This window comes from Nocardia sp. CDC153 (genome assembly GCF_035818515.1).
Lineage (GTDB): Bacteria > Actinomycetota > Actinomycetes > Mycobacteriales > Mycobacteriaceae > Nocardia.
The window spans coordinates 57439-113038 of the sequence record NZ_JAYKYU010000001.1 but is presented as its reverse complement, the minus strand read 5'-3'; the positions used below and the strand labels follow the sequence as shown (position 1 = coordinate 113038).

Annotated in this window: 58 protein-coding genes and 1 pseudogene (2 of these 59 running past the window's edge); 27 read left to right on the top strand and 32 right to left on the bottom strand. The window is 68.3% G+C overall.

The window, feature by feature from the left end:
* The 3 genes and pseudogenes from VMT65_RS00565 to VMT65_RS00555 form a co-directional block, all read right to left on the bottom strand.
* Nucleotides 1-120, bottom strand: the start of a protein-coding gene (locus tag VMT65_RS00565; protein ID WP_326307388.1) for a sugar phosphate isomerase/epimerase family protein. It extends 801 nt beyond the left edge of the window; 120 of the gene's 921 nt are visible here — the first part of the coding sequence; its start codon is at nucleotides 118-120; its stop codon lies off the left edge, out of view.
* Nucleotides 121-142: 22 nt separating this feature from the next.
* A pseudogene (locus VMT65_RS38350) lies at nucleotides 143-376 on the bottom strand (hypothetical protein); the annotation flags it as partial.
* 1526 nt (nucleotides 377-1902) lie between these two features.
* Nucleotides 1903-2895: a Ppx/GppA phosphatase family protein gene (locus tag VMT65_RS00555; RefSeq protein ID WP_326305912.1), complete on the bottom strand. Its 993-nt coding sequence runs from the start codon at nucleotides 2893-2895 to the stop codon at nucleotides 1903-1905.
* 65 nt (nucleotides 2896-2960) lie between these two features.
* On the opposite strand from VMT65_RS00555, the gene VMT65_RS00550 reads away from it, so the two are divergent.
* The 4 genes from VMT65_RS00550 to VMT65_RS00535 all read left to right on the top strand — a co-directional run bounded on the left by VMT65_RS00550 (nucleotide 2961) and on the right by VMT65_RS00535 (nucleotide 5848).
* Nucleotides 2961-3881 carry a hypothetical protein gene (locus VMT65_RS00550; protein WP_442790150.1) on the top strand — a complete coding sequence of 307 codons (921 nt, stop codon included), beginning with the start codon at nucleotides 2961-2963 and terminating at the stop codon, nucleotides 3879-3881.
* A gap of 100 nt (nucleotides 3882-3981) precedes the next feature.
* Entirely contained in the window at nucleotides 3982-4668 is a 687-nt protein-coding gene (locus VMT65_RS00545; protein ID WP_326305910.1) for a hypothetical protein, read from the top strand.
* Between the two features lie 48 nt (nucleotides 4669-4716).
* Complete coding sequence (locus VMT65_RS00540; RefSeq protein ID WP_326305908.1) at nucleotides 4717-5310, top strand: hypothetical protein; 594 nt, start codon at nucleotides 4717-4719, stop codon at nucleotides 5308-5310.
* A gap of 181 nt (nucleotides 5311-5491) precedes the next feature.
* Complete coding sequence (locus VMT65_RS00535; protein ID WP_326305906.1) at nucleotides 5492-5848, top strand: hypothetical protein; 357 nt, start codon at nucleotides 5492-5494, stop codon at nucleotides 5846-5848.
* Nucleotides 5849-6044: 196 nt separating this feature from the next.
* Here VMT65_RS00535 and VMT65_RS00530 read toward each other — a convergent pair whose 3' ends face one another.
* The 3 genes from VMT65_RS00530 to VMT65_RS00520 form a co-directional block, all read right to left on the bottom strand.
* Nucleotides 6045-6734: a response regulator transcription factor gene (locus tag VMT65_RS00530; RefSeq protein WP_326305904.1), complete on the bottom strand. Its 690-nt coding sequence runs from the start codon at nucleotides 6732-6734 to the stop codon at nucleotides 6045-6047.
* On the bottom strand, nucleotides 6731-7981 hold the full coding sequence (locus tag VMT65_RS00525) for a sensor histidine kinase (protein ID WP_326305902.1): 1251 nt from the start codon (nucleotides 7979-7981) through the stop codon (nucleotides 6731-6733). The genes VMT65_RS00530 and VMT65_RS00525 overlap by 4 nt, the downstream gene beginning before the upstream one ends.
* Nucleotides 7982-8146: 165 nt before the next feature.
* Nucleotides 8147-8533: a winged helix-turn-helix transcriptional regulator gene (locus VMT65_RS00520; protein ID WP_326305900.1), complete on the bottom strand. Its 387-nt coding sequence runs from the start codon at nucleotides 8531-8533 to the stop codon at nucleotides 8147-8149.
* Between the two features lie 35 nt (nucleotides 8534-8568).
* Here VMT65_RS00520 and VMT65_RS00515 point away from each other — a divergent pair, with 35 nt between their 5' ends.
* Nucleotides 8569-9312 (top strand): NADPH-dependent F420 reductase, encoded by a 744-nt coding sequence (locus tag VMT65_RS00515; protein WP_326305898.1) that lies wholly within the window; start codon nucleotides 8569-8571, stop codon nucleotides 9310-9312.
* Nucleotides 9313-9534: 222 nt separating this feature from the next.
* Here VMT65_RS00515 and VMT65_RS00510 read toward each other — a convergent pair whose 3' ends face one another.
* The 6 genes from VMT65_RS00510 to VMT65_RS00485 form a co-directional block, all read right to left on the bottom strand.
* Nucleotides 9535-11583 carry a CocE/NonD family hydrolase gene (locus tag VMT65_RS00510; RefSeq protein WP_326305896.1) on the bottom strand — a complete coding sequence of 683 codons (2049 nt, stop codon included), beginning with the start codon at nucleotides 11581-11583 and terminating at the stop codon, nucleotides 9535-9537.
* A gap of 271 nt (nucleotides 11584-11854) precedes the next feature.
* Complete coding sequence (locus VMT65_RS00505; protein ID WP_326305894.1) at nucleotides 11855-12592, bottom strand: phosphoglyceromutase; 738 nt, start codon at nucleotides 12590-12592, stop codon at nucleotides 11855-11857.
* A 4-nt stretch (nucleotides 12593-12596) separates the two neighbouring features.
* Entirely contained in the window at nucleotides 12597-13478 is an 882-nt protein-coding gene (locus tag VMT65_RS00500; RefSeq protein ID WP_326305892.1) for an ROK family protein, read from the bottom strand.
* A gap of 133 nt (nucleotides 13479-13611) precedes the next feature.
* The gene (locus VMT65_RS00495) at nucleotides 13612-14196 is read right to left on the bottom strand and encodes a YbjN domain-containing protein (RefSeq protein ID WP_326305890.1); all 585 of its coding nucleotides are present in this window, start codon (nucleotides 14194-14196) and stop codon (nucleotides 13612-13614) included.
* The gene (mshA, locus tag VMT65_RS00490; RefSeq protein WP_326305888.1) at nucleotides 14193-15563 is read right to left on the bottom strand and encodes a D-inositol-3-phosphate glycosyltransferase; all 1371 of its coding nucleotides are present in this window, start codon (nucleotides 15561-15563) and stop codon (nucleotides 14193-14195) included. The genes VMT65_RS00495 and mshA overlap by 4 nt, the downstream gene beginning before the upstream one ends.
* Before the next feature lie 98 nt (nucleotides 15564-15661).
* Complete coding sequence (locus VMT65_RS00485) at nucleotides 15662-16486, bottom strand: alpha/beta fold hydrolase (RefSeq protein ID WP_326305886.1); 825 nt, start codon at nucleotides 16484-16486, stop codon at nucleotides 15662-15664.
* Nucleotides 16487-16545: 59 nt separating this feature from the next.
* On the opposite strand from VMT65_RS00485, the gene VMT65_RS00480 reads away from it, so the two are divergent.
* From VMT65_RS00480 to VMT65_RS00460, 5 genes are all read left to right on the top strand, one after another.
* The gene (locus VMT65_RS00480) at nucleotides 16546-17280 is read left to right on the top strand and encodes an SDR family NAD(P)-dependent oxidoreductase (protein ID WP_326305884.1); all 735 of its coding nucleotides are present in this window, start codon (nucleotides 16546-16548) and stop codon (nucleotides 17278-17280) included.
* A gap of 128 nt (nucleotides 17281-17408) precedes the next feature.
* Complete coding sequence (locus VMT65_RS00475; protein ID WP_326305882.1) at nucleotides 17409-18443, top strand: 3-oxoacyl-ACP synthase III family protein; 1035 nt, start codon at nucleotides 17409-17411, stop codon at nucleotides 18441-18443.
* A 6-nt stretch (nucleotides 18444-18449) separates the two neighbouring features.
* A complete protein-coding gene (locus tag VMT65_RS00470; protein ID WP_326305880.1) occupies nucleotides 18450-19331 on the top strand; it encodes a 3-oxoacyl-[acyl-carrier-protein] synthase III C-terminal domain-containing protein in 882 nt (293 codons plus the stop codon).
* 29 nt (nucleotides 19332-19360) lie between these two features.
* A complete protein-coding gene (locus VMT65_RS00465) occupies nucleotides 19361-20113 on the top strand; it encodes a glycosyltransferase family 2 protein (protein WP_326305878.1) in 753 nt (250 codons plus the stop codon).
* Nucleotides 20110-21690, top strand: coding sequence for a class I adenylate-forming enzyme family protein (locus tag VMT65_RS00460; protein ID WP_326305876.1), 1581 nt, complete (start codon nucleotides 20110-20112; stop codon nucleotides 21688-21690). The genes VMT65_RS00465 and VMT65_RS00460 overlap by 4 nt, the downstream gene beginning before the upstream one ends.
* Here the strand turns inward: VMT65_RS00460 and VMT65_RS00455 are convergent.
* Nucleotides 21658-23004, bottom strand: coding sequence for a phthiocerol/phthiodiolone dimycocerosyl transferase family protein (locus VMT65_RS00455; protein ID WP_326305874.1), 1347 nt, complete (start codon nucleotides 23002-23004; stop codon nucleotides 21658-21660). The two genes, VMT65_RS00460 and VMT65_RS00455, sit on opposite strands and share 33 nt — an antisense overlap.
* A 206-nt stretch (nucleotides 23005-23210) precedes the next feature.
* Here VMT65_RS00455 and thrS point away from each other — a divergent pair, with 206 nt between their 5' ends.
* Entirely contained in the window at nucleotides 23211-24428 is a 1218-nt protein-coding gene (gene thrS, locus VMT65_RS00450) for a threonine--tRNA ligase (RefSeq protein ID WP_326305872.1), read from the top strand.
* 56 nt (nucleotides 24429-24484) lie between these two features.
* On the opposite strand, the gene VMT65_RS00445 is transcribed toward thrS, so the two are convergent.
* Both VMT65_RS00445 and VMT65_RS00440 read right to left on the bottom strand, forming a co-directional pair.
* Complete coding sequence (locus VMT65_RS00445) at nucleotides 24485-25726, bottom strand: L,D-transpeptidase (RefSeq protein ID WP_442790149.1); 1242 nt, start codon at nucleotides 25724-25726, stop codon at nucleotides 24485-24487.
* Nucleotides 25727-25790: 64 nt separating this feature from the next.
* Nucleotides 25791-26867 (bottom strand): UDP-N-acetylmuramate dehydrogenase, encoded by a 1077-nt coding sequence (locus VMT65_RS00440; RefSeq protein WP_442790189.1) that lies wholly within the window; start codon nucleotides 26865-26867, stop codon nucleotides 25791-25793.
* A 59-nt stretch (nucleotides 26868-26926) separates the two neighbouring features.
* Between VMT65_RS00440 and VMT65_RS00435 the strand changes: the two genes are divergently transcribed.
* Genes VMT65_RS00435 through VMT65_RS00425 form a run of 3 tightly spaced genes read left to right on the top strand, consistent with a single transcriptional unit; the run spans nucleotide 26927 to nucleotide 28729 of the window.
* Entirely contained in the window at nucleotides 26927-27412 is a 486-nt protein-coding gene (locus VMT65_RS00435; protein WP_326305871.1) for a DUF2505 domain-containing protein, read from the top strand.
* 31 nt (nucleotides 27413-27443) lie between these two features.
* On the top strand, nucleotides 27444-27959 hold the full coding sequence (locus VMT65_RS00430) for a DUF2505 domain-containing protein (protein WP_326305869.1): 516 nt from the start codon (nucleotides 27444-27446) through the stop codon (nucleotides 27957-27959).
* Entirely contained in the window at nucleotides 27956-28729 is a 774-nt protein-coding gene (locus VMT65_RS00425; protein WP_326307384.1) for a class I SAM-dependent methyltransferase, read from the top strand. Before VMT65_RS00430 ends, VMT65_RS00425 begins: the two co-directional genes overlap by 4 nt.
* 6 nt (nucleotides 28730-28735) lie before the next feature.
* On the opposite strand, the gene VMT65_RS00420 is transcribed toward VMT65_RS00425, so the two are convergent.
* Both VMT65_RS00420 and VMT65_RS00415 read right to left on the bottom strand, forming a co-directional pair.
* Entirely contained in the window at nucleotides 28736-30226 is a 1491-nt protein-coding gene (locus VMT65_RS00420) for a hypothetical protein (RefSeq protein WP_326305867.1), read from the bottom strand.
* Nucleotides 30227-30287: 61 nt separating this feature from the next.
* A complete protein-coding gene (locus VMT65_RS00415) occupies nucleotides 30288-30905 on the bottom strand; it encodes a hypothetical protein (RefSeq protein WP_326305865.1) in 618 nt (205 codons plus the stop codon).
* A gap of 112 nt (nucleotides 30906-31017) precedes the next feature.
* On the opposite strand from VMT65_RS00415, the gene VMT65_RS00410 reads away from it, so the two are divergent.
* Nucleotides 31018-32262, top strand: coding sequence for an LmeA family phospholipid-binding protein (locus tag VMT65_RS00410; RefSeq protein WP_326305863.1), 1245 nt, complete (start codon nucleotides 31018-31020; stop codon nucleotides 32260-32262).
* Here the strand turns inward: VMT65_RS00410 and deoC are convergent.
* The gene (deoC, locus tag VMT65_RS00405; protein ID WP_326305861.1) at nucleotides 32259-32918 is read right to left on the bottom strand and encodes a deoxyribose-phosphate aldolase; all 660 of its coding nucleotides are present in this window, start codon (nucleotides 32916-32918) and stop codon (nucleotides 32259-32261) included. The two genes, VMT65_RS00410 and deoC, sit on opposite strands and share 4 nt — an antisense overlap.
* Nucleotides 32919-33008: 90 nt before the next feature.
* Here deoC and VMT65_RS00400 point away from each other — a divergent pair, with 90 nt between their 5' ends.
* On the top strand, nucleotides 33009-33554 hold the full coding sequence (locus tag VMT65_RS00400; protein ID WP_326305859.1) for a GNAT family N-acetyltransferase: 546 nt from the start codon (nucleotides 33009-33011) through the stop codon (nucleotides 33552-33554).
* A gap of 60 nt (nucleotides 33555-33614) precedes the next feature.
* Nucleotides 33615-34490 carry a formyltetrahydrofolate deformylase gene (gene purU, locus VMT65_RS00395; RefSeq protein ID WP_326305857.1) on the top strand — a complete coding sequence of 292 codons (876 nt, stop codon included), beginning with the start codon at nucleotides 33615-33617 and terminating at the stop codon, nucleotides 34488-34490.
* An 18-nt stretch (nucleotides 34491-34508) separates the two neighbouring features.
* On the opposite strand, the gene VMT65_RS00390 is transcribed toward purU, so the two are convergent.
* The 6 genes from VMT65_RS00390 to VMT65_RS00365 all read right to left on the bottom strand — a co-directional run bounded on the left by VMT65_RS00390 (nucleotide 34509) and on the right by VMT65_RS00365 (nucleotide 40001).
* The gene (locus VMT65_RS00390) at nucleotides 34509-35507 is read right to left on the bottom strand and encodes an alpha/beta fold hydrolase (protein ID WP_326305855.1); all 999 of its coding nucleotides are present in this window, start codon (nucleotides 35505-35507) and stop codon (nucleotides 34509-34511) included.
* Nucleotides 35508-35653: 146 nt separating this feature from the next.
* Nucleotides 35654-36676: an alpha/beta fold hydrolase gene (locus tag VMT65_RS00385; RefSeq protein ID WP_326305853.1), complete on the bottom strand. Its 1023-nt coding sequence runs from the start codon at nucleotides 36674-36676 to the stop codon at nucleotides 35654-35656.
* 179 nt (nucleotides 36677-36855) lie between these two features.
* The gene (locus VMT65_RS00380; protein ID WP_326307383.1) at nucleotides 36856-37140 is read right to left on the bottom strand and encodes a DUF2516 family protein; all 285 of its coding nucleotides are present in this window, start codon (nucleotides 37138-37140) and stop codon (nucleotides 36856-36858) included.
* A 174-nt stretch (nucleotides 37141-37314) separates the two neighbouring features.
* Entirely contained in the window at nucleotides 37315-37998 is a 684-nt protein-coding gene (locus VMT65_RS00375; protein ID WP_326305851.1) for a heparin-binding hemagglutinin, read from the bottom strand.
* On the bottom strand, nucleotides 37995-38528 hold the full coding sequence (locus tag VMT65_RS00370) for a helix-turn-helix domain-containing protein (protein WP_326305849.1): 534 nt from the start codon (nucleotides 38526-38528) through the stop codon (nucleotides 37995-37997). The genes VMT65_RS00375 and VMT65_RS00370 overlap by 4 nt, the downstream gene beginning before the upstream one ends.
* A 123-nt stretch (nucleotides 38529-38651) precedes the next feature.
* Nucleotides 38652-40001 carry a DUF445 domain-containing protein gene (locus tag VMT65_RS00365; RefSeq protein WP_442790148.1) on the bottom strand — a complete coding sequence of 450 codons (1350 nt, stop codon included), beginning with the start codon at nucleotides 39999-40001 and terminating at the stop codon, nucleotides 38652-38654.
* Between the two features lie 162 nt (nucleotides 40002-40163).
* On the opposite strand from VMT65_RS00365, the gene VMT65_RS00360 reads away from it, so the two are divergent.
* The 3 genes from VMT65_RS00360 (at nucleotide 40164) to VMT65_RS00350 (ending at nucleotide 43678) form a co-directional block, all read left to right on the top strand.
* Nucleotides 40164-40865: a TetR/AcrR family transcriptional regulator gene (locus VMT65_RS00360; protein WP_326307381.1), complete on the top strand. Its 702-nt coding sequence runs from the start codon at nucleotides 40164-40166 to the stop codon at nucleotides 40863-40865.
* A 113-nt stretch (nucleotides 40866-40978) separates the two neighbouring features.
* Nucleotides 40979-42412 (top strand): ABC1 kinase family protein, encoded by a 1434-nt coding sequence (locus tag VMT65_RS00355; protein WP_326305847.1) that lies wholly within the window; start codon nucleotides 40979-40981, stop codon nucleotides 42410-42412.
* A gap of 24 nt (nucleotides 42413-42436) precedes the next feature.
* Nucleotides 42437-43678, top strand: a complete 1242-nt coding sequence (locus VMT65_RS00350) for a saccharopine dehydrogenase family protein (protein WP_326305845.1) — start codon at nucleotides 42437-42439, stop codon at nucleotides 43676-43678.
* Here the strand turns inward: VMT65_RS00350 and VMT65_RS00345 are convergent.
* On the bottom strand, nucleotides 43668-44624 hold the full coding sequence (locus VMT65_RS00345; protein WP_326305844.1) for a hypothetical protein: 957 nt from the start codon (nucleotides 44622-44624) through the stop codon (nucleotides 43668-43670). The two genes, VMT65_RS00350 and VMT65_RS00345, sit on opposite strands and share 11 nt — an antisense overlap.
* Before the next feature lie 81 nt (nucleotides 44625-44705).
* Between VMT65_RS00345 and VMT65_RS00340 the strand changes: the two genes are divergently transcribed.
* The 5 genes from VMT65_RS00340 (at nucleotide 44706) to VMT65_RS00320 (ending at nucleotide 48603) form a co-directional block, all read left to right on the top strand.
* Complete coding sequence (locus tag VMT65_RS00340) at nucleotides 44706-45341, top strand: TetR/AcrR family transcriptional regulator (RefSeq protein ID WP_326305842.1); 636 nt, start codon at nucleotides 44706-44708, stop codon at nucleotides 45339-45341.
* A 150-nt stretch (nucleotides 45342-45491) separates the two neighbouring features.
* Nucleotides 45492-46214, top strand: a complete 723-nt coding sequence (locus tag VMT65_RS00335) for an ESX secretion-associated protein EspG (RefSeq protein WP_326305840.1) — start codon at nucleotides 45492-45494, stop codon at nucleotides 46212-46214.
* A gap of 49 nt (nucleotides 46215-46263) precedes the next feature.
* Nucleotides 46264-47115 (top strand): polyphosphate kinase 2 family protein, encoded by an 852-nt coding sequence (locus VMT65_RS00330; RefSeq protein ID WP_326305838.1) that lies wholly within the window; start codon nucleotides 46264-46266, stop codon nucleotides 47113-47115.
* A gap of 109 nt (nucleotides 47116-47224) precedes the next feature.
* Nucleotides 47225-48037, top strand: coding sequence for a DsbA family protein (locus VMT65_RS00325; RefSeq protein WP_326305836.1), 813 nt, complete (start codon nucleotides 47225-47227; stop codon nucleotides 48035-48037).
* Nucleotides 48037-48603, top strand: a complete 567-nt coding sequence (locus VMT65_RS00320) for a vitamin K epoxide reductase family protein (RefSeq protein ID WP_326307380.1) — start codon at nucleotides 48037-48039, stop codon at nucleotides 48601-48603. The genes VMT65_RS00325 and VMT65_RS00320 overlap by 1 nt, the downstream gene beginning before the upstream one ends.
* On the opposite strand, the gene VMT65_RS00315 is transcribed toward VMT65_RS00320, so the two are convergent.
* Together VMT65_RS00315 and VMT65_RS00310 are read right to left on the bottom strand one after the other, a co-directional pair.
* On the bottom strand, nucleotides 48600-49697 hold the full coding sequence (locus VMT65_RS00315; RefSeq protein WP_326305834.1) for a S1C family serine protease: 1098 nt from the start codon (nucleotides 49695-49697) through the stop codon (nucleotides 48600-48602). The two genes, VMT65_RS00320 and VMT65_RS00315, sit on opposite strands and share 4 nt — an antisense overlap.
* Nucleotides 49698-49756: 59 nt before the next feature.
* Nucleotides 49757-50494: a ZIP family metal transporter gene (locus VMT65_RS00310; RefSeq protein WP_326305832.1), complete on the bottom strand. Its 738-nt coding sequence runs from the start codon at nucleotides 50492-50494 to the stop codon at nucleotides 49757-49759.
* A 106-nt stretch (nucleotides 50495-50600) separates the two neighbouring features.
* On the opposite strand from VMT65_RS00310, the gene VMT65_RS00305 reads away from it, so the two are divergent.
* On the top strand, nucleotides 50601-51653 hold the full coding sequence (locus tag VMT65_RS00305; protein WP_326305830.1) for an NAD(P)-dependent alcohol dehydrogenase: 1053 nt from the start codon (nucleotides 50601-50603) through the stop codon (nucleotides 51651-51653).
* 84 nt (nucleotides 51654-51737) lie between these two features.
* Here VMT65_RS00305 and VMT65_RS00300 read toward each other — a convergent pair whose 3' ends face one another.
* From VMT65_RS00300 to VMT65_RS00285, 4 genes are all read right to left on the bottom strand, one after another.
* Nucleotides 51738-51953, bottom strand: a complete 216-nt coding sequence (locus tag VMT65_RS00300) for an antitoxin (protein WP_326305828.1) — start codon at nucleotides 51951-51953, stop codon at nucleotides 51738-51740.
* Between the two features lie 41 nt (nucleotides 51954-51994).
* Entirely contained in the window at nucleotides 51995-52375 is a 381-nt protein-coding gene (locus VMT65_RS00295; protein ID WP_326305826.1) for a VOC family protein, read from the bottom strand.
* Between the two features lie 94 nt (nucleotides 52376-52469).
* Nucleotides 52470-53174, bottom strand: a complete 705-nt coding sequence (locus VMT65_RS00290) for a helix-turn-helix transcriptional regulator (protein ID WP_326305824.1) — start codon at nucleotides 53172-53174, stop codon at nucleotides 52470-52472.
* Between the two features lie 45 nt (nucleotides 53175-53219).
* Nucleotides 53220-53345 carry a hypothetical protein gene (locus tag VMT65_RS00285; RefSeq protein WP_326305823.1) on the bottom strand — a complete coding sequence of 42 codons (126 nt, stop codon included), beginning with the start codon at nucleotides 53343-53345 and terminating at the stop codon, nucleotides 53220-53222.
* Between the two features lie 146 nt (nucleotides 53346-53491).
* On the opposite strand from VMT65_RS00285, the gene VMT65_RS00280 reads away from it, so the two are divergent.
* A complete protein-coding gene (locus VMT65_RS00280) occupies nucleotides 53492-54220 on the top strand; it encodes an NIPSNAP family protein (RefSeq protein ID WP_326305821.1) in 729 nt (242 codons plus the stop codon).
* Nucleotides 54221-54286: 66 nt separating this feature from the next.
* Here the strand turns inward: VMT65_RS00280 and metE are convergent, their stop codons facing one another.
* A protein-coding gene (metE, locus tag VMT65_RS00275) for a 5-methyltetrahydropteroyltriglutamate--homocysteine S-methyltransferase (protein WP_326305819.1) crosses the window boundary here: on the bottom strand, nucleotides 54287-55600 show its 3' portion. Its footprint extends 1002 nt past the window's final position; only the last 1314 of its 2316 coding nucleotides appear in the window; its start codon lies off the right edge, out of view; it ends in the stop codon at nucleotides 54287-54289.

The following is a 55600-nucleotide window of genomic DNA, read 5'->3' as shown; positions in this document are numbered from 1 at the left end:
GGCCGCGTAGCGGAACGCGGCCTCGGTGTTCTCCGGATACACCGAGGCCGTCGAGAGCCCGACCCGGATCGGCCTTCGCCCCGCCCCGTTCTCGGTGCCCGCCCCCTGCGCCCGCACGATGTTCCCCACTGCTGCTCCCTGCTCAGTTCGTACTGAGTAGAAAGGCTAGCGGCCCGAGCGTCACGAAGACGCCTACGACGACGGCAATCACAGTCGAGAAAATGTCATCGGTGCGGCGCAAGACCCGAACCAGCGCCACCAGGCCCAGAATCACGATCATCGCCAACGCCAGGGCAACCCACGGCTGCATTTCCCACATGCGCTCGAAGCCCTTGAACAGCAACATGCCCGCGACCGCCGCGCCGACGCTCTGGCCCGCGATCATCAGCCACTGCCGCCGATGCTCGTCCTCCTCGGACCGGCCCTTGGCGCGCGAGCGGGCGGGCGCGGCGGGACGGGTATTGCCGCGCGTGGCCTTGCGCCCGATCGTCCCGGCCTTGGCCGTGAGCGCGGAGAGGCGACCGGCCATGGAGGGCCGGGGCTCGTCGTCGTAGTCGTCGTCGTAATCGTCGTCGTCGAGCGGTTCGTAGAAATCGGTGAGGTGATCGTCGGGCTCCGGCTCGGGCGCGACCCCGCCGCGACGTTTGCCGGCGCTTCGCGAATTCCGTTCCGCGCGTTGATCGTCACGGGTCTGGGCGTCGCGGAGCAGATCACCGGCAACCGATTGTCCCGACAGCAGCTGCTGGTCGTCGTCGGCCAGTGATGATGACCACGCGGCGGTCGGCACGGCCGCCTGATCCGCGCGTGCGCCCAGCTGATCGCCGCGACCGTTCGGCTCGGCGTCGGGTCGTCTTCGCGCCGACCATGCCGGAAGTCCATTGGCGGCACCGTGATCGACACCGCCGCGCCGGTCGGCGGGCGGGGCCGGGAGCGGCTGGCGCTGGGCCTCGGCGTGCCGACGGGCCGACCGCGACATCGGCGGGGCACCGGGGGACATCGGCGGGGCCGCGGGGGGCATGGGCGGAGCCGGGGGCGACATCTGCGGGCCCGCGGCGGCCTGCGGTGGCTCGTAGGTCGGGCGCGGATTGCGTGCCAGCGGTTCGGATCCCGCCGTCGGCAACCAGGCAGGGGCCGCCGGGGCCGCGGGGTTGAATTGCGTGCGGGCCGCGTCCTCGAAGGACGGGCGGTTGCCGTCCAGCGCGCGGGACGAGTCGCCGCGGAAGGGGCGCACCTCGTCGGTGGTCTCGTCGTCCGGGTCGTAGCGCCGACGACGGCCGCCCTCGCGCGGTGCGGGCGGGGCGGGAGTCTCGTTGCCCTGCAGGTGGTCCAGGCCGCCCCGCAGGTGGTCCAGCGACACCTCGGAATCCAGCGGATCCGGCTTGCGGCGACGGCCGCCGGTGGATCGACCGTCCGGCGGGGTCTCGGTGGGCGGCCAGTTCAGGCCAGCCGCCCAGTCCCGGCCGGACGGCTCGGGTAGGGACGGCGGCTGCGGGGCGGGCGCCAACGGGTCGTAATACGAAATCGGCCCGGAGAGGGGGGAATACGAGGGCTCCGGATCGGGTACCGAATAGGACGAATAGTCCGGCTGCGCCTGCGGCGCGGCAGCGGAGAAATCCGAGTAATCCGAAAAGTTCGAGTAATCAGAATAATTCGAGTAGTTCGAAAGGTGGGAATAGTCCGATTCGATCGGAGCCGGCTCGGATACCGGCTCGGCCGCGGCCTCGTCCGGCGCGGCATGCGAGGACGAACCATTGCGCACGACCGGAATGTCACCGGTCAGATCCGCGACGGAAATGCCTCGGCCGCTTCGACGTCTACGTCCCCCACCGCTCGCGGGGGGCCCACCTTGCTGCCCGTTCCGTGCCAGTAGTTCGGCGACGGACAGCTGACTTGCATCCTCGGTCATCGAGACACCGTTTCGATCGGGCCCGACAGGCCGCCCTCGGGGCCACCTGCTATCGGTTCGCTATCCAGGTCGGTATCCAGTTTGCGCAAGATCAATCCCTCTCGCAGTGCCCAGGGACAGATTTCGAGCGTGTCCAGGGACAGTGCCCGCATACTCGCCTCCGCGACCAGCGCACCGGCCACGAGTTGCTGTGACCGATCAGAACTTACGCCTTCCAATTCTGCCCGGTCGGCGGCTGTCATTCTCGAAATGAACGCAATCAGCTGCCGCAGGCCGGAACTGGTGAGGGTACGCCGCACCCGGGGTCCCGCAACAGAGGGGGCGGCACCGGTCAGCCGCGCGAGCGAACGAAAGGTCTTGGAGGTGCCCACCGCCAGATCCGGGCGGCCCACCTCGAGCAGCTGCTTGGCGGGCAGCACCAGCTCGGCGTCGAGCCAGTCGCGCAGCACGGCGACGCGGCGCTTGCCCGGCGGGTCGTGGCGCAGCCAGTCGCGGGTCAGGCGGCCCGCGCCCAGTTGCAGCGAGAGCGCCACATCCGGCACCTCGTCGGCGCCATTGCTCATCTCGAGCGAGCCGCCACCGATGTCCAGGTTGAGGATTCGCCCGGCGCTCCAGCCGTACCAGCGCCGCACGGCCAGGAAAGTGTGTCGAGCCTCATCGACACCGGAGAGGACCTGCAGATTGACGCCGGTCTCGCGGCGCACCCGGGCCAGCACCTCATCGGAGTTGGTGGCCTCGCGGACCGCGGAGGTGGCGAACGCCATCAGCTCCACGCAACCGGAAGTCTTTGCGATGCTTGCGAATTCGGCTACCGTGGCGGTGAGCCGGGCCGCGCCCGCGGTGGTGATCCGCCCCTGGTCGTCCATGTTCTCCGACAACCGCAACGCGGACTTCGTCGAACTCATCGGCATCGGGTGTCCACCACGATGCGCGTCCACCACGAGCAGGTGGACGGTATTGCTTCCCACATCGAGTACACCGAGCCGCACAAGAACACGGTACTGGGTGCGTCACGACTTCAGGCCAGGCGACTGAGCTGTTAGCGTTCCGCGTTGTGACGGCAGGTGCATCGGCGAGCGGGCCGACCGGGCTTCGACCAGCGACGAAGATCGACCCGGCGCCCGAGGTGGAACTCGACTTCCCCCGGGAGTGGATCGAATTCGTGGATCCAGCTAATGACGAGCATTTGATCGCGGCCGATCTGACCTGGCTGCTCTCGCGCTGGACCTGCGTTTTCGGCACTCCGGCCTGCCAGGGCATCATCGACGGCCGCGAGAACGACGGCTGCTGCTCGCACGGCGCGTTCCTGTCCGACGCCGAGGACGGCAAGAAGCTGCACGCGGCTGTGAAAATGCTCACAGCCGACGACTGGCAGCTGATGGACAAGGCCGTCGACAAGGACGGGAAGGTCCGCAAGAAGCTGTATCTGGAAGAGGACGACCTCGACGACGAACCGGCGTTGCGCACCCGGCGTGTCGACGGCGCGTGCATCTTCCTGAATCGGCCGGGCTTCAGCGAGGGCATCGGCTGCGCGCTGCACACCATGGCGCTGCGCAAGGGTCTCGAGCCGCTCACCGTGAAGCCCGAGGTTTGCTGGCAGCTTCCGATTCGCCGCACCCAGGACTGGGTCGACCGCCCCGACGGGGTGGAGATCCTGCGGACCGTGATCACCGAATACGACCGCCGCGGCTGGGGTCCGGGCGGTCTGGATCTGAACTGGTACTGCACGGGTTCGCCGGACGCGCATGTCGGCACCCGGCCGGTGTGGGAGGCGTACGCGCCGGAGCTGATCGAGCTGATCGGCAAGCCCGCGTACGACGATCTGGCGCAGCACTGCAAGCGTCGGCAGGGGCTCGGCATCGTGGCGGTGCATCCGGCCACGGCCATCGCCGAGGAGAAGGCGGCCGCGGAGCAGAAGGCCGCCGCGAAGAAGCCGGCCGCGGCCAAAACCACCCGCAAGCCGAAGAACGGTTAGCTGATCGTTCCTCAGTTTTCTGAAATCTAGGATTTTCAGAACTGGTTTCACCTACTGTGCGTTTGACCCAACCCCTCATGGGTCCAGCACAGGAGTACACATGAGCAAGACTTCGCCCGCACGGCGGCAGCTCGGCCTCGGCCTGGCCGGTGTCGCCGTCGCGGCCGGGGCCGTCACGGTACTGGTGGCCTCGCACTCGCCGACCGCCAATGCCACCGTCGATTCGATCAGCATCTCGAGCACGGATCTCGTCGTCGGCCATACATACACCCTCAGCGCCGATCTGAGCGGCGCTTCGGTCGGACTGCTCGTCTATTGGAGCGACAACGGCCACAACCTCACCAGCGTCGGCAAGGTGCCGTGGCCGCCCGGGCACGCCAGCCTGGACTGGACCCCGGGCACGGCCGGACAGCACATCATCGCGCTCTCGCAGGGCAGCAGCACCAAGACGCTGATCGTGAACGTGTCCGACGGGTCGGTCCCGACGACCACCACCACGGTCCCGCCCACCACGACCACCACCGTGCCGCCGACGACCACGACGGTCCCGCCGACCACCACGACCGTCCCGCCGACGACGACCACCGAGCCGCCGACCACCACCACGGTCCCGCCGACCACCACGACCGAGCCGCCGACCACCACCACGGCTCCGCCGACCACGACCACCGAGCCGCCGACCACCACGACGGCACCGCCGACGACGACCACCCCGCCGACCACCAGCACCCAGCCCAGCGGTGGCGGCACCGGTAGCTCCAACGGCCTTCTTCCCTTCGGTCTCTGACCTCGAATTCCCTTGGGCCGCAGCCCGAGACACAGCACAGGAGTACCCATGCGCAGCACCCCTTCGGGCCGGGTGATCGGGGCCGGTCTGGCCGCCGTCACGCTCACCGGCGCCGCGACCCTGGCGGTGACGATGTCCCCGGCGGCGAACGCCACCGTGGACACGATCAGCGTCTCCGACACCGCTCCGGTGGTCGGCGGTTCGTACACGCTCTACGCCGATCTGTCCGGGGCGTCGATCGGTCTGCTCGTCAACTGGAACGACAACGGGCAGAGCCTGACCAAGGGCGTCGGCATCATCCCCTGGCCGGTCGGGCATTCGAGCGTGACCTGGCAGCCGACCACGCCGGGTCAGCACATCATCACGGCCTCGCAGGGCAGCAGCACCCAGACGCTCATCCTGAACGTGACCGACGGTTCGGGTACGACGACGACCACCGCCCCGCCGACCACCACCACCGCCCCGCCGACGACCACGACCACGCCGCCGACCGGCACCCCGACCACCACGCAGCCGACCACGAGCCAGCCGAGCAATGGCGGATCCGGCAGCGGCTCGGGCAGCGGTGGCACGGGCAGCGCGACCGGCAGCGCGGGCACGCTGGTCGGTGCGTTGCTGCGCGGGCTCTTCGGCAGCAGCTAGTCCACGGCGGGTGTCCGGCGGGTGAACATTCGGTGTCCCCGCCGGGCAATCGAATCAACCTGCGCCGAAGTATATTTCGATTCGCTATCGGCGCCGTGACCTCGGCCGGTGAATAGCCGGAAGTATGCGTGACATCGCCGCGCTATTGCGAATTCACCGAAACGTGTTAGACATCCTGGCCATGATCAAGAAAACCCTCGCCGTCGCGGCCCTGGCCGCCGGCGCCGTTGTCTCCATTGCGCCGCAAGCCTTCGCCGATAACGCCGATCCCAACGCGTACTCCGATCAGACCGCCAACTTCGTCGTGTACAACGACCCCGCCGTCCTCGGCGCGAAGGATGCCGGCAAGCAGATCATCGTCAGCCCGTACGGCACCAGCCACACCATCGCGTGCAAGGGCAATGGCGTGGACGTGCCGCTGTACGCCTGCATGCAGCAGGACAACCCGGGCCTGGGCTGGATCATCCTGCAGCAGCAGGATCTTCCGGGTCTCGGCCCCGCGTGGGTCGACACCATGCAGAACGACCCCAACGCTTGACCGCCTCCCCGGGCCTTTAGCGCCCGGCAGAGAGCCGTCGACAGCCCTGCATGCGGACCGGCGGTCAGGTGCCGAAACAACTTTGGACGTCCCCGGTGAGTTACCCCGACCGTTACGAAATCAGTTGTCACGTCTCAATCGACCAAACAGCGCGCCCAGTTCGTCACCGGACTGGGCGCGCTGTCGTTTCCACCGGTCAAGCCTCGAGCTTGTAGCCCAGGCCGCGCACGGTGACCAGGTGTTCCGGCTTGGCCGGGTCCGCCTCGATCTTGGAGCGCAGGCGCTTGACGTGCACGTCGAGGGTCTTGGTGTCGCCGACGTAATCGGCGCCCCAGACGCGGTCGATGAGCTGCCCGCGGGTCAGCACGCGACCCGAGTTGCGCAGCAGGTACTCGAGCAGGTCGAACTCCTTGAGCGGCAGGGTCACCGCCTTGCCGTTGACCTGCACGGTGTGGCGGTCCACATCCATGCGCACGGGTCCGGCCTCGAGCACGCTGGTCTCGCTGCCGTTGTCGGGCTCCTCGCCCGCGCCGCGGCGCAGCACCGCGCGGATGCGAGCGATGAGCTCGCGCGAGGAGTAGGGCTTGGTGACGTAGTCGTCGGCGCCCAATTCCAGGCCGACCACCTTGTCGATCTCGCTGTCGCGCGCGGTCACCATGATGACCGGGACGCTGCCGCGAGCACGCAGCTGCTTGCACACGTCGGTGCCGCTCATGCCGGGGAGCATGAGATCGAGCAAGACGATGTCCGCGCCGGAACGGTCGAACTCGGACAGGGCGGAGGGGCCGTCGCCCACCACCGTGACCTCGAACCCCTCCTTGCGCAGCAGGAACGCGAGCGGATCGGCCAGCGACTCCTCGTCCTCGACGATCAGCACACTCGTCATCGGGTTGCCTCCACACCGTTGGTTCTGGCCCGCCCGACGGGGCGCGGGCCGTTTTCCTTCTTGGCCACCGGAACCCCGATGGCAAGCTTCTTCTCGCCCTGCCCGTTGGAATCGGCAGGGTGGGCCGGGATGCGCAGCGTGAACGTCGATCCGGTGCCCAGTTTGCTCCACAGCGTGATCTCACCGTTGTGGTTGGCGGCCACATGCTTGACGATAGCCAGCCCCAGGCCGGTACCGCCGGTGGCGCGCGAGCGCGCCTTGTCGGCCCGGAAGAAACGCTCGAAAACGCGCTCCTGGTCCTCCTTGGAAATGCCGATGCCGCGATCGGTGACCGCGATATTGACATAGCCGCCGCGCAGCGCCCGGCTCACCGAGACGTGGGAGCCGCGCGGGGAGTACGCGATGGCGTTCTCGACCAGGTTGGACAGCGCGGTCACCAGCAGGGTCTGATCGCCGAGCACCTCGAGGCCGCTGGTGGCGTCGGTGGAGACGGTGATGCCCGCGGCCTCGGCGGCGGTGCGGGAGCGCTCGATGGCCTGGGTGACGACGGTGTCGACGTCCACGGCCTCGAGCTCGGGCAGCCGTTCGGCGCCCTGCAGGCGCGAGAGCGCGATCAGCTCGGTCACCATCTTGCCCATGCGGCGGGCCTCGCCGTGCAGGCGTTCGCCGAAGTGCCGCACCGAATCCGGATCGTCGGCGGACTCCAGCAACGCCTCGGCCAACAGGCTCATGGCGCCGACCGGGGTCTTGAGCTCGTGGCTCACATTGGCGACGAAGTCGCGGCGGGTGGCCTCCATGCGGGCCTGCTCGGAATCGTCGTCCGCGAACAGGACCACGAAGTTCGGATTCTCCTGGGAGAGCGGGCGAGCAACCCCTCGGACAGCGAGGCGGGCGCGGCCGGGCATGGGGATCTTGGCGGTGAGCTCGAACTCCACGTCCTGACCGCCCGCCAGGACCTGTTCGACCGCGGCCCAGGCGCGCTCGTCGAGCAGCCGGTCGTGGACCACGCCCAGTTCCTCGGCGCGCGGGTTCACCAGCACCACGTCCCGGTACTGGTCCACCACGGCGATGCCGGACTCGGAGGCGAGCACGATCAGGTCCAGGACCTGCGACATGGTCAGCCCGGTGTCGGTGGCGGCACGCAACCGCTCTTGACGAGCGTTCACATACGGAATGAGCAGTCCGCCGACGGCCAGTCCTACTACGGCCGCCAGGACTGCCAAAAGCACGGCCTGTGGAACGCTCACACTTTGAATCGTACGGTCGCCGACGCGGGGTCAAACCCCGGGTGCAGGAAGTTTCGCGCAGGTCATGGGTACTTCCACGCTCGTTAGCCCGACGTTCACACAATGTTCGGTCTGCGTGTCATCGCTGGTGAGCGGCCTTGCGGCAACCACTTTCGGGGCGGGCGTTCAGTCCTGGAGATCGTCGTAGAGCGCGGCCCGCACGGCGTCCCCGTGGCGGTCGGCCCACTCCCCCAGCGCGAAGATCGGACGCAGCAGATCGACGCCCGCCGGGGTCAGCGAATACTCCACGCGCGGAGGCGCTTCCGCGTATCGGCGACGTTCCAGCAATCCCATGGTCTCCATGCGCCGCAGCGTCTGGGTGAGCATCTTCTGGCTGATTCCGCCGATGGCCCGACGCAACTCGACCGGACGCATGGGCCCGTCCCGGAGTGTGTAAACGATCACAGTCAGCCACGAGTTGCCGAAGATATCCACGCCCAACCGCGCCGGGCAGTCGGATTCGTAGGCGCCGTACTCGGGGAACCGCACCGGCTCGATGCTCTCGACCGTCATGAATACAGCCTGCCAGCGCCATTGCGCACCCGCGGGTGCGCATCGGAATTCCTAGCGTCGGATTCGCAAGCCAGACCCAAGGAGTTGACATGCGAATCGGAATCATCGGAGCCGGACAGATGGCTCGGGCACTGGGCGGCGGTTGGGCCGCCGCCGGACACGAGATCGTGATCGGGGCACGGACTTCGGCCCGGGCCGGGGAGGCGGCCGCGGCGATCGGGGCCGGGGCGCGGGCGGTGAGCCTCGCCGAGGCGGCCCGGTTCGGAGACGTCACCCTGCTGGCCGTACCCGTCTCGGCCCTGGCGGAGGTGCTGGAGGCGGCGGCGGATGGCCCGGCGAGGTCGGAGCAGGAATCCGGGGGCACGGTTTTCGCGGGCCGCACCCTGATCGACTGCACCAATGCCTTCGCGCCCGACGAAGGCGGCTTCACCCTCTCCGAACCTGCTGTGGCGGAACGGATCGCGGCGACCGTTCCGGACGCCCGGGTGGTCAAGGCGTTCAATCTGCTGGCCGCCGAGGTGTGGGCGGGCAGCGCCCGCGAATTCGACGGCCGCACCCTGGCCGTCCCGCTGTGTGGCGACGACGCGGCGGCGGTCGATCTGGTGGCGGCACTCGCGCAGGACCTGAAGCTGCATCCGGTGCGCGCGGGTGGCCTCCGCCAGGCCCGATACCTCGAAGCCACTTCGGCTTTCGTGGTCGGCCTGTGGTTCGCGGGCAACGACGCCCGCGCCATGTTCCCGCCGCTAGAAGCGGCCTTCGCGGTCCCGGACGCCGAATAGCCCTGCCGCACTGGGCCCTTCGATACCGTACGAAGCCCTTCCTCGTCATCCCGGCACGAGCCCTTCCTCGTCATCCCGGCATGTTTTTGGCCGGGATCTCCGCGCCGCTGGTGGATTCCGGCCACAAGCACGCCGGAATGACGGGGCGCGGTCCGAATAGCGAAAACCCCGGGGTGCACGCCGTTGTGCACGCCCGGGGAATTCATTCCCGGCGAGGCGGATTCACCAACCGGTGTTGCCGCGGACCGGGATATTCACGAAGCTCGGGCGGTCGGGGTCGAGTTGGAGGTGTTCGGGCTTCAGGCCGGTGTCGATGAGCATCGGCAGGATGGGCAGGCCCTTGGGGAAGTTGCCGGCGAAGACGTCGACGCGCAGGCGGTGGCCCGGCTGCAGCACGGCCTGGGTACCGCCGAGGGCGATGTCCAGGGTGGTGGCCTCGCCGGGGACGGTCTCCTCGCGCTTGTCCAGGGAGGTGAAGGCGCGCGGGTCGGTGTAGTCGCCATTGGCCGAGCGAGTGCTGTTGGCCTCGTCGACCTGGCGCAGCGAGGCCATGAGCGAGCCGGAGGACAGCACCGTGGACTGGCCGTCGGGGGCGACATCGTTGACGGTGACGGTCCAGTAGCCGTCGGCGGCGTCCTGAATCGTATTGAGGTGCACCGCGATCGGGCCCGAGACGGTGGTGGCCTCGGCCACCGGCGCGCTGGTGAAGGTGAGCGCGTTGGTCTCGGCGATGCGAGAGTCCTTGGCGCAGGCGTCGACCAGGTTCAGGATGCCCGCGGTGGCCTGGGCGGCGTCATTGGAGCAGACGGTGGACAGGCCGGGCGCGATGGTGAGCCGGTCGGTGTCGCCATTAGCGGCCGCGGTGAGCGAGCCGTCGTGGACGCTGTTCGCGGTGCCGGAGGGCTGCGCCGAGAGGTACATGCGGCGGTAGTCCGCGGCCTCGGAAGCCGGTGCGGTGGGCCCGAATCCGCCCTGGGTGTTCCAGCCGCCGCCCTGCGTCTTCAGCGTCACCGGTCCGTAGGCGTCGATGCCGTTGTCGATGCCCTTGAGCCACTTGTCGAACCAGGCGCGCTGCAGCACGTCCAGGCGCGGCGGTGCGCCGACGCGGTTGACGTCCGCGCCCGAGGTGACGTGGTAGGTGTTGCCCATGAGCAGCTGCTTCTGGCCGGGCGGCAGCGGAATCTGGTTGTAGATCTTGGATTCCGAGTAGGTGAACAGGTCGTGCCAGCCACCGGTGACGAAGGTCGGGATCTGGATCTTGCTCGGATCGCCGAGCCAGTCCTGGCGCTCCTGGGTGAGGCCGTTGAGCATGTCCTTGACGCGCGGGTCGAGGCCTTCCATGGTGGTGCTGGTGTAGGCCGACATGAGCACGTCGAGGTAGCCGAAGGGATCGTTGGCGCGATCCTGCAGCCACTTGAAATCGAAGCTGCCGTTGGCGATCGAGGCCAGGTCAGGCACCCACTTGAGGCCGTTGATGGCGCTCAGCCACAGCGGAATGAAGTTGAAGCCGAAGCCGCCGCCGGGCGCGAGCACGTCGTCGATGAGGTCGCTGCCGGGCACGATCGGGAAGATGGCCTTCAGCGCGGGCGGCTGTTTCTCGGCGGCCTGCACCTGGTTGATGGCCGAGTAGGACAGGCCGTTCATGCCGACGCGGCCATTGCTGAAGCCCTGCCGCGACGCCCAGTCGATGACCTCGACGGTGTCCTGCTGCTCGCGGCCGCGCAGCATGTCCCACTCGCCCTGCGAGAAGCCGGTGCCGCGCACGTCCACGACGACCTGCGTGTACCCGGACTTGATGAGCTGGCGGTCGACGGAGAAGTTGCGGAGTTCGCCGTTGCCCGCCGCGTTCAGCAGTTCACCGAAGCCGGTGATCGGGGTGCCGTCGAGGTGGATGTTGCGGAAGACATTGAGCAGCGCGTCGCCCAGACCGGGAATCGAGAAGGCGCTGTCGGCGACGTTCGACACCAGCTTGGTGTAGGGCGTCATGTTCACGATGGTCGGCGTCGGGGTGTCGATGCGCCGGCCCGCGGCGTCGGCCGGGTGGTAGACGTTGGCCTTGAGGACCGTGCCGTCACTCATGGTGATCGGGACGTCCCAGTCGATGGCCACGTTCGGATACTGCTGCGGCCCATCCTCGGTGGCGGTCCAGGCGGCACCGGCGGCGCCGCCGTCGGGTCCGGTCGGGGTGTCGGCGTCGGCTGTGACGCCGGTCAAAGGAAGGAGCAGAGCGGCCGCGGTGGCGAGCACCGTGGCCTGTAGCGCGTGCCTCATCGAACGTGATCTACCTCTCGCAAATGGTCGAACGCCCAGAGCATATCTACTCAGAAGTAAGTTGCAAACTCCGGTTACAGATACCCATTTAAATGGGCAACGCTTCGGCAAATTCAATTGCGAGAGTTGATAAATACCCTACGGCTGCGTAGTGAGATACACATCACACCGCCACTCGAACATAATAATGCCTCGCCCAATCTTATTGGGCGAGGCATTATTTCGGGGTTTCAGGGGTGAAACCCCTGAGAGTTCCCGAGAGTTGGGATTTCTACTTGCCGCCCTGGTTGGCGACGGCGGCGGCACCGGCCGCGGCGGCCTCGGGATCGAGGTAGACGCCCGCGCCGATCGGGCGCAGGTTCTCGTCGAGCTCGTACTTGAGCGGAATGCCGGTGGGAATGTTCAGCCCGGCAATGTCCTCGTCGGAGATGTTCTCCAGGTGCTTCACCAGTGCGCGCAGCGAATTGCCGTGCGCGGCAACGAGAACGGTCTTACCGGCGCGCACATCGGTCGCGATGGTGTCCTCCCAGTAGGGGACCATGCGGGCCACGACGTCCTTGAGGCATTCGGTGCGCGGCACCTCGATGCCCGCGTAGCGCGGGTCGCCGTCCTGCGAGTACTCGCTGTCCAGCTCGATCGGCGGGGGCGGGGTGTCGTAGCTGCGACGCCACAGCATGAACTGGTCGTCGCCGTACTGCTCCTTGATCTCCGCCTTGTTCTTGCCCTGCAGCGCGCCGTAGTGGCGCTCGTTCAGACGCCAGTCGCGGACCACCGGAATCCAGTGCCGGTCGCAGGCGTCGAGGGCATTGTTGGCGGTGCTGATGGCGCGGCGCAGCAGCGAGGTGTAGACGATATCGGGGAGAATCCCGTGCTCGGCCAGCAATTCACCGGCACGCTTGCCCTCGGCGACACCCTTGTCGGTCAGTCGAACGTCCACCCAACCGGTGAACAGGTTCAGGGCATTCCATTCGCTCTCGCCGTGGCGCAGCAGCACGAGGGTGTACGTCATGTGGTCATCCTGCCACGAGCAGCGCCGCACCCTGCAGGGTGGCCTGATCGGTCAGTTCGGACGGAACCACCCGCAATTCCCGCAGGAAGGAGAGCCTGGCGTGCGCGGCGGCCGCGGCGCGCAACGGGCCCCAGAGCGGTTCCCCTGATTGGGCGAACCCGCCGCCGATGGCCACCAGATCGATGTCGAGCAGGGCGGCCGCCGAGGCGACGGCCGTCCCGATCGCGGTGCCCGCCCGCTCGAGCGCGGCCACGGCGATCGGCTCCCCCGCATGCGCGGCGGCCGCGAGTTCCACCCCGGTCGTCCCCGTCCACCCCTGCCGCCGCGCCCAGCGCACCGAGGATTTACCACTCGCCACGGCCTCGACGCAGCCGAAACCGCCGCAGGCACAGGGCTCTTCCTGCCCCGGCACCACGATATGGCCGACGTGTCCACCATTCCCGGTGCGGCCCATGACAACCCGGCCGTCGGAGATGATGCCGCCGCCGATTCCGGAGGACACGGTCAGGGCGAGGACATTGTCCACCCCGCGCGCCGCGCCCAGCCGCTGTTCGGCCAGCACCAGGCACACACCGTCGATGGCGAAGCGAATCTCGGCCTCGGGAAACAGTTTTCGCACCGAGTCCACGATCGGGAACCCGTCGACCCATTCCGGAATATTGAGCGGCCCGCACAGTCCGGCGGTCACGTCGACCGGCCCGGCCGATCCGATCCCCACCGCGGTGACCCGGGTGTCGCCCGCCACCTCGGTGAGCAAGGCCCGACAGGCGTCCCACACCCCGGATTCCGGCACCGCGACGCGCTTGGCCGCACCGACCGTCCCGGCCGAATCGACCATGGCGGCCGCGAATTTCGTGGCCCCGATGTCGAGTGCCAACGCAGTCATGCAATCCCGCCTCTCCGCGCCTGCAGCGCACAATTCAGAGCCGTCGACGGTTGGCAAACGCGTGCCAGCGGTTATGAGCCGAACCGATTGTGGCCGTCCCGAGAAGTTACCCCGGTCCGCACCGCATCAGTTGTCAGTTCGACGTACGAGGCACTGTGTCAGCGCTGTCGATGAGGTGCTCGAAGGCGCGGAGATTCTTCAAGGATTCGCCGCGCGAGACGCGCCATTTCCATTCCTTGCGAATGGATTCGGCGAAGCCGAGTTCGAGCAGGGTGTTGAAGTCGGCGTCGACGGCCTCGAGGATCTGGCCGAACCAGCGGTCGAGTTCGTCGGCGCTGACGCGCTCGTTGGACATGCGGCCGACCAGGTAGATGTCGCCGACCCGGTCGATGGTGTAGGCCACGCCGTAGAGGCGGCGATTGCGGCGCAGCAGGAATTTGTAGACGCCCTCGAAGTTCTCGTCGGGCTTGCGGCAGACGAAGGACTCCATGCGCACGCCGTGCTTGCCGACGCTGACGCCGATAACGGTCTTGAGCTTGCGCTCGCCGGGCAGCACCACCACGAACAGATCCGGTGCCTCGCGGCTGTGCTCGATCTCGCGGTCGCGCAGCGTCTCGGCGATGAGTTCGGCGGTGGCCCGGGCGGTTTCGTCGTTCAGGCCGCCGGTGCTCGCGTGCGGGCGCGGGGTCCAGTCGTCGTCGCGGTCGACCTGACTCATCTGCGTAGTGCTCCCGTCCGACGCCGCCAGAGCGCCAGCGATCTCGCGTGATTGCTGTCGGTATGCAGGCTACCGCTGCGAATCCGGCTGCCCCGCGCCTGGGACAGGGCGGCCGAGTAGCTGGTGAGCAGTCCGTCGGCGGTGTGCGCCCAGGAGAAGTTGGCGGCGTGGTCGACCGCGGCCGCGCCCATGACGCGCAGGCGGGCCGGATCGTCGAGCATGCAGCGCAGGGCGGCGGCCCAGTCCGGGGTGCGGTGGCCCGGCACCAGCAGGCCCGAGACGCCGTCGCGCACTGCCGTGCCGAGTCCGCCCACGTCGGCGGCCAGCACCGGGGTGCCGCTGGCCTGCGCCTCGATGGCGACCAGCCCGAAGGATTCGTTGTAGCTGGGCACCGCGACCACGTCGGCGGCGCGATAGACCCGCACCAGCCGGTCCGGCGGCTGCGGCGGGAGGAAGGTGACGCGGTCCGAAATGCCAAGGGCCGCAGCCAGTTCGATGAGCGCGTTGGGTCGCTCCAGCCCGCTGCCGGAGGGTCCGCCGACGATCACCACGCGCAGCGGGCGGCGGGTCGGATCGGGCTGGGCGGCCTCGTCGGCGAGCAGTTGCGCGGCGGCGCGGACGAGGACGTCGGGGGCCTTGAGGGGCTGGATGCGGCCGACGAAGGCCACGATCCGCTCGTCGGCGGGCAACCCGAATTCGGCGCGGGCGGCGAGTTTGTCGCCCGGGCGGTAGCGGCTCAGGTCCGCGCCCGGCAGCACCACGTCGATGCGTTCGGGGTCCGCGCCGTAGAGCTCGATGAGCTGGCGGGCTTCCTCGCCGGTGTTGGCGACCAACCGGTCGGCCTCGGCCACGATCTGCTTCTCACCGATCTCGCGCACCGCGGGCTCGGGACAGTCGCCCTCGGCCAGATAGGCGTTCTTCACCGCGGCCAGGGTGTGCGCGGTGTGGACCATGGGCACCCGCCAGCGATCCCGGGCCAGCCAGCCCACCTGACCGGAGAGCCAGTAGTGCGAGTGAATGAGGTCGTAGTGGCCGACCGGATGCCGGGCCTCGGTGCGCAGCACCTCGGCGGCGAAGGGGCACAGCTGCGTGGGCAGATCGTGCTTGTCCAGGCCCTCGAACGGTCCGGCGACCACGTGCCGCACCAGCACGCCCGGCGCGGCCTCGACGACGGGTTCGTCATTGGAGGAGGTGGCCCGGGTGAAGATCTCGACCTGGGTGCCGCGGCGGGCCAGTTCGATGGCGGTCTGCAGCACGTAGACGTTCATGCCGCCCGCGTCGCCCGTGCCCGGCTGGGCCAGTGGTGAGGTATGGACCGATAGCACGGCAATCCGATGGGGCCGTACGTCCGATCGTTGACTCACCACTTCAGTGTGCACGGGTGATTCAACGCCCCATGCGCTGGTTACCTTCCCAAGTGACCTGCTTCACAAGGATTTTCGTCAGCGTGAATGCAAATCCGCTATCAGCCCAGGTCGCTGGAGAAAGTAGTGATCTCCGCCACGAATCGTTCGGGATCCTCGATGAACAGGCCGTGCAGCGAACCCTCCCAGTACGAGGTCCGCGCGTTCGGGACGTGCTCGGCGATGTAGCGGCCGTTCTCGATCGGAACCACCGGGTCGTCGGTGCCGTGCAGGACGAGAACCGGCACGTCCAGGCCGCGCAGGGTCTCGGTGTTGTCGACCGTGCGGTAGAACAGCGCCTTGCGGACCCGGGGCAGGGTGGCGATGCTGCCGCCGAACAGGCGCTGGGCGTCCACGCCCTTGTCGCGGCCGGGGCCGACATTGGCATTGCCGAAGGCGGCGAATCCGCGGGTGGCCTTGCCCGCGTTCTCGTCGAAGACGTCGGGGATGGCCTTGCCCATGTTCGGACCGCTGGCCGCGCCCTCGACGCCGCGGCCGATATTCGCCTGTGAACCGGTATAGACGACGCCCGCGACGGCGGCCGTGCCGTAGGCGGTCAGGTAGTCCGAGACCACGATGCCGCCGTAGGACCAGCCGAGCAGGATCGCGCCGGAGGTGATGTGCTCGGCGGCGAGGACCGCGGCGATATCGGCCGCCCAGTTCTTCGGATCGTCGTACCCGGTCTCGGGGGCGTCGGAGTAACCGTGGCCGCGCAGGTCGACGGCGATGACGCGGAAATGCTCGGCCAGCAGGTCGGCCGCCCGACCCCAGTTGCGCAGGTTCCCGGCCCACCCGTGCAACAGCACCAGCGGCCGTGCCTCTTCCGGACCGGTCACCCGGTAGACGATGGTCGTGCCGTCCGCGCTTGCCACATCCCGAATAGCCATACGAGTGAGGCTAACCACCCGCGACGCGCCGCCGACACGCCCTGCCTAAGCTCAGGATCATGAGCACTCGTAGCGCTGTGGTGACCGGAGCCAGTTCGGGTATCGGCGAGGCAACCGCCCGCGAACTCGCCAAGCAGGGGTATCACGTCTACGTCGGCGCGCGGCGGGTCGATCGGCTGGCGAAACTGGCCGAGGAGATCGGCGGCACCGCGCTGCCGCTGGACGTGACCGACGAGGAGTCGGTGCGCGCCTTCACCGCGGCCGTCGAGCACTGCGAGGTGCTGGTCAACAACGCGGGCGGCGCGAAGGGTCTGGCCCCGGTGCTCGAGGCCGATCTGGACGACTGGCGCTGGATGTGGGAGACCAATGTGCTGGGCACGCTGCGCCTCACGAAGGCGTTGCTGCCCAAGCTGATCGCCTCGGGCGACGGGCTGATCGTCACCATCACCTCGGTGGCGGCGTTCTCCATCTACGACAACGGTTCCGGCTACACCTCGGCCAAGCACGCGCAGGCGGTGCTGCACCGCACGCTGCGCGGCGAATTGCTCGGGCAGCCGGTGCGTTTGACCGAGATCGCGCCGGGCGCGGTGGAGACCGAATTCTCGCTGGTGCGTTTCGGCGGCGATGCCGAGCGCGCGGCCAGCGTGTACCGGGGCATCGATCCGCTGGTGGCCCAGGACATCGCGGAGATCGTGGGCTTCGTGGCGTCGCGGCCGCCGCACGTCAATCTGGACACCATCGTGGTCAAGCCGCGCGATCAGGCCGAGTCGGGGCGCTTCGCGCGGCGCGACTGAGCCCGTCGCGCCTGATGCGTTGTGCCGCACTGTAGTTCAGCTCACATGATCTGAATCGAAGATTTTTCAAAACCGAAATGCGGGCACTGCTAGCGTCCCTCGAAACCGAGGACGCTGGAAGTGAACACATGGTGAGATCACGCATCGAGGCGATCGGGTCCTATCTGCCCGACACCGAGGTATCGACCGCGGAACTACTGGCCCGATTGGCCGTCGAAGCACCCCTCGACCTGGAGCGCATCAGCGGCGTGCGGCACCGCCGCGTGTGCGCCGAGGGTGAGGACTCGCTCGACCTCGCCCTGGCGGCGGCGCGTGCGGCACTGGACAATTCGTCCTATGACGCCGCCGAACTGGATGTCGTCATTTCCTGCTCCATCACCCGCATTCGCGACGGTGAATTCTGTCTCGAGCCCTCGTTCGCGCTCATGGTGCGCAATGAACTCGGCGCGGCCGGCGCCATCCACTTCGACGTCTCCAATGCCTGCGCGGGCATGATGAGCGGAGTTCTGGTGCTGGATCGCATGATTCGTGCGGGCCTGGTGAAACGCGGGCTGGTGGTTTCCGGGGAGTACATCACGCCCATCTCCGATACCGCGGTGCGTGAGATGTCGCAGAAATACGATCCGCAGTTCGCCTCACTGACCGTCGGCGACGGCGCGGCGGCGGTCATTCTCGATGGCGAAGGCACGGACGCGGATTGCATCGACTACATCGAACTCAATACCAGTGCCTCGTTCGCGCAGCTCTGCCTGGGTATGCCCAGTGATCGCGGCCCCGGCATCGCGCTCTACACCGATAATCGGGCCATGCACAACGAGTCTCGCTATCTGCTGTGGACCACGCGGCAGCGGGATTTCCTCGCCGAGCGCGGCGGCAGTTTCGGCGCGGAGCGCTACGACCATGTGATCCATCATCAATTCAGCGCCCCCGCAGTGGAATTCGTGGCCAAGATCGCCGAGCGGGAATTCGACGCCGCGGTGCCGCCCGCGCTCATGGTCCTGGACCGCTTCGGCAACACCGCTTCCACCTCGCATTTCGTTGTTTTGCACGACGCGCTCAAACAACAACGGATAGCGTCCGGAGCGAAAGTACTGATGGTGCCCGCGGCTTCCGGTGTCGTGGCCGGGTTTCTGTCGGTGACGCTCGGCGATCTTCGGGTGTGATGCAGCATGGGAATCGTAATTTCTTCCGTAACCACCGAAATCGGCGGCGGCAGTTCCATCGAACAGGCGGCGGCCGCCGCGCGCCGCGCCATCGCGGAGGCCGGTACCACGCCGGAGCGCATCGACGCGCTCATCAATACCGGGGTCTACCGCGACTCGAACATGGTGGAACCGGCCATGTCCGCGCTGATTCAGCAGCAGGCGGGCATCGGGCTGGAGTATCACAGCGGCGATGTGCCGTGCCTGTCGTTCGATCTGATGAACGGGGCCTGCGGGATTCTCAACGCGGTGCAGGTCAGCCAGGCGCTGCTGGAGGCCCCGACGGTGCACCGGGTGCTGGTGGTGTCCGGTGACGCGCATCCGTCGAAATCGCCGGAGCCGCAGGCGGGCTTCCCGATCAAACCGGTCGGTGCGGCCATGCTGTTGGAAAAGTCGCCCGGCCCAGCCGGTTTCGGGGCCCTGCACATCAGCGCCACCGACGGGCGGCCCGCCGCCGAGGGCTATCTGCGCTTATCGGAAATGGGAGCGACCGGTCGGTCCTCGATCACCGTGAACCGCACCACCAGCCTCGAAGAGCTACTGCACCACGCGATTTCGGCGGCCAGCGAGGCCCTCGAGGTGGCCGACGTCGCCGCCGACCGCGTCGTGCTCCTGTGCGGACGGCCCACCGCCGACTTCCCGCACCTGCTGGCCCGACGGCTCGGCATCGACCCCGAGGCCGTCAGCGCCGACGACACCGAGAGCGACGCGCACACCTCGGCACTGCCCGTCGCCTTCCTGGCAGCCCGCGACAGCGGCAAGCTCGAGCGGGCCGACGTAGCCTTGTTCGTGGCCGCCGGGGCCGGACCCTCGGCCGCCGCCATCGCCTATCGCTTGCCGAAACGGTAAGCCCGGGCGCGAAATCCACCGGAGGAACGATGCACGGACTCTGGGTGATCGTGCCCGCCTACAACGAGGAGCACGGCATCACCGCCACGCTCGCCGCCCTGGCCGCCCAGCGCGACCGCGACTTCACGCTGCTGGTGGTGGACAACGCGTCGACCGACGGCACCGCGAAAGTGGTGCGCGACTTCGCCGAAACCCATCCGGGCATGCGGATCGAACTCGTCACCGAGCCGTGCAAGGGCACCGGCGCGGCCGCCGACACCGGCATGCGGCACGCCATCGCGGCGGGCGCGGTGTGGCTGGCCCGCACCGACGCCGACTGCCTACCCGCGCCGGACTGGACCGCGCGGATCCGTGCCGCCTTCGACTCGGGGCTGCGGCTGATCAGCGGGCAGCTCGTGCCGCGCACCGACGAGGGCGTGAATCTGCGGGACCGCACCGTCATTCGGGTGGCGCTCGAGGTCGCGTCGTACTTCGGGAAGTTCCGGCCCGGCAATCGGGATCCGCGGTACCTGGGGCCCTATGTCATGACGCCCGGCTGCAATATGGCCATTACCGCCGAGCTCTACGAGGCCGCGGGCGGCTTCCCGCGCACCGCCATCGAGGATCTGCACGAGGACCGGGCGCTGGTCAACGCGGTCCGCACGCTCACCACCGACTACGGGCTGCGCCGGGACGTGCGGGTGTACGGCTCCAATCGGCGCGTGCGAGCCTGGGGTGTGCGCAAGACCCTGGCCTGGTACGCCGATCACCGTTACAAACCGGAGCTGGTGGACATCCGGTGAACGACGTTGGCTTCGACAGTGGTTCGGCGGGTGAGGATTTCACCGCGCTGTTGCGTGAGCAGGTGCTGCGCACCCCCGACGCGCCCGCCCTGGGCATGATCGGGGAACCGCCGCTCAGCTTCGCCGAGCTGGACGCCCGGATTCGGCTGGTGGTGAAGCGGCTGCACAGCAAGGGCTTCCGGCCCGGCGACCGCATGCTGTTCTCGATTCGGCCGTGTGTCGACGCGGTGGTGCTGATTCTCGGGACGGTCACGGCGGGCGGCACCATCGTGTTCGTCGATCCGGGGGTCGGGCCCGAATTGTTCGCGCGCCGACTGGAATTGGTGCGCCCGACCTGGGCGGCAACGGAATCGCTGCTGTACCTGCTGAGCGGACCTTTGCGGCGCTACGGGCGTCGGCTCGGGCTGTCGCTGCCCGAATTCGGGAAGCTACCCCTGCGCCACATTCACTGCGGGCCGCGCCTACCCGGGACGCCGCGCGGGTCGATTCCACTACGGCAGCTGATCGGGTCCGAACCCGGCTGGTCGGGTCCGGCCAGCGGCTCGACCGTCGACACGCCCGTCGAGGATCCCGAGGCCGAGGCGCTGATCGTCTTCACCTCCGGCACCACCGCCGCGCCGAAAGCCGTTGTGCACACCCGGGGTTCGCTGGGCGCCGGGCTGGCGGCCATGGCCGGGTGCACCACGCTCATGCCCGGCTCGCACCTGCACACCGAGCAGTTGATGATGGGCCTACCCGCGGTATTGGAGGGTGCGCGCTGGTCCATGCCGCGGTATCCGCGCTTCGAAACCCATATCGACCCGGTCGGATTCGCGCGGACCCTGGATACCGCCACGCACGCGTTCTTCACGCCCGCCGATCTCGCGGCCGCCCTCGACGCCATCGAGGCCGGGCGGGTCCCCGCGCCGACGAACCTCGAGGAGATCTCGCTGGGTGGCGCGCCGGTGACCCCTGCGCTGTTGCGGCGTGCCCGCGCGGTGCTGCCGGACACCGAATTCCTCGCCATTTACGGCATGACCGAAATACTGCCCGTCGCCATTGTTTCCGGCACCGACAAGCTGGACTTCGGCGGGCCGGGCGATCCGCTCGGACCGCCGGTCGACGGCGTGGACGCGCGCATCGCCGATGACGGCGAACTCATCCTCTCCGGACCGAACCTGTGCCGCGGCTACCTCGGCGAATCCGCCCTGAAGGAGATCGCGACCGGTGACCTCGCCCGCTTCGAGGGCGACACCCTGGTGCTCATGGGCCGCAAGAAGGACATGATGATCCGGGGCAAGACCAATATCTATCCGGGACTGTACGAACCGACCATCGCCACGGTGGCGGGCGTGCGGCAGGCCATCATGGTCGGTATTCCGGACGAGATCGGCGACGAACGCATTGTGCTGGCCGTGGTGGCGGACCCGGACGCCGTCGATGTCGAAGCCCGGCTGCGCCGCGAATTGCCCTCGCTCATCGATGTTTCCGCATTGCCGGACGATATCGTGACCGTCGCGGAGATCCCCGTGAGCGGCCGCACCCGAAAGCCCGATCGGGCCGCCCTACGCGCCCTGCTGGAGCGCCGAATCGGCTGACGGTTCCGGCCGCTCCAGCAGGGCGGCCAGCACCGCATCGGCGAATTCCCGCGCCCGCCGTTCGGTCACCACCTGTTCGACATAGCAGAAGGCGAGCCGCATTTCGTCGTGTGCGGTCGCCACCGCGACCGTCATGACGCTGACGCACGAATTCGACGCCGCCAAGGTGAGATTCGAAAAACGATGTGCGCCCGTCCGCGCCGGAAATTCGACGCGCCCGATATTCGTGACCGAGACATTCCACGGCGCACGTCGATCCACCAGGCCCGCCAACCGCCGACCGGTTCGCGCGTCCTTCGGCGTCCCGAACCGCATCCCCGCCACCGTCGACAAATGCCGCCGCTCCCGCACCCCTCGATCCAGTTGCCGCTTCACCGAGCACGCGGCCCGCCACACCGAGAGATCCGGACCGAACGGCACGAAACCAACCAGCACCGGGGCATAGACGCCCAGATCGTCGGGCTCGGGCGCGGGTTCCAGCAGATGGCGGAAATCCACGGGCGAGCCGATTCCCGCGTAGCCGCCCACCCTCGCGTCCGCTACCCGGCCGACCGCCGCGGCCACCGCCGCCGCCAGCACGCCGTGCACCGTCACCCCGGCGCGGCGGCAATCGGAAATCAAGTCCGACAAGGCTTCCCGGTCAATGACGCGATGGACGACTCTGGTCCGGCGATCCGACAATTCCGCCGCCGGTCCGGTCAAGCGCACCGGACGCGCCCGCAAGGCCGCCGCCTGATCGAACAGATTCGTGTACGCGTAGCGCCAAAACCCGCGTGCCGCGGTCGGAATCAAGTCATCGACCGGGGCCGTCGAATTCCGCTCGACCGGGGAAACACCTTTTCCGCTGGCGTGTAAGACCAATTTCCGCAACAGAGCCATCAGCGATCGCCCGTCGACAACGATGTGCGAGACGGTCAGAACGATGTCGTGAAACTCGCCTTCGGTGCCCACCCCTACGGCGATATCGACAATTCTGACCAGGCCCTGCCGCACTTCGAACGGCGTGCGCAACTCGGCGTCGATCTCCTCGACCCACGCCCCATCGTTCTCGGTCACCACCCGGCGCACCGGAATCGAGGCCGCGGCGTCCGGCCGCAGCCACGGGTCCCGCCCCGCTCGGTCCACCACCCGCATCCGCAGCAAGGGGTACTCCGCGAGCAGTGCGGCGGCCGCCGCTTCCCAACGCTGGGCGGCGACGGGCCCGTGCACGCGTACCCGCCCCACGCAATGCGCCGGAGACAGGGTGTCGATGATCCAGAACCATCGCTCCGACGGGCTCAGCGGCCGCCCGAATCGTGGTGTCGCGGTGGTCATTCGACGACCCTAGCCGTGGCGCGCCGAACTCGCAGTTGTCGTTCGGCGCAGCACCGGGGTACCGTCTCCGGTCATGCAGCGCGCGCAGTCGACTACGACGCCGGACACCGTCCCGGCGCGCTGAACCCTGTTTCGACCAAGCCCCGGGCGAATGCCCGGGGCTTGTTGCTTTGCGTGGTCATTCGCCCTCGTCCGGAGGAGACCACATGTACGACCATCGAAAACTCGGCCGCGAACTCGAACTCTTCGACACCGACCCGCTGATCGGCGCGGGCCTGCCCTACTGGCTGCCCGATGGCGCGATCGTCCGCCACAGTCTCGAGGAGTACATCCGCACCGTCGAGCGTCGCGCCGGGTATCGCCACGTGTACTCCCCGGTGCTCGGCAAGCGCGAACTGTACGAAATCTCGGGCCACTGGGCGCATTACAGCGACGACATGTACCCGCCGATGGATCTCGGCGGCGAACAGGTGGTGTTGCGCCCCAGCCTGTGCCCGCATCACGCGCTGATCTACCGCTCCCGCTCGCACAGCTACCGCGAACTGCCGCTGCGGCTGGCCGAGTTGGGCGGCATGTACCGCTCCGAATTGTCCGGTGTCCTGGGCGGTTTGACCCGGGTGCGCTGTATCCAGCTCAATGACGCGCACATTTTCTGCACCCTGGAGCAGGTGGCCGACGAGGCCGCCGCGGCGCTGGAGTTGATCACCGCGGCCTACCACGCCATGGGCATCACCGCGAGCCGCTACCGCCTGTCCCTGCCCGGCGCGGGCGGGAAATACGTTGCGGCACCGGAGATGTGGCAGCGATCGACCAAACTGCTGACCGAGGTGCTGGATCGCTCCGGGCTGCCCTACGAGTCGGCCGAGGGCGAGGCGGCCTTCTACGGGCCGAAGATCGACGTCCAGGTCACCGACCACGCGGGCCGCGAGGCCACCCTGTCCACCGTGCAGATCGACTTCCACCAACCCGAGCAGTTCGATCTGCACTACATCGGCGCGGACGCGGCCAAGCATCGCCCGGTCATGGTGCACCGCGCCATTATCGGCAGCGTCGAACGGGCGGTGGCGCAGCTGATCGAACAGCACGGCGGCGCGTTCCCCGCGTGGTTGGCCCCGCTGCAGATCGCCGTGTTCCCGATCTCCGAGGCCGAGGAGGCCGCGGCTGCCGACCTCGTCGACCGGTGTGTGGCCGCCGGGCTGCGGACACAGGTGTTCGGCGCGGAGTCGGGCAGCCTGGGCGCGCGCATCCGCGAAAACCGCTTGGTCCCTTACCAGTTCATTCTCGGACCCGCCGAAACCGCGAACGGCGAGGTGGCGGTGCGACTTCGGGACGGTCGGCGGCTACCCGCACAACCGGCCGCCCAGGCCGTGAATCACGTTCGCGCCCTGGTCGAATCCCACGACACCCGACTGTGGATCGACTGAGGCTCGCGGGCCCGCAGCGGCAGGTGAACACGGGTTCACCTGCCGGGCACGACGTTTCAGCGGCCGCCGACGGGCTGCGGCGGCAGCGGGGTCGCCGAGATCTGGTTCTTCGGTTCACCCTGCAAGGCCGACAGGCTCTTCCAGGTATCCCAGTCGATGGTCCAGTCGTAGATGTCGCCGTCGGCCGCGGAGAGCTGGATGCGGGTGCCGGTGACCTCGACCGGGTCGCCGTAGAGCGCGGTCGGGAAGTACGCCTGGGCGTCGGCGGTGCTGAGGTTGATGCAGCCGTTGGTGACGTTCGAATTGCCCTGGGCGCCAGCGGACATGGGGTTGGCGTGGATGAATTCGCCATTGTTCGAGATGCGGACGGCCCAGCGCTCGCGCGCGTTCGTGTAGAACGGCGGGTTGGACATCACGAAGTCCTCGTACTTCTCGGTCACCACGTGAATGCCCGACCGCGTGACATTGCGGTCCTCGTTGCCCTCGCCGTAGCTGCACGGGAAGTCGAAGACGGTCTGGCCGTCGCGAATCACCTGGACGCGGTGGCTGGGCGCGTAGCCGCGCACGATCTGCGACCGACCGATCTTGAAATCGGAGGTGAGGTCGGAGTCGCCGAACAGGCCGCCGCCCATGTCCAGGCCGTAGAGCTTGGCGCCGACGTGCACCGTGGTGCCGGGCTGCCAGTACTCGCGCGGTCGCCAGTGCACGCGCGAGCCGCCGTTGTCGTCCTGCAGCCAGGCCCAGGAGCCCTCGGTGGCCGGGGTCGCGGTGACGGTGAGCGCCTTCTCGACGGCCGCCTTGTTCTCGATGTGCCCCTTGAACTGGAGCATGATCGGCGCGGCGATGCCGACCTCCTGGCCGTCACCGATATTGATGGTGGCGGGCGCGGTCGACTTGGGGCTGACGGTGGTGAACTTGCCGTCGATGGCCACCGGCTTGTTGTCGGTGCCGATCGCGGTGCCAGCCCAGGTATAGGTCACGCCGTACCCGAGGGCTTCGTTCACTGTGAATTTGCTGCGCGTGGCGTCGAAGGTGCCGGTTACCTGCTTGCCATTGGCATTGGTCAGGGTCAACTGGTCGATGCGGCCATTGGTGACGGTCACCGTCACCGCCGCCGTCGGGTTGACGTTCTCGCTGCCGTTGCCCGGCTCCAGCTTGACGGTCGCGACCGGCTCGGCGGCCTTGGGAGAGCCGCCGCCACCGTTCTTGGATGACGAACACGCCGCCGCGATCACTGCCGTCGATGCCACGAGTGCCGCCCGCAGGGCAGCACGACGGGACAGTCCTCGATTGCTCACTTTCTCGACCCTACCCCCGCAAACCGTGTATCCCGGACGCTGAAATGGTGGCCCAAGCCACTCGCTACAGGCTCACACCCACGGTCACGGGTTCGGGCTCGAGACGAATCCCGAAGCGTTCAGCAACCCCGTCGCGAACCGTGCGGGCGAGGGTGACCAGATCGGTCGCGGTGGCCGCACCCCGATTGGTCAGCGCCAGCGTGTGTTTGGTCGACAAACGTGCTGGATACCCCTCGCCCGGAAAGCCCTTGGCGAAACCGGCGCGTTCGATGAGCCAGCCCGCGGAGAACTTTACCCCGCCCGCGGCGGGGAACGTGGGCACGGCCACGTCCGCGCCCACATGTGACGCGATCGCCGCCCGCACCGCCGGCACCTCATCGTCCGGAACGACCGGATTGGTGAAAAACGAGCCCGCGCTCCAGGTGTCGTGATCGTCCGGATCGAGCACCATGCCCTTGCCCGCCCGCAAGCGCAGCACCGCCGCGCGCACCTCGGCGGCCGGACGCGACTCGCCCTCCGCCGCGCCGAGCGAGTTCGCCAGCTCGCGATAGCCCAGCGGCGCGCTGGAACCGTCCGCGCGCAGCGCGAATTCGACCGCCAGCACCACCGCCGCGTCGCTGTGCTTGAGAACCGAAGTGCGGTAACCGAATCCGAGCTCGCCGGGCTCGACCCAGCGGATCTCGCCGGACGCCCGGTCCAGCAACCGCACCCGGCGCAGCAAACCCGCCACCTCGACGCCGTACGCGCCGACGTTCTGCACCGGCGTGGCGCCCGCGGAACCCGGAATGCCGGACAGGCATTCGAGGCCGCCGAACCCGGCCGCCACGGTCGCGGCCACCACGGTGTCCCAGTTCGCGCCCGCCTCGGCGATCACCGAGTCCGCGCCGATCTCGACGCCCGCGGTCGCGATGCGCACGACCACGCCGTCGAAACCGTCATCGGCGATGAGCAGATTGGAGCCACCGGCGATGAGCAGCACCGGAATTCCGGCCGCGTCCAGTTCGCGCACGGTCGCCACCAGCGCGTCGGTGCTCGCGCATTCGGCCACCGTGGCCGGGCCGCCGACCCGCAGGGTCGTCAGCTCGGCCAGCGGCACCCGCGCGCGCAGCCGCGCGCCGGTCGCCGTCAGTCGGTCCCGCAGCTCGTCGAACGACACCACCCGAGAAGTACGCACAGGCACAGACGGTAGCGTGTCCGACCATGGCGACACCTCTGGCCTTCACCGCGCACTCGACCCATCCCATGGCCGCGGTGCGTGCGGCGTTCGCCGACGAGCAGTACTGGAAGGACCGGATCGAGGCGGTGGGCGGTCCGAACGCCCGCATCGAGAACATCGCGATCAGCGGCGACCAGGTGCGCGTCGACATGGTGCAGACGATCCCGGCCGAAGAGCTCCCCAGCCAGATCACCGCGATCAAGCCGGAGGGCCTGGTCATTCCGCGCACCGAGACCTGGCACGGCAGCGGCGGCACCGTCGAGGCGCACGTGGACGGCGCGCCCGCGAACGTGAACGGCACGCTGACCGTCACCGACGACGGCTCCGGGTCCACCTTCGTGGTGGACGCGTCCATCGAGGTGAAGATCCCGTTGTTCGGCAAGAAGATCGAGGCCGCGATCCAGGAGCACCTCACCGCGCTGCTGGAACGCGAGGCCGAGTTCACCGACAATTGGCTGAGTTCGCACTGACGGGGGTCGCCCGGCAGTAACCTGAGCGATCGTGGCCCGCCGACTCGACTACTCCGCGCGGTATCCGCTGCACACCACGCAAGAGGTGTACGCGGCGATGATGAACCGCGAGCACTGGGATGCGCGCATCGCGGAACTGCGCAAGCACTCCCCGAACGACATCGTGAGTCTGGACTCCGACGAGGACGGCATCACGGTCGAACTGCGGCACGTGCTCCCGCGCGACACCCTGCCCGATATGGCGCAGATGGTCGTGCACAAGGACATGGTGATCACCCGCCGGGAAACCTACGGCCCCTTCGGACCCGAGGTGACCGGCGCGTATACCACCGAAGTCCCCAGTGCCCCCGGCACTCTGGGCGGCACCATGCGCCTGTTCCCCACCGATATCGGCTGCACCCTGCGCATCTCCTCGCACGCGCAGGTGGCCATGCCGTTCTTCGGCCGCAGGCTCGAACAGCTCATGCTGGTGAACCTGGTCGACCTGTTCCGCATCGAGGCCGAGGTGACGAAGAACTGGCTGGATCAGCACTACCCCGTCGGCTGAACAAGCCGATCGGGACGATCACCCGCGGCACCACCGGGATCAACAGACTGCGCCGCAGCGACCGGTGGCTCGCGCACGACCCCTTGGTCGCCCAGCGGTTGCTGGACGCTTCCGATCCGCTCGTGGTGGATCTCGGTTACGGGGCCAGCCCGGTCACCACGCTGGAAATGGCGGCCCGGCTGCGCACCGTCCGACCGGATCTGCGCGTGGTCGGGCTGGAGATCGATCCGGAGCGCGTCGTCCCGGCCCGCGATGGCGTGGTCTTCGCCCGCGGCGGGTTCGAGCTGGCGGGCCTGCGCCCCACCCTGGTTCGCGCCTTCAATGTGCTGCGCCAGTACCCGGAAGCGGCGGTCCCCGAAGCCTGGTCGACCATCCAGTCCGGTTTGGCTCCCGACGGCCTGCTCCTCGACGGCACCTGCGACGAGCTGGGCCGCCGCTGCGCCTGGATCCTCCTGGACCGCACCGCACCGCTGTCGCTCACCCTGGCCTGGGACCCCTTCACCGTCGAAACCCCTTCCGACATAGCCGAACGTCTCCCCAAGGCCCTCATCCACCGCAATGTTCCGGGCGAACCCATTCACACCCTGCTGACGGCCGCCGACCGCGCCTGGGCCGTCGCCGCGCCGCTGGCCCCGTACGGCCCGCGCGTGCGCTGGCGGCACGCGGCGGAACTCCTACGCCAACAGGGCTTTCCGCTCCGCCCGTATCGCCGCCGCCTCCGCGACAACCTCCTGACCGTCCCGTGGTCCGCGGTCGCGCCCCTGCCCTGAGGCGAGTTACTGGAATTTGTGACGCAGTTCCCGCATCGCGCCGGAGAGCGCGGCGGGGGCGAGTAGGGAGCGCGGGGCGAAGGGCTGACGCCACAGGCCGCCGTGCGCCGCGCCGGTCGCGAAAAGCGCTTCGGGATTGGAGGTTCGGGGCTCATTGTCGGCATGCAGATCGGCGACCAGCTTGGCGGCGAGCAGGGTGCGGGCGGTGCCGGGGTCGAAGACCTCGATGCCGAAGCGGGAGGCGGCGCGGTACGCGGCCGTGCGCCAACCGGATTCGCGGGCCAGGCTGCGGGTCCAGGCGGGCGGTGCGACGGTGAAGGACACCGGGTGGCCCGCCGCGCGCGCCAGGACGGCGCGCCAGCGCGGGAGGCGTTGCGCCAGCGCGTAATCCGGGCCCGCGAGGGCGGGCAGATTGTCGAACAGGCCCCAGGCCCCGCCGTCGGTGTCGAAGATGGGGCGGGCGTAGTTGAGGCGGTACAGCGAGCGCGGGGCCAGTTTGTGCACCAGATCCTGGGCACTGCCGCGAAAACCGCGCCGCACCAGTCGATCCCGTGCGGCGGCGACCACCGAGGCGGGGACGGCGTAGGTGTCGGTCGGGGATCCGAGCAGGGCCAGGGCGGCATCCGGATGACGGCGCAGCAGCGTCTCGGCGAGCACATCGGAGGCGGCGGCCAGTCGCACGCCCGCCGCGCCGGGCAGTTCCGCGTAGAGACCGAGCACCGGGCGGGCGTCACTGTGCGCGGTGATCCAACGGGCCAGGGCCGGAAAGCTTCTGGCGATATCGACCCCGGCTTCGGCGTCGACAACGGGGAAACGCAGGACACCGGCCCCGCCGCGGGCGGCGGCGCGCAGCCGGTCCCAGCGGGCCCGGCCCGGCCGGTCCACGGCCAGCACGTCCGCGCCCCAGGCCAGCAGCGGCCGCAGCGGACCGAGTTCCGCGCCCGCACCGGTCACGGTGACCCGGAAACCGGGCAGCGCCAACCACTCCGGATGCTCGATGACCCGTTCGACGGCCGCCACGAAATCGGCCTCGAGAATCCCGCGGGTCTGCCATTCGGCCAGCCGCAGCCGCAGCGCGTCCTCGGCGAGCAGCCGCCCCCGCCACGGCACCTCGAGTCGCTTCACCGCCGCGGCCTCGCCCGCCACCTCGCCCGTCTCGAGCACGGCCGCATCGGCTTCCGCGTCCACGTCGATGGTGTCCAGCGTCGCGACCGTGCGCCCGACGGCGAAGCGCAGCATGTGCCGCACCGAGTCCAGTCCGGCCGCGGCCATGCCCAGCGAGATCTCCGGCGCGCTGATGGCCAGGGCCGTCATCCCCCGGAAGACCCGGTGGTATTCGCGCCGCCAGTCCCGGCAGGTCTCCACCGATTGCGCGAGATCGGCGTCGTAGGGCCGAATCGCGTCGGCCACCACGGCCGCGGAGAACATGTCGGCGATCAGGTCGGGCGGTCCGGGCGGAAACACCAGATCCCACACGCCAGCACCGACCTTGCCCATGGACAGTCACCCTGCCACGAATCCGGCCCCCGCAAAACTCGAAGCCCGCGCGATGAAACCCCTACCGCGGGTCCTGCTGGGTGCGGGTCAGCGCCCGGCGCAGCCGGGCGGCCGCGGATGGGTCCAGAGCGGCACTGGCGGAACGGATTTCGGCCCGCGCGCAGCGGTGGATGGCGACCGCGTCGGCCACCACCTCGTCCAGCGCGGCCTGCCCGATGCCCGCCTCGGCCAGATCCAGCACGGTGCGCAGCGGCGTCGTCACCAGGAACGCGCCCGCCGACTCCACGTCCTTGCGGGCGAAACCGCGGCGCAGCACCACCAGTCGCGGCGAGAGCGGGAACCGCCCGACCCGCGCCGAAAGATGCACGTACCGGGGCCGCAAGCGCCCGAGACCGTGCAGTTCGGCCGCGCTGTGATGGGAGACCGCGGCCGCGCCGTCGAACCAGGCCGACCACATGGCGTATTCGTCCAGCGGCCCGTCCGGCCAGTCCGCCAGCCGCAGCAGCCCGACCCCCGAGCGCAGCACGCTGCCGTCGCGCAACCCGTCCCGAATCCGGACCTCGCACCCCGTGCGCAGCACCTGACGGGTGGTGAAATATCCGGCGTGCCGCCCGGCCTGCTCCCGCAATGCCAGCCATCCGTGTTCCGGATCGGGCTCCGGCGCCCCGTCCCCTGCCATGAGATCCAGAATAGGCCGGACCCCTGTGTGATACGTCACAATCCGGCGGTGTGAGCCGACACCTCACGGGAAGCTCAGAGCCCGCACAGAAAGGTCGGGAAGAATCGCTGCCATGAGTTCGGACCCCACCTCGAACGACGCGACCACCCGTGACGCCGCCGCGCAGCCGGCCGATGCCGCTGTGCAGCCTGTCGATCCACAGGGGCGGCCGGTCGATCTCGACAAGCCGGACAGCACGCCCACCGAAGTCCTAGGCGCGCAGCACGACTCGCCGACCGAGGTGCACAGCGGCCAAGGCGCACAGCCGACGCCCCGACAAGAGTGGTGGAACGACCCCACCGCCCAGCACGGCGACCAGCCCACCGCCCAGCACGGCGACCAGCCCACCGCGGTGCTCGGCGAGCAGGCGACCCAGGCCATTCACCCGGGCGAGGCCGCCTACGTGCCGGGCGCGAGCGGCGGTCACCCGGTCGCCGACCAGGCGGGTTATCCACCGAACGCGACCGCGCCCCTGCCGAATGGCATGGGCTACACCGGCGACCCCGCCTACGCCCAGGGCGCGACCGGCGGCTTCCAGCAGCCGCCCGGCACCCCGCCGCCGCCGGTGAATGTCGGTGGTGGACAGGGAGGTTCACCCGGTATGCGCCGAAATCACAAGAAGACCTTGCTGATCGTCGGCCTGGTGGTGGCGCTGCTGGTGGCGGGCGGCCTGGCCGGTGGCGAGGCCTACGCCCGGCACAAGTACGAGTCGTGCATCAGCTCGCAGTTCGAGGCCCAGATGGGCTCCAAGATCGACGTGTCCTTCGGCTGGAAACCGCTGCTGCTCACCATGTTCGACAAGAAGGTGTCCTCGGTGACGGTGGACAGCGACGACACCAAGTTCGGCCCGGCCCAGGACATGGTCGTGCACGCCACCTTCAATGACGTCGAGCTGAAGGGCAATGGCCAGCAGGGCGCCACCGTCGGCAGCTCCACCGCCGAGGTGACCTGGAGCAACGAGGGCATCACGAAGACCTTGGGCGGCTTGGTCTCCGGCGCGACCTCGGACCCGAACTCGGGCACGCTGAGCTTCGCGGTGCTGGGCGGCCTGGCCCAGCTGCAGGTCAAGCCGAAGATCGTGGGCGACAAGATCGAGGTCGACACCCTGCAGGCCTCGCTCATGGGCTTCGGGCTGCCCACCGATCTGGTCTCGGGCATCGTGGATCTCATGACCCAGAGCCTGCAGAGCTACCCGATGGGCCTGCAGCCCACCAAGGTCGAGGTCACCAAGGACGGGCTGCACGTCTCGCTGCGTGGCGGCCACGCCGATCTGCAGGCCGCCGACCAGAACGGGCAGCAGCAGAACGTGACCTGCTAGAGCGGAAACCCTTCCAGCACTTCACGAGACCGCGACAAGCCGAGCCGCGTCGCGCCGGCGGCGATCATCTCCGCCGCCTGCGCCGCGGTGCGGATGCCGCCGCTGGCCTTCACGCCCAGTCGCCCACCGACGGTGTCGGCCATCAGTTTCACCGCGTGCGCGCTGGCCCCGCCCGCGGGATGGAAACCGGTGGAGGTCTTCACGAAGTTCGCGCCCGCCAGCTCGGCGGCCCGACAGGTCTCGACAATGGCCTCGTCACTGAGCGCGGCACTTTCGAGAATTACCTTGAGCAATGCCGCGTCCCCCATGGCCTCTCGCACCGCGACGATGTCGGCCAGCACCGCGTTGTAGTCCCCCGCCCGCGCCGCGCCGACATCGATGACCATGTCCACCTCGGCCGCGCCCTGGTCCACGGCCAGCCGGGCCTCGGCCGCCTTCACCAGCGAATGATGTTTGCCGGACGGGAAACCCGCGACCGTGGCCACCACCAGACCCGGCGCGCGCACCGGCAGCATGGACGGGGACACGCAGATCGCGAGCACCCCCAACTCGCGCGCCTCGTCGACGAGCGCGGTCACCTCGGCGGGGGTGGCCTCGGGGGCCAGCAGGGTGTGATCGATCATCGCCGCCACGTCACGACGGGAAATCTGTGCCATGAGCACCGAGTTTGGCACATCCTCACGATCCAGCACCGTCCCGGCGAATTTCGTTGCGGGCCGCAGCCGCCGTCACGCATGCTTGTAGGCGTGCTGATCCGTCGTGAACGTACCGGCGATGCCGTAACGATCGACGCGGTGCATCGCAGCGCCTTCGAGCGCTCCCCCGGTAATCCCTCCGCTGACCCAGCCAATCCGTCCGCCGACCCGGTCGAGGTCGGTCTCGTCCACCGATTGCGCGACGATGGCTCGGCCTGGATTCCGACCCTGTCGCTGGTGGCGGAATTCCAGGATCGGGTGGTCGGCCACGTCTGCCTCACCCGCGCGGGCGTGGGCCCGTTCCCGGTGCTGGCCCTGGGCCCGATCGGGGTGCTCGCCGAACACCAGGGCAAGGGCATCGGATCGGCCCTCATGCACGCGGCCCTCGGCGCGGCCGACGCCCTCGACGAGCCGCTGGTCGGCCTGCTCGGCAGCCTCGAGTACTACCCCCGCTTCGGTTTCGTCCCCGGCACTCGGTTGGGCATCATCCCGGATGTCGCGGACTGGTCCTCCCACTTCCAGGTCCGCCCCCTGACCGCGTACGAGCTCGAGATCAAGGGCGAATTCCACTACGCCGACGCCTTCTACACATTGTGACCGGAAGGGCCGATTCACCCCATTGGTCGGGACCCGGGTGGTTGCTGGGAAGATAGCCGGATGAGTTCCACCCTGGACGACCGTCGCTACGTGCTCACCCTGGGCTGCCCGGACCGTCCCGGCATCATCGCCCGCATCACCTCGTTCATCGCCGATTTCGGCGGCTCGATCGTGGAGGCGGGCTACCACTCCGATCTGGAGACCGGGTGGTTCTTCACCCGGCAGGCCCTCGAGGCCGCTACCGTGCCCTTCGATCTGACCGAGCTGCGCGACCGCTTCACCGCCGTCGCCGCCGACCTCGAAGCCGATTGGCAGCTGCTGGACACCGGCGAACGCCGCCGCGCGGTGCTGCTGGTCTCCAAGGACGGCCACTGCCTGCACGACCTGCTCGGCCGCGCCACCAGCGGGGAACTGCCCGCCACCATCGAGGCCGTCATCGGCAATCACCCGGACCTGGCCGCCATGACCGAGGCGCACGGCATCAAGTTCCACCACGTGCCGTTCCCCAAGGATCCGGCCGAGCGCGGCCCGGCCTTCGAGCAGGTGCGCGAACTGGTCGACGCCCACGACCCGCACGCCGTGGTGCTGGCCCGCTTCATGCAGGTGCTACCCGCGCAACTGTGTGAGCACTGGGCGGGTCGAGCCATCAATATCCATCACAGCTTCCTGCCGTCCTTCGTCGGCGCACGGCCCTACCACCAGGCCTTCGCGCGCGGCGTGAAACTGATCGGGGCGACCTGCCACTACGTGACCGCGGAACTGGACGCGGGCCCGATCATCGAGCAGGACGTCATCCGCATCGACCACTCCGACACCGTGCACGACATGGTCCGCCAGGGCCGCGATATCGAGCGCGTGGTGCTCGCCCGCGGCCTGCGCTGGCATCTCGAGGGCCGCGTGCTAGTGCACGGGCGTCGCACCGTCGTCTTCGAATAGGCCTGTCGCGGAAGGCGATCAGACCGCGGTGGCCATCGTGCCGCGGCGCGCGACCCGGATGACGCGATGCAGTTCGATATTGAACGCGTGCGCGGCTTCGATGTTCACCAGGTGGCCGGTCGGCAGCACGGTGTAGCGATCCAGGTAGCCCGCCTCGGCGAGGGTGTCGGCGATCTCGCGGGAGTGAACCTCCGGCAGCAGCCTGTCGTAGGAGCCCGCGATGACCGTGGTCGGCACGGTCAAATTGGCTGCGGCACCGTGCAGGTCGAGCTTGACCAGACCCCGGGCCACGGCCGCGCGCACCGACGGACGGCAGGAGCGGACGATGGAGACGCCGAAGCGGACCTCGTCGCGGGTGGCGGCCGGATTCGCCAGCCGATGCTTGGCGATGAGGTGCACGGCCGCGCCGCCGGGCAGCGGAACGGGCGTGCCGAAGAGTGCGACGGCCAGCCATTCCGGACCGGGAATCACGTCATTGAGGATCGGAATCACGGTGGCGCGGGTGGGGATCTGACGCGCGGCCGTGGTGGCCAGCAGAACCGCCGAGGCCCGGAACCGGACCTGCTCCGGATACTTCCGCGCCCACGCCTGAATGGTCATGCCGCCCATGCTGTGTCCGACCAGCACGGCCCGCTGACCCGGCGCCAGTACGGCGTCGAGGATGTCGGAGAAGTCGTCGGCCAGTTGGTCGGCGCTGAAAGGCCGTGTGCCGCATTCGCTCTCGCCGTGGCCGCGCTGATCGAAGGCGATCACCCGGTACTCGCCGGAGAAGGCGTTGATCTGCGGGTTCCAGTATTCGATGGCGCAGGACCAGCCGTGGGCCAGCACGATGACCTCGCCGTCGGCGGGACCGTAGGCGTGCACGCGCAGTTTCGCGCCGTCACGGGTGGTTACGGGGATGATTTCGGCGGGACGCGGGGTGTTGAGCGAGGCCGTCCGGTAACGACGCGACCGCAGTCCGGGGCGAAAGGGGGCGGTCAGCGCATCCACGCCCGCCTCCGGCAGTTTCACCAACATGAGCACTCCTTTGTGTTCCAGACCACAGTAGCGCGCTAGCCGAGGTGCTTGCTAGTGCAAGCGCCGTATATCTTTCGCTTCACGTCCATGGTCGAGGCGGCCACCGCCCCGGAATAGGGCACCAAGGGTGGGAAAAGGTCCCACCCTCAGGCACCCACCACCCGCGCGGGAATCCCGAACGCGGACTTGGCAACCCGGGCGAGTTCGACGTTGAACTCCTGGTATGCCTCCACATTTCCGAGATGCCCCGTCGGGAGAATGGTGAAACCATCGAGACTTCCGGCCTCGGTGAGCATTTCGACGATCCGCTCCGAATGCACCGGCGGGGTCATGTCGTCGTCCGATCCGGCGATGACGGTGGTCGGCACGGTCAGCCGCGCCGCCCCACGCCCGACATCCAGGGACGACAGCAGCGCTCCGAAGCGGCCGCGCACCCGCGCCGGGCAGGAACGGACGATGTTCAGGCCGAAGTCGGCGATGTCGCCGACCGACGCCAGGCTCATGATGCCGCGGCGGAACAGCCACTTCACCGGCGCGATGGGCGGGAAGAGAATCGGTGAGCTCAACCCGAGCATGCCGATCACGAACGGCAGCGCGACCGGACCGCGATTGAAGAAGGGCAGCAGGGTCGTCTCGGCGATCAGGTCACCGGCGGCGGTGTTGGTGAGCAGCACGGCCAGCAACTGCTTCTGCACCCGCTGCGGATACCGTCCGGCCCAGGCCTGAATTGTCATGCCGCCCAGGCTGTGTCCCACCAGGACGGCCCGCTGCCCGGGCTTCAGGACCGCGTCCAGGACGTCGGCCAGGTCGTCGGCCAATTGATCGGTGGTGAGCGGGGCGGTGCCCGATTCGCTCTCGCCGTGGCCGCGGACGTCGTAGGCGACCACGCGATACTCACCGGCGAAGGCATTGATCTGGGGGTTCCAGTATTCGAGGCAGCAGGTCCAGCCGTGCACCAGCACGAGCACATTGCCGTCGGCGGGGCCGTAGGCGTGCACCCGCAGGTGGGCGCCGTCGGAGGTGGCGACCGGAACGACCTCGCAGGGACCTGTCGGCGGGTTCAGATCGGCATTGCCGTAGGTCCGGGTGCGCAGGTCCGCGCGATGTTCGCGCAGCCGGTCGCGGACCATTCGGCCGAGGTCCGCAGGGTGAGGCAGCATTGCCCGCATAGGACACTCCTTTGTGTTACTGATGGATACAGTAACCCGCTCACCGGGTGCTTGCTAGTGCAAGCACGCGAAAAGTTTCCGAGTCGGAACGGACTTCACCCCTGGCCAGCACATTGCGGTGAAAAAAATCGGCCGCCACCCGGAGGACCCGAGTGGCGGCCGAAGGTGTCGGGGGCCGGTTACCAGCGCGGCCCGCGCTGAATCTCGTCCACCTTGGGGCGGACATCGGCGAGGTACACGCCCGTCGCCACGACCGCGGCGATGCCCAGCAGCCCGATCGGGGTCCGGGCCAGCAGCAACGCACCCAGCGACGCCGCCAGAATCGCGATCCAGACCGGCTTGGTCAACTTGTCCACGGCCGTGAAGGCATCCGGGCGTTGACGAATCGCGTGAATGAGGGCGAATACCGTCATGCCGAGCGCGCCCAGCCACAACACCGTCAGGATCAATCCGGTAATTCCCATCGTCACCCCAGCCATCATACGGAGCGAAACCTTGTCCACCAGGGCTTCTCAGCCCGACACGGACTCCTTGACACAACGTTCACAGCCGCCGCCGACGCGCGCCCCAAAGCACCGTGGCCCCCGCACACGGCAGTGTGCGAGGGCCACAAGCTTTTTCGCGTGGAACGCGAGGTCTTACTTCTTCGCGGCGGGCGCGGCCTTCTTGGCGGGAGCCTTCTTGGCCGGGGCCTTCTTGGCGGGCGCGGCCTTCTTGGGGGCCTCGTCCTCGACCGGAGCGGTCTCGGTGGTCACGTCCACGACCTCGGCGTCGACGGCATCCTCGGCCGGGGCCTCGTCCTTACCGGTCCGGCCGATGTACGGGCCGACCTGCTCGTAGGCCTTCTCGAAGGCCGCCTCGGCCTGCGCCCGCGCCTTGTCGAAGGCGTCCTGGGCCGCCACGACCGGGTCCTGGTTCAGCAGCGACTCGACGTACTCGCTGTGGCGCAGCTTCTCGACGGTCTCCTCGCCGCGGGCGGCCAGGTCGGCGTAGAGGTCCAGCAGCTGGTGGTAGTACTGGTCGACCAGCTTGCGCAGCTCCTCGGGGGTGGCCTTCTCGCGCAGTTCGGCCAGGTCCTCGGGCAGCTCGGACGGCAGCGCCTGCACGCGCTGGCGCAGGGTCTCGACCTGGCCCTGCACGTCGGCCGGGAGGTTGGCGAAACGCTCGCGGGCCTCTTCGATACGGCCCTGCACGTCGGCGGAATTGGCCCGCTCGCGGATCTGCGAGACGACGTCCAGCACGGTGGCGTAGAGGGCGTCACCCGCGCCGACGGTGGCGTAGAGCGGCTTGGTCACGGTGGCGGTGAGCTTGGGCTCGGTCATGGTTCGTTCTCCTGGCGTGGCGGAACTTCGGTTGTGCGGTGCGGAACCTCGTTGTCCCTGTCTCCCCCGGGAACGCCCCCCTTTAGGTCCGTTGCGTCCCCTCTGTCCTCGTCCACCTGGTTTTCCCGGCGGAACGATTCGTAGATGTCCAGGAGGACCTGCTTTTGGCGTTCGGTCAGATTGACGTCGGCCAGTAGGGCATCCCGGACAGGGCCGTGCGGCCTCTGCTCGAGGTACCCGGCCCGCATGTACAAGACCTCCGAGGAGACCCGCAGACCCTTCGCGATCTGTGCGAGCACCTCGGCGGACGGATTGCGCAGTCCGCGCTCGATCTGACTCAAGTACGGATTGCTCACCCCCGCCAGCTGTGCGAGCTGACGCAAGGAGACCTGGGCGGCCTCGCGTTGCGCCCGGATGAAGCCCCCGATGTCGTGAGCCGCGTTGGCTACGCGGCCCGACCGGTCTCCGGCGGCGGACGTCTCCGCTGCGTCGCCTTCGATCGGTTCGGGAACCTCGGGATCGTGCTTCATCACTCACCTTCCGGCGGTTGTACGGTCAATTCTAGGACGGGGTGCTAGCTCTTGCAAGCGCTCTGCTAGCACCATCTCGGCAAACCGATAGCGCTCCGCCCGAGGCGCTATTTGGACAATCGATCAGCCATTGAACAGCAAATGCGAGATCGCGTAGATGACCAGACCCGCCAGCGAACCGACCACCGTGCCATTGATGCGAATGAATTGCAGATCCTTGCCCGCCGCCAATTCGATCTTGCGGCTGGCCTCCTCCGCGTCCCAGCGGGCAACGGTGTCGCTGACCAGCGTCGCGACCTCCGCACCGTAGTTGGCGATGAGATACCGGACGCCGCGCTCGATCCAACCGTCGACCTTGTCGCGCATATCCGGATCGCTCGAGAGCCGCTCGCCCAACTGCTGCACGTTATCGGAAACCTTGCGGCGCAGCGTGGAATTCGGGTCCTCCGCCGATTCCAGGATCATGCGCTTGGCGGCCCGCCAGGTGGCCTGCGCCAGACCGTTGACCTCGCGCCGGGTCATCAACTCGGTCTTGATCTTCTCGGCCTTCTCGATCATGGCGTCGTCGTATTGCAGATCGTGCGCGAAATCCTCGAGGAAACGATTCGCCGCCAGCCGCACCTCGTGATCGGGCTGGGTACGGACCTTCCAGGTGAATTCCACCAGCTCCCGGTAAATGCGCTCGGCCAGCAGCGAATTCACGAACTTCGGGGCCCAGGACGGCGCGTCGCGGTTCACGATGCGATCCAGGGTCTCCTGCGAATCCAGCGCCCACTGGTGCGCGCGCTCGGCCAGCAGGTCCAGCAGCGGGGCCTGGCGGTTGTCGGCGATGAGCTCGTTGAGCACCTTGCCGATGGGCGGGCCCCACAGCGGTTCGGCGATCCGCTTGACGATGGTGTTGTCGATGATCTGCTCGACGTCCTCGTCGCGCAGCACGCCGATGACCGCGCGCAGAATCGTGGCGCTCTCGTCGGAAATGCGTTCCGCGTGCGCGGGTTCGGCCATCCAGCGGCCCAATCGCAGCGAGATCTGCGCGGAATTCACCTTGGTGGCAACGACATCGGGCGAGAGGAAGTTCTCGCGGACGAATTCGCCCAGTCCCGCGCCGACCTGGTCCTTCTTCTTGCGAATGATGGCGGTGTGTGGAATCGGGAGGCCGAGCGGATGCCGGAACAGCGCGGTGACGGCGAACCAGTCGGCCAACGCGCCGACCATGCCCGCCTCGGAGGCCGCCTTCACATAGCCGACCCACTCCCCGACCCCGCCGCGGGACGTGGCCCAGGCGCAGAGGATATAGATGAGGGTGGCGGCGGCCAGAAAGCCGGTGGCGATGGCCTTCATGCGCCACAGCTCCCGCTTCTTGCCCTCTTCGTCGAGGAAATCGGCGAACGCCCCGCCGCCGGGCGGTGTGGTCTTCATGGGCCCGGGCTCGGTGGTGTCGAGTACCCCGGCACTGCCGACAGGTTGCTCCATATCTTCCATTCTGGCGCGTGGTGTGACGAACTCCCCGCCACCGGGCCCGTCCCGAACGGCGCCGTTGCACAGCATGGGAGGCTTAAGCTGAATAGGCCCAGGCCCAGGACGCGAACAAGGAGCCAACGCAGCGTGACCACCAAAGGCACCGTAGGTGCCGCCATGGAGGCGGCCACTACCCCACGCGGTGGTCGGGTCGACGGCCGCAAACGCCGCTGGCAGCAGCACAAGATCGATCGCCGCGAGGAGCTGGTGGACGGCACCCTGGCCGCCATTCGCAAGCGCGGCGGCGACGCCGGGATGGACGAGATCGCCGCCGAGATCGGCGTCTCCAAAACCGTGCTGTACCGGTACTTCTCGGATAAGCAGGACCTGACCCGCGCCACCATGGAGCGGTTCATCGAGACCACGCTGATGCCGCGCATCTACGAGGCCATCAGCGACGACCTCGACGAGTATCAGCTGGTCCGCAACACGCTGGCGGCGTACGTGCACACCGTCGATTCCGATACCGACGTCTACCGGTTCATCATGGGCAACGGCTCGGCCACCGACACCTCCACCCTCGCCGATTTCGAGAAGCTGTTCGCACAGGTGGTCTCGGCGGTCATCGTGGACAAGGCCTTCGACCGCAATGTGCAGACCGAGGGGTCGATGCTGTGGTCGTACGTGCTGGTCGGCGGCGTGCAGCTGGCGACGGACTGGTGGATCTCCAACCGCACCATGTCCAGCGAGGAAATGCTCGACTACCTGACGATGATGGCCTGGAGCGCCATCGAGGGAATGGTCCGCGCGGGCGGCGATCGGCACTACTTCAACTCGCGTCCGCATGTCCTACCGGATCCGGAAAATACTGCTAGCTGACAGCTAGCACTCGAGTTCTCGGTGTGGTTAGGCTGATTCGTGGCGGACCGCACCGAACGGTTTTCCGCCGTGTCGGCACCAACGAGGGTGTTGGCTCCCATGGAGGGTCACTGATGGCGAAAGAGCTGCCCACATCCAGGCTTGCGCGGGGGACGAAGCTGGGAATGGCTGTCGCGGGGAATGCCCTGCGCGCCCAGAAGACTCGCAGATCCATGCGCGGCCGGTCCGAGGCGGTGCGGGCGCGGATGGCCGAGGAGTCCATGATCCGGGCCACCGAGCAGATGGTCATGGTGCTGGGCACCATGAAGGGTGTGGCCATGAAGCTCGGGCAGATGCTGTCCGTGCTGGACCTGGATCTGGTGCCGCCGCAGCATCGGGAGCGTTTCCAGCGGCGGCTGGCGGTCCTGCGCGACAGCGCGCCCTCGGTGTCGTTCGAGGTCATGAAGGCGGTCATCGAAGAGGACTTCGGCAAGCCCCTCGAGGCCGTCTTCGCCGAATTCGATCCGGAGCCGATCGCCGCGGCCTCGATCGGGCAGGTCTACAAGGCCACCCTGCACGACGGCCGCCAAGTCGCGGTGAAGGTGCAGTATCCGGGCATCGACGCGGCGGTGCGCGCGGATCTGAAGAACCTGGCCATGTTCCGACGAATCCTGCAGTCGGCCATGCCGTGGGTGACCCCGGCCGTGCTGGACGAGCTGCGGCTGAACCTCGAGAGCGAACTCGACTACGTCGCGGAAGCCAATACCCAGCAGCAGATCTCGGCGCTGTTCACCGGGCACCCGTTCATCGTGGTGCCGACCACCTATCCGGAACTGTCGACCACGCGTGTACTGGTGAGCGAGTACTTCCCGGGCCGTGGCTTCGAGGAGATCCGGGAACTGCCCGCGGCGGAACGCGATCGGATCGGCGAGATCATCTACCGCTTCTATGTGGGCTCGCTGTTCACCTTCAACGAGTTCTGCGGTGACCCGCATCCCGGAAATCTGTTGCTCGGGGCCGACGGTCGGGTGGCGTTCCTGGACTTCGGGCTCTACAACCGGATGGATCCCGAGCACGTGCAGTTCGAGGCCATTTGCATTCGCGCCGCGGCCGAGGAGCGCGCCGAGGACCTGCGCGACCTCATGATCAAGCGCGGCGTGATCGAATCGCCGGACGAGATCACGCCCGAGGAATGTCTCGAGTACGTGCTCGCGGCCTGCGAATGGGCGCTGGTGGACGAGGAACTGACCATCACGCCCGAATTGGCTTCCGGCGCGTTCGTTTTGGCGGTGGATCCGCGGGCCAGTGAGTTCGCGGGGATGAAGCAGCAGAATCTGCCGCCGGAGCACCTGTTCTCGCGGCGCGCGGACTTCCTCACCTTCGGCATGCTCGGGCAGCTGGAGGCCACCGGGAACTGGCACCGCATCGCGCGGGAATGGCTCTACGGCGACGAGCCGGTCACCGAACTGGGCCGCGCGCACCATGAATGGCTGGCGAGCCGCCCGGCTCCGACGCCGACCACCGGGGGGCCGACCAAGAAGACCCGCAAGCGCGCCGCCAAGGCGTAAGCACCTCACCGGATGGGAAAACCAATGGCCAACAGGGAATTCGACATCGTCCTATTCGGGGCGACCGGCTTCGTGGGCAAGCTGACCGCGCAGTATCTCGCCGAATCGGCCCCGGCCGGGGCGCGCATCGCGCTGGCCGGGCGCTCGCCCGAGAAGCTGGCCGCCGTACGCTCCGAACTGGGTGCCGCGGCCGCGGAGTGGCCGCTGGTGCAGGCGGATTCGACTGATCAGGCCAGCCTGGACGCACTGGCGGCGCGAACCAAGGTGGTCGTCACCACCGTAGGCCCGTACCTGCGCTACGGCCTGCCGCTGGTGCGGGCGTGCGCCGAGAACGGCACGCACTACGCCGATCTCACCGGTGAGCCGCTGTTCATTCGCGAATGCATCGACCAGTTCGGCGACAAGGCCGCCGAGACCGGCGCGAAGATCGTGAATTCCTGCGGCTACGACTCGATTCCGTCGGATCTGAGCGTCTACCAGCTCTACCGGCGCAGCGTGGCGGACAATACCGGCGAGCTCACCGACGTCACCCTGGTGGCCAGCCTCAAGGGCGGGGCCAGCGGCGGCACCATCGATTCCGGCCGCGCCATGATGGAGGCCATCGCCGAGGATCCGCGCAAGGGCGCGATCATGGCGCACCCGTATTCGCTGAGCCCCGACAAGACCATGGAACCCGATGTCGGCCGCCAGAGCGATCAGGCCCTCGCGCGCGCCTCGACCATCGATCCGAGCCTGGACGGCTGGGTGGCGACCTTCATCATGGGCGCGCACAACACCAAGATCGTGCGACGCTCCAATGGCCTGCTGGGCTGGCCGTACGGCAAGAACTTCCGGTACCGCGAGGTCATGAGCGCGGGGAAGTCGGCCACCGCGCCGCTCATCGCGGCGGGTATCGCGGGCGGCATCGTGGCCACCATGGCGGCGGGCGCGGTGCTCTCGCGGGCGGCGGTGGGCCGCAAGCTGATCGACCGCATCGTGCCCAAGCCGGGCACCGGCCCCAGCGAGCAGTCCCGCAAGAGCGGCTGGTTCACCATGCGCACCTTCGCGCACACCACCTCGGGCGCGAAGTACCTGTGCACCTTCGCGGGCAAGGGCGATCCCGGCTACCAGGCCACCGCGGTCATGCTCGGCCAGTCCGGCCTGTGCCTGGCCTTCGACACCCTGCCGGAACTGGCGGGCATACTGACCCCGGCCGCGGCCATGGGTGACGCGCTGACCGAGCGGCTGCGGGCGGCGGGCATCACCATCGAGGTCACTACGGCTTGACGCTGTATTCCGCGATGAGTTCGCGGTAGCGGTCGAAGGCGGGCTTGGGCGTGTAATCCGAACGCAGGAGCCCGAATTCGAGATTCATATCGCCCTGGTCGCTGTAGGAGTCGCGCAGGCCGAAGTGTTCGTAGGTGGTGATGTTGAGCTCGTCGGCGAGGCCGTCGACGAGCCGCACCACCGTCTCGAGCACTTCGGCCTGACGCTCGTAGGAGCGGTTCGGCCCGGTGGCCCAGCCGTTTTCGGTGATGTGAATGGGCGTGGTGTCCGGAATGCCCGCGGCCGTGAGGCTTTCGCGGCGGAAGCCGGTGAGCACCGCGGTGACGGCGGCCTCGAGCCCGTCGGCCGGAATCGGCCGGAAGACGTCGGCGAAGAAGTCCAGGCCGACATAGTCGAGCGCGTGCGCGAATTCGCTGCCGCCGCGCCGACCGAGATCCGTCCAGAACTCTTGCGCCGGATCGAGTATCACCGAGGAGTTGCAGCCGATCCCGATATCGAGGCCGAGCCGGTCCACCTCCGCCCGCGCGGCGCGCACCCCCTCCACGACCGCCTGCCGCACCGCCGGTTGCTCGCCGTCCCCACCCGGGCCGGTGTGGTTCGGCTCCTCCGCGATCTGCAAGGAGGCGAGCACCGGCCCGTGCTCGCGAATCTGCTTGCGCAGGAACTCGAGCCAACCGGTGAGGTCCTCGCCCGGCTCGCGGAAACACACCACCAGATCGAGCTTCCGGTGCGGTGCGGCGTACTGCCACGGCCGGGGCGGGGCTTGGCGATGACCCCCTGCCGCATCGTTGTACTGGACGTATCCGCGCACCACGAAGGGCCGGTCTGCGTGCAGTGCGTCGAGGGCCTCGGCGATCCGATCGGACCGTTCGGGCGGACCGGGCGTGGTGTTGCGGAATCGATCTTCGCCGAGTCCGCCCGCGTAGATGCCAAATCTCAGTGCCATGATTCGACCCTAACGCGAATTTTGGTGTCACACCAATTTTAGTGTCACCCCTATACTGCTTCCGACAGTGAGGAGAGGCCATTGACACTGCGCGAGGAGAAGAAGCTCGCCACCCGGACCGCGCTCGCCGACGCGGCCATGACGCTGTTCCTGGAACGCGGCTTCGACAAGGTGACCGTGGCCGAGGTGGCCCGGGCCGCGAACGTCTCGGTGAACACCGCGTTCAACTACTTCCCGACCAAGGAGGACCTGTTCTTCGACCGCCAGGACGAGGTGGCCGACCGCCTCGCCAAGGCGGTCCGCGACCGCGAACCGGGCGAATCCGCGGCGGCCGCCATGCGCCGGGCCTTCCTCGAACGGCTGCGCGACGACGACCCCACCCTCGGCCTCTCCCCCGCGGCCACCGCGTTCTGGCAGCTCATCGCGGACAGCCCCGCCCTCCAGGCCCGCCTGCGCCAGCTCGGCGAACGCACCGAAGCCGCACTGGCGCAAGCCCTCTCGGAGGCGACGCACACCTCTCCGGACGACCCGACCCCGCGGCTGGTCGCCGCGGTGCTCGCCGGGCTGGACCGCGCCCTGCACGCCGAGATCCGCCACGGCATTCTCGCGGGCGAGCACCCGGAGGCGGTCCGAGCCCGCGTCATCGCGGCGGCCACTCGCGATTTCGATGCCGTGCTCACCGGACTCGCCGATTACGCCACGCGGCAAGGCGATTGACTCCCCCGATCGAACCTGTTCGATAGCAACGGTGTTCACAAAGTGCGACAGGTCACAGATCGAGCTCATCGATGACACCCAGCACCCGCAGAATCTCTCCGGTAGGGTCGCGAGCGGGACGGAGGTGACCGTAGAAAGGGGGTCGGCCACGTGAAATGGATCTTGACCCCGGACGAGTTCGCGATGATCTGGACCCGCGAAACCGATCTGGCCCGGCGACCCTATCCGCTCGACACCGGCCCCGCCGCACCCGAGAGCGGCGCGGGCACAGCGCGATTCGGAGCGACGGGGAATACGGGCGCGCCGTGGGGCACGCCGCCGCCGCGCTTCCTGCGTCGCACCGATCCGGAACTGGCCGCGGCCCTGGCCCTGTGCGCCCGCACCGACACCACCACCGTCACGCTGTACGGCGAGCGCACGGCCGGTCCGGAGGCGCGCCGCATTCTCGCGTTCGCGGCGGTGGCCCAGCAGCGCGCGGGCATTCTGGTCTCGCTGCCGGACACGGTGACCGTATCCCTGTGTCCCGCCGAGCAATTGGGCCGCGAACTGGTGGAGATCATCGGTTCCGCACCGCCGGGACGGCTGGAACCGCTGCGGGAACCGCAGCAGGCGGTGCTGTATCCGGACGCCTCCGGCACCGGCGCGCAGGCCGACCGCTTCCGCCGCAAGCTGCGGGAACCGGTGGACGGGCGCGGATTCATCACCGTCACGGTCGAACCCGCGAATCCGCTGTCCCCGCCGACCCGGCATCGCACCTGGCTGGATTTCTCCGGTGACGGCCGCTACCTGCTCACCACCGCCGCGGACCTCACCCTGACCCCGGTCACCGATGCCGAATTGGCCGAGCAGTTGGTCAGGTTGGCCCGGGTCTGATTCGGCGCGGTTGCCTGCGCGGCTCCCCCGCGTGTGCTAGCCATGACTGATGGCGAAGGCGACATCCTGGTCTAAACCGGTCACCAAGGCACTGCGTGCCGATGGCGTCCAGGTGAACGATTTGAATACATCCGCGACTCCCGGATTCAAGGGCGACAAGAAGGCCGGGGAGGCCCTGCTCGCCGAGCGCGCGACGGTGTTGTCGGATCTGCAGGAAAAGCTCTACGCCAATGGCCGTTCCGGTGACAACCGCAGTGTGCTGCTGGTGCTGCAGGGCATGGATACCGCCGGCAAGGGCGGCATCGTGCGGCATGTGATCGGGTCGGTGGATCCGCAGGGTGTCGATCACGCGGCCTTCGGGGTGCCGACCGCCGAGGAGCGCAAGCACCACTACCTGTGGCGAATTCGCAAGCAGCTGCCCCGGGGCGGGCAGATCGGCGTGTTCGATCGCTCGCACTACGAGGACGTGCTGGTGGTGCGGGTGCACGACCTGGTCGCGCCGGAGGTGTGGGGCAAGCGCTACGACGAGATCAACAAGTTCGAGCGCAAACTCGTCGACGACGGCACCACCGTGGTGAAGGTGGCCATGTTCGTCTCGCTGGACGAGCAGAAGAAGCGGCTCATGCAACGCCTGGAACGGCCCGACAAGTATTGGAAGTTCAATCCGGGCGATATCGACGAGCGCGCCTACTGGCCGCAGTACCAAGAGGCGTACCAGGCGGTTCTGGATCGCACCAATACCGAATACGCCCCCTGGTACGTCCTGCCCTGCGATCACAAGTGGTACGCGCGCCTGGCCGTCACCGAATTGCTCATCGACGCGCTGCAGGGCCTGAAGCTGGACTGGCCGCCCGCGGACTTCGATATCGCCGAGCAGAAAAAGCGTCTGCAGCAGGGGTGAATTACACGCCACACGACTCGGGGCGTCCATATCCAGGAATCTCTCAGGTTCACGGGTGAAGATGGGCGCGCACGAGTCGTGGACGAACGGAAGGCGTGGTGGCGCAGAGGTGAGCAAGAAACCGACGGGAAAGAACCCGCTGGCGAAGGCCGCACAGGCCGAACGCAATCGGAAGATCTTCATCCAGGTGGGCGTGGCCGTCGTACTGATCGGTCTGATCGCCGCCATCGGCATCACCCTGGCATTGCGCCACTCCGACGACAACAAGAACAAGCCGTCGGCCGCCTCGACCTCCTTCGCCCCGGTCGTCAAGCACGATGCGAGCGCGGGCGCGATCCCGCCCAATGTCACGGCGGGCGGCGCCATTCGGGTCGGTGACCCGAACTCGCCCGCGCCGGGCGGCAAGAAGAAGGTGACCGTCCAGATCGTGGCCGATATGCAGTGCCCGATCTGCGCCACCTTCGAGAAGGCCAACTCCGACGCGCTGACCAAGGCGGCCACCGACGGCAGCGCGGTGGTCGAGTACAACGTCATCTCGTTCCTGGACCGGATGTCGAAGGGCAACAAGTTCTCGACTCGCGCCGCCAATGCCGCTTACGTGGTCGGCTCCGCCGATCCGGCCAAGTTCCAGGGCTGGCTCGCCGCCATGTTCGCCCAGCAGCCCGCCGAGAACGGCAACGGCATGACCGACGACCAGCTCATCAAGATCGCGGCCGACGCCGGGTACACCGATCCCGCCATCGCACAGGACATTCGCGACGGCAAGTACCTGAAGTACGTGGCGGACGAGACGCAGGCCACCTTCGACGCGGGCGTGCAGGGCACCCCGGCGGTGTATGTGAACGGCACCCAGATCCAGGACTCCCGCGTGCTCATGACCCCCGGCGGCATCACCTCCGCGATCGACAACGCGGCCAAGTGATGATCTCCGCTGGCCCCCGCTCGGCCTGGCCGCTGCTGCTGGGTGCGTTGATCGGCTGGGGTGCGTCGGTGACGCTGCTGGTCGAGAAGTTCAAATCGCTCACCGAGCCGAACTACAAGCCGATGTGCAGCATCGACGCCACCCTGTCGTGCACGACGGTCATGGAGTCCAAGTCCGCGTCGCTGTTCGGATTCCCCAATCCGATCATCGGTGTGGTCGGCTTCTCGGTATTCGTCACCATCGGCGTGCTGCTGGTGGTCGGAATCTCGCTGCCGCGCTGGTTCTTCGGCGGCATGTGGCTGGGTCTGTTGCTCGGCGTGGCCGCCATCGGCTGGCTGGTCTGGGACGCCACCTTCGAGATTCACGCGCTGTGCCCGTGGTGCATGGTGGTGTGGGCGGTGACCCCGGCCATGTTCGCCATCGTGACCGGACTGCTGTTCGGCCGCTCGCGCGGGCTGCTGCAGATTCTCGTGGAGTGGCGCTGGACGCTGATCGCCATCTTCTACGCGGTGGTCATCCTGATCGTGTACATCCAGTTCCAGTCGTACTGGAACAGCAAGTTCTAGTTGGGCGGGCCGACGGTGAGCGTCACGCTCACCGTCCGGTGTCCGCCGTCGGCGTCGCTGACCTCGAGCCGCACCACATCGTCCGGTCTATGGGCGTTGAGTGCGGCTTTCAGCATTTGCGAGTTGGCGATGGGGCGGTCGTCGAGGGCGGTGATGGTCTCGCCGTCGACCAGTCCGGCCGCGTAGGCGGGCTGGCCGTAGATGGCCACGTCGATGTGCGCGCCGGTGGGCCGGGCGTCGGAGGTCAGGATGCCCAGGGTCGCGGTGGGGCCGATGTGCACGGTGTCGGTCGGTGTGCCGGAACGGATCTGGCGCACCACGTTCATGGCGGTGTCGATGGGGACGGCATAACCGTTGGGGCCCTTGCCCAATGTCTTCTGCAGATCGCCGGACGCGGCGGTGATGACGCCGATGACCGCGCCGTAGCGGTCGACCAGCGCGCCGCCGGACTGCCCGGCGGCCACCGCGGCCGCCACTTCGATCATGCCGTGCAGGGACTTTCGCGACAGGTCGGCCGAATTGCGGGCCACGATGGCCGAATCCAGATTCGTGATGGAGCCGCCGACCGCGGTCGGTGAGCCGGTGCCGCCCGCATTGCCGATGGCCAGCACGTCGTCGCCCAGGTGCAGCGGGGCGGAGCTGCCGATATGGGCGATCGGCAGGCCGCCGGCCCCGTTCAGGTCCAGCAGGGCGATATCGGCCCCGGCGTCGTATCCGGCGACGGTGGCGGTGTAGGTCGCGCCGGTGCCGATGTCCGAAACCGTCACGGTGTCAGCGCCTTTGATGACGTGATGGCTGGTGAGCACCTCGCCCTCGGCGGTCAGCACGATGCCGGACCCGGCCGCGCCCAGACCGTAGGGGCGAATGCCCGCGGTGATGTTCACCAGGGACGGTTCGGCCACGCGGGAGACCAGCTCGACATCCAGGGGCGGCAGTTCGGGGCCGCTGAGGCTGGCCGTGGTGGCGTCGTCGGCGAAGGGCCAGCGCGGCAATTCGCCTCGGTAGCAGAGGAATCCGGTGAGGGCGAGGACCGCGGCGACGAACAGGGCCAGTATCCGGCCGCCACTCCTGCCTCGACGTGTGCCGTCGTCCACGGGCCCTCCCGACGCTACTTTCGGTGACGCAGTACTGCCATTCGGTTGCTCAGTGTCGTTCAGTGGCTCAGGGCCGCCACGAACAGCATGAGCAGCACGCCCGCCAGTGTGCACACCAGCGGTCCCCTGGCCGGTTTGCCCGCGTGCGCCTCGGGCAGGATATCGGCCGTCGCGAGATAGAGCAGGAATCCCGCGAAATAACCGAGATACAGCCCGACCAGTTCGGTAGGGACCTGTACCAGCGTACCGATCACCGCGCCGACCACGGGCGCGATCGCGTCCAGTCCCAGCATGATCAGGCCCCGCCGCCGGGCATTGCCGTAGAGCGTGGTCAGGGTGAAAGTATTGAAACCATCGGCGAAGTCGTGGCAGATGACCGCGATGGCCACGGCCGCGCCGACCGCCGCGCCCGCCTGAAAGCCGAAGCCGATGCTCAGCCCGTCCAGCGTGCTGTGGAAGATCAGTCCGCTCGCGGCCAGCAGCCCGAGCGAGCTGAAATCGTGTCCGTGCCGGTGGGCGACGTACTCGTCCTCGTAGCCGGTGTGCAGGGCCATGGACCGCTCGATGATGTGGACGGTGAAGAAGCCGACCACCGCGGCCAGCAGCGGAACGGGCACGCCGAGCACGATCCGGTCGTCCGCCTCGAGCGATTCCGGCATGAGGTCGAAAGCCACCACGCCGAGCATGACGCCCGCGGCCAGCCCGAGCACCAGGCGCTTGCGGTCACCGATGCGAGCCGCGATCAGACCGCCGATCAGTGTGGCGCACATCGAGATCAGGGAGAGCAGTATCGCCATCGTGCCAGCATGCCGACCGTTTGCCAGGGGGCCCGCCGCGCCGCGCCGGGATGATATATCCGACCCCGGTTGGTGCCCGCCGGAATGCGGGAGTAGGCATGAGTGCATGAGCACAGCTGCCGCATATGCCGTATCCGCCCCGGACGGGGCCTTCGAGAAGATCGCCATCGAACGCCGCGAGCTCGGACCGCACGACGTGCTGATCGACGTCAAATACGCGGGCATCTGCCACTCCGACATTCACACCGCCCGCAACGAGTGGAAGGGCACCGCCTACCCGTGCGTGCCCGGGCACGAGATCGCCGGAATCGTCACCGCGGTCGGATCCGCGGTGACGCGGCACCGGGTCGGCGACCGCGTCGGCGTGGGCTGCCTGGTCGACTCGTGCGGTGAGTGCGAGCCCTGCCTGGCCGGGGAACAGCAGTACTGCACCCGGGCCGCGATCTGGACCTACAACACCCCGGTGCCGGAGTCGCAGCAGGCGGGCGGGCGCACGCTCGGCGGCTACTCCACGCAGATCGTGGTGACCGAGGGCTTCGTGCTGTCCATTCCGGAGGGCATCGGACTGGATGTGGCCGCGCCGCTGCTGTGCGCGGGCATCACCCTGTTCTCGCCACTGCGGCACTGGAACGCCGGGCCCGGCAAGCAGGTCGCGATCATCGGCATGGGCGGGCTCGGGCACGTCGGGGTGAAGATCGCGGCCGCCATGGGCGCGGAGGTCACCGTGCTGAGCCACTCGCTGTCCAAGCAGGAGGACGGGGTGCGTTTCGGCGCGCACCACTACTACGCGACCAGCGAGCGCGAGACCTTCAAGAAGCTGCGCAACTCCTTCGATCTCATCATCAATACGGTGTCCGCCGATCTGCCGATCGAGGATTACCTGCGGTTGCTGAAGCTGGACGGCAGCCTGGTGGTGCTCGGCCTACCCGAAAACCCTTACACCGTGCGGGCTTCCACGCTGGCGGGCTTCCGCCGGTCGCTGTCGGGTTCCATGATCGGCGGCATTCCGCAGACCCAGGAGATGCTGGACTTCTGCGCCGCGCACGGCATCGGCGCGGAGATCGAGGTGATCTCCGCGGACCGCATCGACGAGGCGTACGACCGCGTGGTCGCCTCCGATGTGCGCTATCGCTTCGTCATCGACGCCGCCACCATGTGAGGCCCGGGTATTCGCGCCGGCGCCGCTGTGTCGGCGCGAATACACTTCCAGCGTCCCCGGACACGGGGTGGCCGAGCCTTCGCGCTACTGCCCCGCCTGTTCGTGCAACGCCTTCTTGGCGGCGTCCTGCACCTTGTCCACCGCATCGGCGAACTTGCCCTCGGTCCGCTCGTCGATCAGATCGCCGGCCTTGTCGATCAGGGGTTCCAGCTTGTCGGCGTGCTGGCCCGCCAGCTCCGCCGCCTTACCCGCCACATCCTTGAACTGATCGAACATGCCCACGATCCACACTCCTGTCATCGAAAACGCTTCGGTGACAGGCTAACCGCGACCGGTGCCGCTCAGTTTCCGGGCGGCGGGCTGAAAATGCCGAAGCGGTTGCCCGAGGTATCGAGCAGCTCGGAGAAGACCAGGCCGTTCTTGGCGGTCACGGGCTGCACGAACACCTTGCCGCCCGCCTTCTCGGCCGCGGCCAGAATGGCCGGAACATCTTGGACCAGAACGTAGAAGATGGCGTGATTGCCGGACGCGTCGTCCTGATGCGCGATGCCGCCCGCGGGCATATCGCTGCCCGGGTACGTGACGATGTCGTATTTTCCGTCCTCGTCCGGATCCGGGGCGAAGTTCCAGCCGAAGAGTTCGGCGTAGAACGCCTTCACCTGTTCGGGTTCATTGCTGCCGACCTGGAACCAGGCGACGGTGTTGAAGGGCGGAGTGGTCATGTCTGTCTCCCGAAAGTCCTGGTGGATTGCCTTGCCCCACCACGATCTCCCCGCCCGGCGACAACCCCCTGTCGGTGTTTCCGATCTTTTCCGCCTAGCCGAGCGAGATCATCCGCACCTCGTGCACCGCCTCCTCCGGTCGGCACATATCGATGGACCGCTCCGGGCCCACCCACTCGGTCAGCTCGATGGCTTTGATCCGATCGAGCCGGAAGTTGCGTGGCTCGTCGCGCAGGCGGCACCAGGCCAGCAGGTACCAGCCATTGCTGCCGTGCAGCAGCGCCACCGGCTCCACCTCGCGCGCGCTGAGCACGCCCGCCCGATCCAGATATTCGATGCGCAGCACCCGCCGCGCCAGCACCGCCTGCTCCACCTCCGGCGGGATCGGCATCGGGGCGGCCGCGTCCGGGGACTCCAGGATTCGCACCCGCTCCGCCAATTCCCGTGCGGCAGCGGCATTCTGGCGCGACATGGCGGCCAGGATCTTGCGCAGGGCGCTGCGCCCGGCCGCCGCGAAGGGCCCGTCCTCGGCGCGCGCCACCGCGACCGCCAGCGCCACCGCCTCGGCCGCGGTGAAGTTCAACGGCGGCAGCGACATGCTCTTCTCCAGCGCGTACCCGCCGCGGCGGCCCACATCGGCGTAGATCGGCACCCCCGACTGCTGCAGCGCGCTGATATCGCGCTCGACCGTGCGCACGCTCACCCCGTGCCGGCGCGCCAATTCCCGTGCGGTGCGCAGGCGCGGCGACACCGCCCGCAACTCCTCGACAATCGCGTAGAGCCGATCCGTGCGGTTCACGACCACACCGTAACGACCCCCACCGACAATTTTCCGTCGGCGGCGTCAGCGCCCCGTCTTCCAGGGCGGGTCCTGGGTCACCTCGTCACCCTTCTGGTTGTACGAGTCGTACCACTGCTTTTCGGTTTCCGGATCATCCACCGGCTGATCACCCTTACCCGTCGGATCCATCTCCGCCCCTTTCTCGAAAGCCTGTGGCACGCACGTTAATCCGGCCATCATGACCGTTTCGTGATGCCGCGATCATGGCCAGATATTCACGGAAACAGTCATTCAGGCCACTTCTGTGCGCCGACGCCCGATGCGACCGTGGAGTCATGAGCGAGAGCACCTGGCCGGTACTGGAACTGCGTTACTACACGCTGCACCCCGGCAGCCGAGACACGCTGATCGACCTGTTCGATCGCGAGTTCATCGAGGCGCAGGAGGCCCTGGGCTGCCGGCTGCTCGGACAGTTCCGGGTCGAGGACGATCCGGACCGCTTCGTCTGGCTGCGCGCCTACACCGACATGGCGACCCGGTGGACAATGCTGAACGGCTTCTACGTGGAGAGCGAGACCTGGCGCACACACGCGGAGACCGCCCGATCCACCATGGTCGACAGCGACAACGTACTGCTGTTGCGGCCGATCCCGGGCGGTGAACTGCGCGTCCCGGCGGACCGCCCGACCCGCGACGCGACCGCCCTGCCGCCCGCCCGCGTCGACGCCACCGTCTACCACCCCGAGGGTTCGATCGACGAGTTCGCCGAGTTCTTCGACACCCGCGTCGCTCCGGTCCTGCGCGCGGCCGGAATCGACCCGGCGGGCCGCTACCGCACCGAGCCCGCGCCCAATGACTTTCCCCGGCTACCGGTTCGGGAGGGAGAGCGGGTTTTCGTGTGGTTCGCGCTGTTCCCCGATGCCGAGCGGCGGACGGAGCAACTGGCGGCGCTGTCGCGCGATCCGCTGTGGAACAACGATATTCGCCCGCAGCTCGACAAGCGGCTCACCGTTCCCGAGACGGTGCTGCGATTGGCGCCGACGGCACGCAGCGCGCTGCGCTGAGCATGAAGCAGGCCCCGGTCCGATCTGTCGATCGAACCGGGGCCTACACCCGTAAGAGCCTGCGCCTCAGGCGGTTTCGCTGGCGGCGGCCTCGGCCCGACGGCGGACGCGACGGGCGGCCGCGACCAGGTTGCGCAACGACGGATCGAGCTGCCAGTGGTGGCGAGTCTTCAGGCCACCGTCCGGATTGGCCCACAGCCGCTCCGGGGTGACGGCTTCGGCCGCGGCGGTCAGCAATTCGTCGAGCTCGTCGATGTCGGGAATGCGCGCCGAGCGCGATTCGTAGACACCCGGGCCGACGCCGTGGGTGAGGCCGCGCCCCTCGGCGCAGTCCTCCTTCAGCGCCGCCAGCACCCACTCGATCGAGCGGGTCGCCACGATGGCGGTGACGTCGGCGTCGAGTTCCTCGATGGCGGCCACCACGTCGGTGCGGCTGGAATAGCCGATGTGCGTGTGGATCTGGGTCTCCGGCTTGACACCGGAGGTGGCCAGCTTGAACGCGCCGACGGCCCAGCGCAGGTATTCGGCCTGCCCCTTCTTGCGCAGCGGCAGCAGCTCGCGGATGGAGGGCTCGTCCACCTGGATGATGGCGATGCCCGCCTTCTCCAGATCCACGACCTCGTCGCGAATGGCCAGCGCCACCTGGTCGGCGGTCTCGTAGAGCGGCTGGTCCTGGCGCACGAAGGAGCGGGCCAGCATGGTGACCGGGCCGGTGACCATGCCCTTGACCGGCTTGTCGGTCAGCGACTGCGCGTAGGTGGTCCACGACACCGACATCGGCTCGGGCCGCGACACGTCGCCGTACACGATCGGCGGTCGCACACAACGGGATCCGTACACCTGCACCCAGCCGAAGTGGGTGGTGGCGAAGCCGTCCAGCAGCTCGGCGAAGTACTGGATCATGTCGTTGCGCTCGTGCTCGCCGTGCACGAGCACATCCAGGCCGATGTCCTCCTGCAGGCGAATGGTCGACTCGATCTCGGCCTCGATGCGCTTGCGGTAGTCGTCGTAGGACAGCTTGCCCTGGCCCAGATCGTGGCGCGCCTGCCGGGCCGCCTCGGTCTGCGGGAAGGAGCCCAGCGTGGTGGCGGGCACCAGCGGCAGCCGAAGCTTGGCCTGCTGCGCGATCTTTCGCGTCTCATAGGGCTCACGCACGCGCATCTGATCGGTGATGGCGTAGACCCGCTGGCGCACCGCGTGCTTCTGCTTGAAGTGCACCGAGGTCGGGCGCTTGCGCCACTTCTCCGAGGGGCCCTCGGTGAGCGCCTTGGCCAGCGAAACCACTTCCAGCACCTTCTGTTTGGCGAAGGCGAGACGGTCGGCGACATTGCCCTCGAGCTCGTATTCGACGAGCACGTCGTAGGGCACGTGCAGCAGGGT

Bases quoted from the DNA above. Each gene is read 5' to 3' on its own strand.
- VMT65_RS00545 (WP_326305910.1), top strand. From the start codon at position 3,982: ATGAGCAAGACTTCGCCCGCACGGCGGCAGCTCGGCCTCGGCCTGGCC.
- VMT65_RS00540 (WP_326305908.1), top strand. From the start codon at position 4,717: ATGCGCAGCACCCCTTCGGGCCGGGTGATCGGGGCCGGTCTGGCCGCC.
- VMT65_RS00535 (WP_326305906.1), top strand. From the start codon at position 5,492: ATGATCAAGAAAACCCTCGCCGTCGCGGCCCTGGCCGCCGGCGCCGTT.
- VMT65_RS00530 (WP_326305904.1), bottom strand. From the start codon at position 6,734: ATGACGAGTGTGCTGATCGTCGAGGACGAGGAGTCGCTGGCCGATCCG.
- VMT65_RS00520 (WP_326305900.1), bottom strand. From the start codon at position 8,533: ATGACGGTCGAGAGCATCGAGCCGGTGCGGTTCCCCGAGTACGGCGCC.
- VMT65_RS00510 (WP_326305896.1), bottom strand. From the start codon at position 11,583: ATGAGGCACGCGCTACAGGCCACGGTGCTCGCCACCGCGGCCGCTCTG.
- VMT65_RS00505 (WP_326305894.1), bottom strand. From the start codon at position 12,592: ATGACGTACACCCTCGTGCTGCTGCGCCACGGCGAGAGCGAATGGAAT.
- VMT65_RS00500 (WP_326305892.1), bottom strand. From the start codon at position 13,478: ATGACTGCGTTGGCACTCGACATCGGGGCCACGAAATTCGCGGCCGCC.
- VMT65_RS00495 (WP_326305890.1), bottom strand. From the start codon at position 14,196: ATGAGTCAGGTCGACCGCGACGACGACTGGACCCCGCGCCCGCACGCG.
- VMT65_RS00485 (WP_326305886.1), bottom strand. From the start codon at position 16,486: ATGGCTATTCGGGATGTGGCAAGCGCGGACGGCACGACCATCGTCTAC.
- VMT65_RS00480 (WP_326305884.1), top strand. From the start codon at position 16,546: ATGAGCACTCGTAGCGCTGTGGTGACCGGAGCCAGTTCGGGTATCGGC.
- VMT65_RS00475 (WP_326305882.1), top strand. From the start codon at position 17,409: ATGGTGAGATCACGCATCGAGGCGATCGGGTCCTATCTGCCCGACACC.
- VMT65_RS00470 (WP_326305880.1), top strand. From the start codon at position 18,450: ATGGGAATCGTAATTTCTTCCGTAACCACCGAAATCGGCGGCGGCAGT.
- VMT65_RS00465 (WP_326305878.1), top strand. From the start codon at position 19,361: ATGCACGGACTCTGGGTGATCGTGCCCGCCTACAACGAGGAGCACGGC.
- VMT65_RS00455 (WP_326305874.1), bottom strand. From the start codon at position 23,004: ATGACCACCGCGACACCACGATTCGGGCGGCCGCTGAGCCCGTCGGAG.
- thrS (WP_326305872.1), top strand. From the start codon at position 23,211: ATGTACGACCATCGAAAACTCGGCCGCGAACTCGAACTCTTCGACACC.
- VMT65_RS00435 (WP_326305871.1), top strand. From the start codon at position 26,927: ATGGCGACACCTCTGGCCTTCACCGCGCACTCGACCCATCCCATGGCC.
- VMT65_RS00420 (WP_326305867.1), bottom strand. From the start codon at position 30,226: ATGGGCAAGGTCGGTGCTGGCGTGTGGGATCTGGTGTTTCCGCCCGGA.
- VMT65_RS00415 (WP_326305865.1), bottom strand. From the start codon at position 30,905: ATGGCAGGGGACGGGGCGCCGGAGCCCGATCCGGAACACGGATGGCTG.
- VMT65_RS00410 (WP_326305863.1), top strand. From the start codon at position 31,018: ATGAGTTCGGACCCCACCTCGAACGACGCGACCACCCGTGACGCCGCC.
- deoC (WP_326305861.1), bottom strand. From the start codon at position 32,918: ATGGCACAGATTTCCCGTCGTGACGTGGCGGCGATGATCGATCACACC.
- purU (WP_326305857.1), top strand. From the start codon at position 33,615: ATGAGTTCCACCCTGGACGACCGTCGCTACGTGCTCACCCTGGGCTGC.
- VMT65_RS00390 (WP_326305855.1), bottom strand. From the start codon at position 35,507: ATGTTGGTGAAACTGCCGGAGGCGGGCGTGGATGCGCTGACCGCCCCC.
- VMT65_RS00385 (WP_326305853.1), bottom strand. From the start codon at position 36,676: ATGCGGGCAATGCTGCCTCACCCTGCGGACCTCGGCCGAATGGTCCGC.
- VMT65_RS00380 (WP_326307383.1), bottom strand. From the start codon at position 37,140: ATGGGAATTACCGGATTGATCCTGACGGTGTTGTGGCTGGGCGCGCTC.
- VMT65_RS00375 (WP_326305851.1), bottom strand. From the start codon at position 37,998: ATGACCGAGCCCAAGCTCACCGCCACCGTGACCAAGCCGCTCTACGCC.
- VMT65_RS00370 (WP_326305849.1), bottom strand. From the start codon at position 38,528: ATGAAGCACGATCCCGAGGTTCCCGAACCGATCGAAGGCGACGCAGCG.
- VMT65_RS00365 (WP_442790148.1), bottom strand. From the start codon at position 40,001: ATGGAGCAACCTGTCGGCAGTGCCGGGGTACTCGACACCACCGAGCCC.
- VMT65_RS00360 (WP_326307381.1), top strand. From the start codon at position 40,164: ATGGAGGCGGCCACTACCCCACGCGGTGGTCGGGTCGACGGCCGCAAA.
- VMT65_RS00355 (WP_326305847.1), top strand. From the start codon at position 40,979: ATGGCGAAAGAGCTGCCCACATCCAGGCTTGCGCGGGGGACGAAGCTG.
- VMT65_RS00350 (WP_326305845.1), top strand. From the start codon at position 42,437: ATGGCCAACAGGGAATTCGACATCGTCCTATTCGGGGCGACCGGCTTC.
- VMT65_RS00345 (WP_326305844.1), bottom strand. From the start codon at position 44,624: ATGGCACTGAGATTTGGCATCTACGCGGGCGGACTCGGCGAAGATCGA.
- VMT65_RS00330 (WP_326305838.1), top strand. From the start codon at position 46,264: ATGGCGAAGGCGACATCCTGGTCTAAACCGGTCACCAAGGCACTGCGT.
- VMT65_RS00320 (WP_326307380.1), top strand. From the start codon at position 48,037: ATGATCTCCGCTGGCCCCCGCTCGGCCTGGCCGCTGCTGCTGGGTGCG.
- VMT65_RS00310 (WP_326305832.1), bottom strand. From the start codon at position 50,494: ATGGCGATACTGCTCTCCCTGATCTCGATGTGCGCCACACTGATCGGC.
- VMT65_RS00305 (WP_326305830.1), top strand. From the start codon at position 50,601: ATGAGCACAGCTGCCGCATATGCCGTATCCGCCCCGGACGGGGCCTTC.
- VMT65_RS00300 (WP_326305828.1), bottom strand. From the start codon at position 51,953: ATGACAGGAGTGTGGATCGTGGGCATGTTCGATCAGTTCAAGGATGTG.
- VMT65_RS00295 (WP_326305826.1), bottom strand. From the start codon at position 52,375: ATGACCACTCCGCCCTTCAACACCGTCGCCTGGTTCCAGGTCGGCAGC.
- VMT65_RS00285 (WP_326305823.1), bottom strand. From the start codon at position 53,345: ATGGATCCGACGGGTAAGGGTGATCAGCCGGTGGATGATCCGGAAACC.
- VMT65_RS00280 (WP_326305821.1), top strand. From the start codon at position 53,492: ATGAGCGAGAGCACCTGGCCGGTACTGGAACTGCGTTACTACACGCTG.